Below are 54,495 nucleotides of genomic sequence, written 5' to 3'. Positions count from 1 at the left end.
GCTACGACAGATGCCCGAAGGTCTTCCTTTCTGCCATCGCCCTGGCCGCGACCGTCATGTTCTGGCTTTGAGGGTTAACGAGTCCTGACCCTAGGGGCCGCGGAAACGGCCTTTCGCCTCGCCCTGCCGATCGACTGCACCCTCGGCGAGAACTGCGTGATCCAGAACTACGTCGACGCCGATCCCGGCCCTGCGGCGCGTGACTACAGCTGCGGACCGCTGGCCTATGACGGCCACAAGGGCACCGATCTTCGGCTGCCGACCATCGCTTCTCAGAGCGAAGGGGTCGAGGTGCGCGCCGCCGCGCCCGGCGTCGTGCTCGGCACACGCGACGAGATGCCCGACATCCTGCAGGGCTGGGAGGGCGCGCCCGATCTGGGCGGACGCGACTGCGGCAACGGCGTCTCGATCGGTCATGAGGGCGGCTGGGAAACGCAGTATTGCCACATGGCGCTGGGGTCGATCGTGGTCGAGACGGGCCAGCGGGTCGAGGCGGGCGACCGGCTGGGCGAGGTCGGCCTGTCGGGACAGAGCCAGTTCCCGCATCTGCACTTGTCGGTCCGCCACGACGGGGTCGAGGTCGATCCGTTCGACCCCGAGGACCGCGTCGAATGCGGGGCAGCGGAGCGGACGCTCTGGACCGAGCCGCCCGCCTATCTGCCCGGCGGCCTGCTCGATGCCGGTTTCGCACCGGGGGTGCCGGATTATCTCGACATACAGCGTGGCACGGCCGGCCGGGACATCGGGCAGGACACGCCGCTGGTGCTCTGGGGCTATGCCTTCGGCGGACAGGCCGACGACGTCATGCGGCTCACGGTCGAAGGACCGGACGGCATCGTAATCGATGAAGAAATCGCGCTCGAAAAGACGCAGGCGCAGCTGTTCCGCGCCACGGGGCTGCGCGCGCCCGAGGGCGGTTGGCCGGTCGGCGACTATGCCGGGCGGGTCGTCCTTCTGCGCGACGGCGCGCCGCTGTCGGAGCGGCGCGCTACCATCACGCTCGGCGAGTAAGGTTCAGCGCTCGGTGAGCTTCAACTCGATTCGTCGGTTGCGCGCGCGCGCATCGGGCGTGTCGCGCGGATCGAGCGGGCGATGCTCGCCGAAGCCGTTGGCCGAGAGGCGTTCGGGCGGGATGCCTTCCTCCTCGCTCATGTAACGCACCACCGAGAGGGCACGCGCCTGGCTCAGTTCCCAGTTGTCGGCGAAGCGTCCGCCGCGGACCGGGATGTCGTCGGTGTGGCCGTCGACCCGGATCACCCAGTCGATGCCCTCCGGGATCTCTTCGGCGATGCGCCGCAACAGCGCCGCGACCTTGGCGATCTCGTCCTTGCCGGCCTCCGACAGCGTCGCCTCGCCCTGGCCGAACAGCACCTCCGAGGAGAAGACGAAACGGTCGCCCGCGATCCGGACCCCCTCCTCGTCCTCGAGCATGCCGCGCAGCGCGCCGAAGAACTCCGACCGGTAGCGTTCCAGATCCTCGGCCTCGGCCGCCAGACGCGCCGCCTCTTCCTCGAGCCGGGCGCGCGCCTCGGCCTCGAGTTCCCGGCGACGACGCTCCTCGGCCGCGGCGGCCGCCAGCGCTGCGTTGAGCTGGCGACCCAGATCCTCGATCTCGGCTTCGGCCACCGCGCCGGTGGTTTCGGCCTGACCCAGAAGCGACCGCAGCTCGGCCACGTCCTCACGCAGCGCCGCGACCTGCGCGTTGAGCGCCGCCATGCGGCGTTGCGCCTCGGCGCTCTGGCCCTCCTCTTCCGAAAGCCGGCTGCGGGCGATCGCCAGCAGCGCGGCGCGGCGCTCGGCCTCGTCCGTGGCGGTGTCGGCCCGCGCGCGCGCAGATTCCAGATCACTCAGCGCCGCGGCCAGGCGCGCTTCGAGGTCGGCCCGCTCCTGCTCGGTCTCGCCGCGATCGCGCGACAGCGCCTCCGCTCGGGCCTGCGCCGCGTCACGTGCCGCAAGCGCCGCCGACAGCCGGTCGGCGAGATCGGCCCGCCGCTGCTCGGCCTCGGTCCCGGCGGCCCGCGCGGCCTCGGCCTCCGCGCGAGCCGCGTCGCGGTCGAGCACCATTTCGGCCAGCTTTTCCTGCAGCTCCGCCTCGGTGGCCCCGGCCCTCTCCAACGCAGCCTCCAGCTCGGCGCGCAGCGCCGCGAGGTCGGCTTCGCCCGCGTCGCGCGCTGCCAGCGCCGTGGCCAGCCGTACCGACAGATCCTCGCTCTCGGCCTGCGCCTGCGCCAAGGCCGCGCGCGCCTCCTCCAGCTCGGCCTCGGTACTTTCGGCGAGATCGAGCGCCGCGGCGAGCCGCGCGTCGAGCCCCTCGCCTTCGCGCAGCGCACGGGTGAGCGCGTTCTGACTTTCCTGGCGCGCCAGCAGCGCCTCCGCCAGCGCCCGGTCGAGATCGGCGCGCGCGGCCTCGGCCGCGGCCAGCAGCGTCAGCGTCTCCTCGGCCTCGCGCCGCTTTTCCTCGAGCGCCAGCGTCATTGCAGTAAGCTCCGCATCCGCCCCTTCGAGCCTGTCGCGCAGCCGGGCGGCGGCTGCGGCCTCGGCCAGCCGCTCCGCCTCGAGCGCCGAAAGCCGCTCCGCATCCTCCTCGCGCGCGGTTTCGAGCCGGGCGATGGTTTCCTCGTCTGCCGCGCCCTCCGCCTCGAGGTCGGCGATCAGCGCCTCGAGCGCCTCGCGTCGCGCCGCCGCAAGCCGCGCCGCCTCGGCCTGGGCGTCGATCTCCTCGCGCGCCGTGGCGAGGGCGGTGGCAGCGGCGTCGCGGGCGGTTTCGGCCTCGCCGGCGCGCTGCCGTTCCTCCGCGAGATCCTCTTCCAGACCCGCGATGCGTGCCTCAGCCTCGCCGCGCGCCGCCAGCAGCGCCGCGACCTGCGCCTCGAAATCGGTGATCTGCCCCCGCGCGGCGTCGAGCGCGCTGTCCTGCGCCGCGATCCGCTCGGCCTGTTCTTCGGCCCGCGCCCGCGCCCGGTCCAGCTCGGCCCCCAGCTCATCGCCGCGCGTGCGTTCCAGCCCCAGCGCCGCACCGAGCCGTTCGACCTCGGCCCCCAGCTCGTCGAGCTCGCTGGCCTGACCGGTGATCGTGTCCCGCAGCACGAACTGCACCACGGTGAACACCGTGAGCACGAACATCAGCACCAGAAGCAGACCCGTCATCGCATCGACGAAGCCCGGCCAGATCGAGGCCTGGAAGCGGTTGGAGCTGCTGCGGCGCTTGAGGGCCATTGTTTAGCGGTCCGGGTCGCGGGTCGCGCGCAGCCCGCCGGCATGTTGGCTCTCGCGCAGCACACGGCTCAGTCCGGCGAGGTCGGTGCGCAGTTCGGCCAGCATCTCCTGCCGACCGGCGGCGATCTCCTCAAGGATGCGCAGCATGTGCACATCCATGTTCCGCAGCCGCATCCGGGTCTCGCTGTCATTGCCGCCCTCGGTGGCGCGCTCCAGCGCCGCCTGCACCTGAAGCTGGCCGTCGACCACGCGCTCGAGCGTCTCCCTCTCCCGCTCGGCTTCGGGGTCCATCCGCTGGGCGATCCGCTCCAGCGCCTGCGCCAGCGTCGCGATCCGCGTCTCGCTCTCCTCGCGGGCCGCGCCGGCCGCGCCGATGGCCGCGCTCAGCCCCTCGATCCGGGCGCCGAGCTGGTCGACCATCTGCGCCAGCACCCCGGAATCGCCGCCACCGGCATGGGACGGCTCATCGCCCGAGGCATAGCCCAGACGGGTGATGGTCGAGAGCCATTCCTCCAGCTCGCGGTAGAAGCGGTTCTGCCCGTGGGTGGCGAAGAGTTCGAGAAGCCCCACCACGAGCGAGCCGGCAAGACCCAGCAGCGACGAGGAGAAGGCCGTGCCCATGCCGCCCAGCTGGGTCTCGAGCCCCTGCTGGAGCCGGCCGAACAGGGCGCTGCCGCTCTCGCCTTCGGAGGGGTCGAGCGAGCGGATCGTGTCGACCAGCGCCGGCACGGTGGTGGCAAGGCCGTAGAAGGTGCCGAGCAGGCCGAGAAAGATCAGCGTGTTCGACAGGTAGCGAGTGATCTCGCGCTCCTCGTCGATGCGCTGGCCGACCGATTCGAGGATCGAGCGGGCGCTGTCCGGCGAGATGTGACGGCGCAACCCGCGCGAGCGCAGCAGCGTCGCCAGCGGCAGCAAGAGGCCGGGCGCCTGACCGGTGGTGGTCGGCGCACGGACGAAGGATTCGATCCAGCCAACCGAGCGGATCAGCGCGATCACCTGCCAGAAACAGGCCAGCACGCCGAGCACGAAGAAGGCCGAGATGGCGGAGTTGAGCCAAGGGTTCGACAGGAAGATCCCGCGCAGCACGTCGCGGCCCAGCACCAGCCCGAGCGCGACCAGCCCCAGCGCGATCAGCATCGACAGGATCTGCCGGACCGGTTGGGAGAAATGCGGTTTCGCCTCTGGCTGCCTCATGCGGGGGCCCAAATCCTCTTGGTTGCGTTACCCGAACCATAGGGAGAGGCGAGGCGGGAGGCCAACGGCTTTCGCGGCGGTCGGGCGCGCTGTGGCGGCGCCGCCTCTCAGCCGCCTGTCTGGAGCGCCGCGACCCGTGCTACCAGCCAGTCGAGATCGGGATCGTGCACGCCCATCTCGTTCAGGTGGGACGCGGTGTTGAACAGGTATTCGTGGTTCGGGCCGCGCCCGCCAACGGCCCCGGCGATGCGCCGCGCCTGGGTCTCGAGATCGAGCGCCACGTATTGCGCGTGGTTCGGGTCGATCACGTAGGTCAGCGCCGGCACCACCCTCCCGTCGGACAGCGCGAGGTCCTGCCAGGTTTCGAGATAGGCCGAGGAGACCAGTTCGCGCTCGCGCAGCATGGCGAGGACGGCATCGCGCTCCGCATCCGGCGCGCGCAGCGCCAGCCCGGTGCAGACCGCGCCCTCCGCCTTGTCGAGCGCCAGCACCAGCCCCGGCGTCTCAGGCGTGCCGCGATAGTGGATCGAGGACATGCAGAAACTGCGGTGCCAGTTCTCGAGCCGGGCCACCACCACCTCCTCCGGCGTGAAGCCCGGATTCCAGAGCAGCGATCCGTAGCCGAATACCCAAAGCGCGGACTGGTCGGTCATGCTGGTCCTCCTAGCTGGGCCCATGTAGACACCCGATCCTGACCGGGCGAAAGGGCCACTTCGATGCGTTTCATCCTGATTATCACCGCGCTTCTGGCGCTGGCCTTCGGCGGCTGGTGGGTGTGGGGCAGCCGCGCCGTCGACGCGCGGCTGGCCGAGCTGACGCAGGAGCTGCGCGCCTCGGGCTGGCAGGTCGAATACAACACCGAGGGCACCGGTGGCTTTCCCTACCGTTTCGACCTCGACCTGCGCGACCTCGAGCTGGTTTCGCCCGATGGCAGCTTCGGCTGGCAGAGCCCGCGGATGCGGGTGGTGGCGCAGAGCTACCAGCCGAACCGGCTGATCGTCGCTGCCGACGAGACGCATCGCGTCTCGATCCCCGGCCAGGATCTCGATGTCACGGTCACCGGCCCGCGCGCCTCCGGCGCGGTCGAGATCGGCGAGACGCTGCCGGTGAACGAGTTCACCTTCGAGGCCGCCGATCTGCGGATCGTCTCCTCGCTGGGTTGGGAGAGCGGCGCCGAGACGCTGCTGGCCGCGCTGCGCCCGAATGGCGGGGTCAACGGCTACGACGCCTATGCCCGGCTCCAGGGCGTGGCGCTGCCCGAAGCGTGGCGCGCGCTCGATGCCGCGGGCCGGCTGCCCGACCGGATCGCCGAGGCGGTGATCGACGCCGATCTCACCTATGATGCGCCGCTGGCGCTTTCGGGTGGGACCGCGCGGCTCGATCGCATCGCTCTCGACAGCCTGTCGGTCGATTGGGGGGAGGTCACGGTCGAGGGCGAAGGCACGCTGGCGATCGACGCGCAGGGCGCGCCCGAGGGCGATGTCGTGCTGCGCATCACCGGCTGGGAACGGCTGCTCGAAGTCGCCGCCGCCGCCGGCGTGCCGATCGCCCAGTCCTCGCTGCTGCGCGGGGCGCTCGACGCCATGGCCGAGGGCGGCGTTCTCGAGGCGCCGATCACCTTCGCGGGCGGCGCGATGCGGCTGGGCTTCATCCCGCTGGGGCCCGCGCCGCTGCTGCGTTAACGGCAGTAAGGGCTGCGGCCCGAGGCGGTGTCGAAGTGGAAATGGTCGCGATGCGCCGCGTTCGCATCGGGGCCGAGCACCGTCCCGAACGGACCGCAGGCCGCCTTGTGCAGGTTGCGCAGCGCCGCGCCCGCCCCCTGGCTGTTCCAGCCCGAGCTCAGGCTGAGCTCGCGCCCGTCGCGCAGCCCGAAGGCGGAGATGTCGATGGCCCGGCCAAAGGAATGCTCCGAGAGCTGTTCGCCGCGTTCGTTGTTGCGCGGCCGGCAGACATAGCTTCCGGCGGTGCGCAGCACGGCGAGACCGCCGCCGGTGGCGGAGAGCGCCGGCTTGGCCGCCTGCCCCACCCAGGCGGCAAGCGCGCGGGCGGTGTCGCAATCGACCGTGGCAGCCGGGCTGATCCGCACGCCATGCACGGCCGTCAGCTTGACCGGCTCGGGGATGCCGCAGGCGCCCGCGCCGTTCACCGGGGCGATCCGCGCGCCTTCGAGGCCCGGCACGCCGCACAGCGCCCCCGGCACGGCGGCATTGGGCGCCTTTGAGGCGGCGGGAGCCGAGACGGTGCGGGCGCTGGCCAGCGCCGGGGCGATGGCGGCGCGCTGGGCGGGCCGTTCCTCGGGCCGGGCGGCGGTGGCGGGCGCCTCGGCCGAGGCGCTCTGAACCGGGGCCGCGACAGGCGCCGGTGCCGCAGGCGCCACGGTCGAGGGCGCAACGGTCGAGGCGAGCCGCGCGCGCGGCCGGGACACGGTGAGCGGCTGGCCCGGCACGGCCGCCACCGGGGCGGCGGCAACCGGTGCAGGGGCGACCGGCCCAGGCGCGGCTTGCGCGGCACTGCGGGCGGCGGGCCGGGCGGCGGTTTCGGGGGCGAGTGCCTGTGCGCTCACCGCCATGGGGGCGAGCACGAGCGCCGCCGCGAGAAAGACGTTACGGCTCATCCCTGGCGCTCCGTCTTGGTGCTCCGGGCCGCACCGCGGCCGAAATCGGGGGCCGCGGTGTCCTGACCGGCCTCGATGATGCCGCGGCGGATCGCGCGGGTGCGGGTGAAGTAGTCGTGCAGGTGATCACCGTCGCCGGTGCGGATCGCGCGTTGCAAGGCAAAGAGCTCCTCGGTGAAGCGGCCGAGGATCTCGAGCGTCGCCTCCTTGTTGGTCAGGAACACGTCGCGCCACATGGTCGGGTCCGAGGCGGCGATGCGGGTGAAGTCGCGAAAGCCCGCGGCCGAATACTTGATGACTTCGCTGTCGGTCACCCGGCGCAGGTCGTCTGCCACGCCGACCATGGTGTAGGCGATCAGGTGCGGGGTGTGGCTGGTCACGGCGAGCACGAGGTCGTGGTGCTCGGCATCCATTACGTCGACATGCGCGCCCATCCCCTCCCACAGCCGCGACAGCCGGGCGGTGGCCGCCTCGTCGGTGTCTGGCGTCGCGGGCACGATCAGGCACCAGCGGTTGTCGAACAGCTCTGCAAAGCCCGCGCGCGGGCCGGAATGCTCGGTGCCGGCTAGCGGGTGGGCGGGGACGAAATGCACCCCTTCGGGGATATGCGGCGCGACCGCCTCGATCACCGCCTTCTTGACCGAGCCCACGTCGGAGACGGTGGCGCCGGGCGCGAGCACCGGGGCGATCTCTTCCGCCACGGCGCCCATGGCGCCCACCGGCACGCAGAGCACGACCAGATCGGCGCCGTCCGCGGCCTCGGCCGCCGTCTCGCAGACCTGGTCGACGAGGCCGATCTCGCGCGCGACGGCGCGGGTCTCGGCCGAGCGGGCATGGCCGGTGATCTCGCCCGCGAGGTTCGCGCGGCGCATCGCATGCGCCATCGACGAAGCGATCAGACCCAGACCGATCAGCGCGACGCGGCCATAGATCGGCGCGCTCATGCCGCCGCCCCCTTGAAGCGGGAAATGGCGTCGATCACCCGCGCGCAGCCCGCCTCGTCGCCGACGGTGATCCGAAGCCCTTCGGGGAATCCGTAGCCGCCGACGCGGCGCACAAGGATGCCGCTTTCACGCAGCGCGGCGTCACAGGCGGCGGCCTCGGCCTCGTCCGCGAAACGCGCCAGCACGTAGTTGGCGTGGCTTTCGTCGCAGGCGATGCCCAAGCCCAGCAGCTGCTCGCGCAGCCAGACCCGCAGCCGGGCGTTCTCGGCCCGGCAATGCTCGGTGAACCGTTCGTCGCGGATCGCGGCCTCGGCCACGGCGAGTTGGGTGGTCGACAGGTTGAAGGGCTGGCGGACGCGGTTGAGCACGTCGATGATCGCGCGCGGACCGTATCCCCATCCGATCCTGAGGCCGCCCAGCCCGTGGATCTTGGAGAAGGTGCGGGTCATCACGACGTTGTCGCGGCTCTCCACCAGGCGCGCGCCACCATCATAGCCTTCGGTGAATTCCACATAAGCGCCGTCGAGCACCAGGATGACCTGTTCGGGCAGAGCCTCGGCCAGCCGCGCGACCTCCTCGAGCGGGATCATCGTGCCGGTCGGGTTGCCGGGATTGGTCAGATAGACAATCCGGGTGCGGTCGGTGCAGGCGGCGAGGATCGCGTCGACATCGACCACGCGCGCCCGCTCGCGCACCTCGACCGGCGTGGCGCCGGCGGCGCGGGCCAGGATCGGGTACATGGCGAAGCCGTGCTCGGTGTGGATCACCTCACAGCCGGGGCCGGCATAGCACTGCGCGATGAATTGCAGCACCTCGTCCGATCCCACGCCGCAGATGATGCGGTCGGCGTCGAGGCCGTGGATCTCGGCTATGGCGGCGCGCAGCTCGGCGTGATCGGTCGACGGGTAGCGGTGCAGCGTCGCGGCCGAGCGCTCCAGCGCCGCCAGCGCCTGCGACGAGGTCCCGTAGGGGTTCTCGTTGGAGGAGAGCTTCAGCGGGTTCTCATGCCCCTCGAGGCGGCTCTGGCCGCCCACGTAGAGGTCGATCTCCATGATGCCGGGCTGCGGGGTGATGCTCATGCGCGCGCTCCTTGGGTCGCGGTTTCAATAGCCGGGCGACGGGGCGGTTTCCAGCGCCATGCGCGCGAGCGCCCCGCCCCTCTGCGCGGGGCGTCGCCGATACGAAAAGGGCCGCGCGGTTCCCCGCGCGGCCCCTGCCTCGACGATCCGAAAAGGATCAGTTCTTGGCGTAGAATTCGACGACGAGGTTCGGCTCCATCATCACCGGATAGGGCACGTCGCCCAGCTGCGGCGTGCGCACGAAGGTCGCGGTCATCTTGGAGTGGTCCACCTCGAGGTAGTCCGGCGTGTCACGCTCGGGCAGCTGGACGGCTTCCAGCACCACGGCGAGCTGCTTGGACTTGTCGCGGACGGCGATGACGTCGCCTTCCTTGACGCGGTAGGAGGGGATGTTCACGCGCTTGCCGTTCACGGTCACGTGGCCGTGGTTCACGAACTGGCGGGCGGCGAAGACGGTCGGCACGAACTTGGCGCGGTAGACGACGGCGTCGAGGCGGCGCTCGAGCAGGCCGATCAGGTTCTCGCCGGTGTCGCCCTTGACGCGCTCGGCCTCACCGAAGATGCGACGGAACTGCTTCTCAGTCAGGTCGCCGTAGTAGCCCTTGAGCTTCTGCTTGGCGCGCAGCTGGATGCCGAAATCCGACAGCTTCTGCTTGCGGCGCTGACCGTGCTGGCCGGGGCCGTATTCGCGCTTGTTCACCGGGGACTTCGGACGGCCCCAGATGTTTTCGCCCATGCGGCGGTCGATCTTGTACTTGGCAGAGGTGCGTTTGGTCACTCTCTGATCTCCTTCTGTCGGCCCGAAGGGCCATGTTTCGAAGGGCGTTGTCCTCTGGGACGGCCATGGGCCGCCTCCCGACAGGGATCCCCTCGCGGGGTCCGCCAACACCAATGAAAGACCCGGGCACGAGACCCGGGACGGGCGGCTTATACATCCCGTCAGACCGGAGTCAACCGCGCTTCAATAGCCGAATTCGAGCTTGAGCGAGCCCAGCACCTGGCTTTCATGCTGGCCCTCGAACTCCTCCGACAGCCAGCTCAGCCCGTAGAACAGCCGCACCTCCGGCCCCGGCTGCCAATGCAGCCCGATCCGGGCACGGCGACGGTCCAGCGCCGTCCGGTCGGGGAGGAACACGCTGTCGCCCAGCAAGGCCGCATCGGCGCCCGCGACCAAGGCGAGGCCGGTCGTCTCGGCCTCGATGCCGCGATAGGGCTGGCCGGTGACCGGGTCGCGCAGCCATAGATCGCGATGGCCGATCCCGCCCCAGACCGCGTCGACGCCGGCGCGCGCGATCTCCTCGCTGCCGGCCTCGAAGGCCGCGAAGGGACGGAGGGTCAGGCGCGCATGGGGCCGCAGCGGCAGCGCGACCTCGCTCTGCGCATGAAGATGCAGCGCGTCGCCCAGCTGCCTGTCGGTGCCGCGCGGTGGATCGAAGCCCAGGACCTCGTGCACCCCTTCCTGCAGGGCCGAATGCCCGGTCGAGGGGCCGATGGCGAGGATCTCGCCCCCCGTCGCGGCCTCGAACGGCCCGATCGACTGATGCAGGAACGCGCCAAGGGCCGAGATCCCGACATAGGGGCGATCATCGCGGCCCGCGCGGGTGCGGGCGGGGGCGATGATCTCGGTGCGCAAGCGCAGTTCGACCAGCCCTTCGGGCATGGTGGGCGGGGTGCCGTCCCAGCCCGGGCCGGAGACATGGCTCAGCGTGAAGGCCCCCGCGCGCCAGCGATCATGACCGTCGCCGAAATAGTCATTGGAAAAGATCCTGCCCCAGCCGAGCGTCTCGGCGGAGGCAGGCGCGGCGAAGCCGAGCAGCAGGGCGATGGTCAGGGCGCGCATGGGAGGTCTCCGAGGATCGCCCGAGCCTAGTGCCGCGCGGCCGGCCACCGCCAGCCCCGCCTCACGCCTCGTCGGCCTGCGTGTCCTGCGGGTCATGCTCGCCCAAGACCGGCGCGCGGCGGTCGAGTTTGAGCGGGCTGTGCGAGAACCGCATCGGGCTGCGCAGGCCGGGCACGCCGTCGGGATCGATCCGGAGGCCGCGCGCGATGACCTGCGGGTCGGCAAAGACCTGGTCGACGCGGTTGATCGGCCCGGCGGGCACGGTCGCGGCCTCGAGCGCGGCGAGCACGGCGTCGCGGTTCCAAGCGGCGAAGGCGGTGGCCATCGCATCGGTCAGGGCGGCGCGGTTGGCGACCCGAGCACCGTTGGTGACGAAACGCGGATCATCGGCCAGCGCCTCGAGTCCCAGCACGTTGCAGGCCCTCCGGAACTGGCCGTCATTGCCCACGGCGAGGATCAGGTCGCCATCCGAGGCGGAGAACACCTGGTAGGGCGCGATGTTCGGGTGCGCGTTGCCGAGCCGGCGCGGTGCGTCCCCGGTGGCGAGGAAGTTCATCGCCTGGTTTGCGAGCACCCCGGTGGCGCAATCCATCAGCGCCATGTCGATATGCTGGCCCTGCCCCGTCTTCTCACGCGCGGCCACGGCGGCCTGGATCGCGATTACCGAGTAGAGACCGGTGAAGATGTCGGTGAAGGCCACGCCGATCTTCTGCGGCTGGCCGTCCGGATCGCCGGTAAGGTCCATGATCCCCGACATGCCCTGGATCAGGAAGTCGTAGCCCGCGCGATTGGCATAGGGTCCGTCCTGCCCGAAACCGGTGATCGAGCAGTAGACGAGGCGCGGATTCTCCGCCTTGAGGCTATCGTAGTCGAGCCCGTATCTGGCGAGGCCGCCGACCTTGAAATTCTCGATCACCACGTCGGCCCCGGCGATCAGCGCACGGGTCAGCGCCAGCCCCTCGGGCGTACGGAAGTCAGCGGTGACGCTCTCCTTGCCGCGGTTGCAGGCGTGGAAATAGGCCGCCGAGCGGTCGCCCTCGACCTCGATCCAGGGCGGACCCCAGCGGCGGGTGTCGTCGCCCTCGGGCGCCTCGACCTTGATCACCTCCGCGCCCAGATCGGCGAGCACCTGCCCCGCCCAGGGCCCCGCGAGAATCCGCGCCAGCTCCACCACCTTCAGCCCCGCCAGCGGCGGCTGCGCCTCATCTCGCATTGCGCCCTCCCCGCGCTCTCCTCGGGGCGGACGCTAGCGGCCCGGCCGCCGGGCTTCAACGGCGGCCGGGACGTTTCACGTGGATCGCCTCAGCGCGCCGGCTGGTTCACGATCCGGTAGGGATAGCGGCTCGCCGGGCGCGACACCTCCTCGAGCCGCGCCATCTCCGCCTGGGAGAGCTGCAGTTCGGCCGCGCCGAGATTGTCCTCGAGCTGCTCAGGCGTGCGGGCGCCGAGGATCACCGAGGCGACGGTCGGCCGGCCCAGAAGCCAGGCCAGCGCCACCTGGCTCGGCGTGGCGCCATGCGCCTGCGCCACCGTCTCCAGCTCGGCCAATGTTGCCCAGTTGCGGTCGGTGGCGCGGCGGTGCCAGCTTTCCTCGTAGCCATCCGGCGTGTCGGCGATGCGGCCGCCCTCCGTGGGCCGATCGCCAGCCTTGTACTTGCCGCTGAGAAACCCGCCGCCGAGCGGGCCCCAAGGTACCAGCCCGATGCCCTCGCTATCGAACAGGCCGAGGAACTCGTCCTCGATGTCGCGCTCGACGAGGCTGTACTGGTACTGTGCCGCGATCAGCGGCGTGAACCCCATGCGCTCCGCGATGCCCTGCGCCTTCATCGCCTGCCATGCGGCAAAGTTCGATACGCCCAGATACCGAACCTTGCCCGCACTCACGAGGTCGTCGAAGGCGCGCAGCGTCTCTTCGAGCGGGGTATAGGGGTCGAATCCGTGCATGTAGAGCAGGTCGATGCGGTCGGTGCCGATGCGCCGAAGGCTCGCCTCGACCGAGTTCATCACGTGATGGCGCGACAGCCCGACCTCGTTGGGCCCCTGCCCCATCGGCCAGCGCAGCTTGGTGGCCAGCACCAGCTCCTCGCGCCGCCCCCTGACCGCCTCTCCCACGATCTCCTCGGAGCGGCCGCCGGCATAGACATTGGCGATGTCGACATGGTTGCCGCCCGCGTCGAGATAGCGGTCGATCATCCGCCCGGCGGTGGCGGCGTCGGTGCCGCGCCCGCCTTCCTCGCCGAAGATCATCGTGCCCAGCGCCAGCTCCGACACCAGAAGGCCGGTGCGGCCCAACCTGCGATACTGCATCGCGTCTCTCCCTTGTTGCACGCACCGCGCGACGGCGGCGCGTCTCGGCTCAGCGCAAGGGTTAGGCAGCCTGTCCGCGGAGGTCCAGCCGATTTCCGAAACGGTTCGGAGAGAAGGGTTGCGCTGCCCTCTGCACGCGGCGAGGGTTGAGACCGAGCGATGAGGAGAGGAGCCGCGATGACCGATCATGCGCCCTGGTGGCAGGCCGCCACCGCCTACCAGATCTATCCGCGCAGCTTCTGCGACAGCGACGGCGACGGGATCGGCGACATCCCCGGCATCATCTCGAAGCTCGACCATCTCGCCGATCTCGGGATTGGCTTCGTCTGGCTGTCGCCGGTCTATGCCTCGCCCATGGCCGACAATGGCTACGACATCTCGGACTACCGCGACATCGCGCCGGAGTTCGGCACGCTGGCCGACATGGACCGGCTGATCGCGGAGGCGAAGGCGCGCGGCATCGGCATCGTCATGGACCTCGTGGTCAACCACTCCTCGGACGAGCACGAATGGTTCCGACAGGCCCGCGAGAGCCGTGACAACCCCTACCGCGACTACTACGTCTGGCGCGATCCGGCCCCGGGTGGCGGCGCACCCAACGACCTGCAGTCGAATTTCGGCGGCCCCGCCTGGAGCTATGACGAGCGGACCGGCCAATATTACCTACACCTCTTCGACCGCAAGCAGCCCGACCTGAACTGGCAGAATCCCGAGCTGCGCCGCGCGATCTACGACATGATGAACTGGTGGCTGGATCGCGGCGTGGCGGGCTTCCGGATGGATGTGATCGACCTGATCGGCAAGGATCCGGATGCCGGCATCATCGCCGACGGGCCGGACCTGCATCCCTTTCTGCGCGAGATGCACGACGCCACCCTCAAGGGCCGCGACGTCGTCACCGTGGGCGAGGCCTGGAGCGCCACGACCGAGGGCGCCCTCAAATATTCGGGCCGCGAGGCGGGCGAATTGTCGATGGTGTTCCAGTTTGCCCATATCGTGCAGGGCTGGGACGAGAAGCACGGCAAGTGGAAGCCCAAGCCCTTCGATCTCGTGGGGCTCAAGCGGGTGCTGACCGAGTGGCAGGTCGCGCTTGCGCAGGATGGCTGGAACTCGCTGTTCTGGAGCAATCACGACCTGCCGCGCGCGGTGTCGAAATACGGCGATGACGGGCGCTTTCGCGTGGTCTCGGCCAAGATGCTCGCCACGGTGCTGCACATGATGAAGGGCACGCCCTACATCTATCAGGGCGAAGAGATCGGCATGACCAACATCCGCTTCACCGACATCAGCCAGTTCCGCGACATCGAGACGCTCAACTTCCATCGCATCCAGACCGCCGCCGGGGTCACGCCGGGCGATTTCCTCGCGGGTGCCAATTCGAACGGCCGCGACAATGCGCGCACGCCGATGCAGTGGGATGCGAGCGATCAGGCGGGCTTCACCACCGGCGAGCCATGGATCGAGGTGAACCCCAACCACGCGACGATCAACGTCGCCGCCGACCGGGCCGATCCGGACGGCATCATCGCCCATTACCGTGAACTGGCAGGGCTGCGCCGTGCGCTGCCGGTGATGCGGCACGGGGATTACACCCCCTATCTCGAGGATCATCCCAAGCTCATGGCCTATGCGCGCCGGCTCGATGACGCGCAGATCTCGGTTCTGGCGAACTTCACCGGTGAGACAGTGTCGGCAGATGTCCCCGAGGGGCTCGCCGTCTCGGGGCGCGCGATCAGCGCGAACTACCCCGGGCGCGACGCGCTAAAGGGCACGGTGGAACTGCGTCCCTACGAGGCGGTGGCGATACTGGCGGAGTGAGGCGCGGGCGCGCGGCCCGCGCCCGGTCTCAGACGGGTTCTTCCGTCATCTCCTCGGCTGGTTCGACGGCACGGCGATAGAGGTGCCATGTCGCGTGGCCGAGGACCGGCAGCACGAAGATCAGGCCGATCATCAGCGTCGCCATGCCGAGGCCCAGCCCGATGACGACGATTGCGCCCCAGATCGCGACGGTCTGCGGGTTCTTGCGCGCCAGTCGTGCCGAGGCCTTCACCGACCGACGCAGGCCGACATGCCGGTCGAGCAGCAGCGGGAAGGAGATCGCGCCGATCACCAGCACCAGCGACGCGAGCAGGAAACCCGTGACCGTGCCGACGACGATCATCGCCCAGCCCGGTGCCGTGGTGAACGTGTCGGTGAAGAAGGCCACCGCCGAAACCGGCGGCTCGGGTCCCAGCGTGACCGCGTAGATGATCCAAGCCGCAAGCATCCAGGCCACGAAGATCGCGAGCAGCACCAATCCAAGCGCCAGGATCGCGATTGCCGATGGCGATTCCGCCACCTTGAAAGCCGCGCCCCAACTCGGATGCCCGCCCGCCTCGCGCCGACGGCTCATCTCGTAGAGGCCGACCGCAGCCACCGGCCCGAGCAGCGCGAAGCCGGTGATCAGCGGCACGAGGAGCGGCAGCAGGCTTTCGTTCATGGCAAAGCGGATCAGCACCAACCCGGCGAGTGGGTAGACCACGCACAGGAAGATCACGTCCGATCGGAACGCCTTGAAGTCGTCCCAGCCCGCGCGCAGCGCGGCGCGCAGGTCCTCTATCCCGATGCTGCGGATCTTGATCGGGGCATGGTCGCGCCCCACCGTCTCGCGGGCTCCCTCTCCCAGATGCCGCGTGCCCGCGCCGATCACGCGGCCGGTCCAACTCAGCGGATTGCCGATGGTTCTGTCTACGCCGTCCGTATTGGCCATATCGCCCTCCCGTCATGTGCGAAGGGCGGCCCCGCCATGGGCCGAAAACCGGCGGCGGGGCCGTCCGGATGGGTCATGCTAGCACGGTTTCGCGACGGCCGCCCCCATCTCTGCGCGCCAACCTCTCGTCAACGTGAAAGCAGTTGACCAAGAGGAAAGGCGTAGCGGGGCTAGGCTGTTGGCATGTGCAAAGGGAGGTAACGATGGCGATCAAGTGGATGATGGCGGCGCTCGGGCTGGGGCTCGCGGGCGCGGCGCTGGCGCAGGACGCGCCGATGTTCGGCGGCGACGAGGACCAGGCCTATGCCGAGAAGCTCTGGCAGGCGATGGTCGAGCAGAACCTCGCGGGCGAAGGCGCGATCATGTCCTTCCCGTATCCCGGCACCGATCCGCACGGGATGATGCTCGAGACCTTCTACGCCCGCGCCACGATCGACGGCCATGACGGTGCCCTGGTGGTCAAGCGCAACTACGGCCCCGAAGGAGTGACGGTGGACCAGGTTCTCGGCATGCCCGGCGAGCATCTGGGCGCGCTCACGGTGATGTTCCGCCGCGAGGCGGGATACGATGCCGAGACCGGCGACTGGTTCTATGCCAAGTACCTGCCCGACGGCAGCCTCGACCAGAACCCGAACGGCGTGGCGCTGGCCGGTCTGGTGGGCAAGAACGCCGAGGCGGGCTGCATCGCCTGCCACCAGAACGCGGGCGAGAACTACCTCTTCACCACCGAAGCCGAGATGCGGTGAACTCTCCGCCCGCGCCCCTCGGGGCGCGGGCGGATATCAAACCGAGAAGAAGCCCGGCCCGGCGATCCGGCGCAGCGTTTCGCCGAGCTCGCGGCCCAGGGCCGGGCCGTCGGCGATGGCCGTCTCACCGGCCTCGGCCAGCACTTCGGAGCCATCGGGGCGCAGGATCTCGCCCCTGAAGCGCAGCCGCCCGCCCTCGATCTCCGCCAGACCGGCGATCGGCGTCTGGCACGAGCCGTCGAGCGCGGCGAGAAAGGCGCGCTCGCAGGCGAGCCGCTGCGCGGTCTCCACGTGATGGATGGGCTCCAGCAATTCGGCCACCCGGCTGTCAGCGCCGCGCCGCTCGATGCCGATCGCGCCCTGCGCGATGGCGGGCAGCATATCCTCGGTGCCGATGGCGCGGGCCGGCACGCTGTCGATCATGCCAAGCCGGTTGAGACCCGCCATTGCCAGGAAGGTCGCCTCGGCAACCTTGTCCTCGAGCTTCTGAAGCCGGGTCTGCACGTTGCCGCGAAACTCCACCACCTCGAGGTCGGGCCGCCGGGCGAGGATCTGCGACTTGCGCCGCAGGCTCGAGGTGCCGACCACCGTCCCCTCGGGCAGATCGGCGATCGCGGTGCAGGACAGGCTGACGAAGGCGTCGCGCGGGTCCTCGCGTTCCAGATAGCCATCGAGCACCAGCCCCGGGGGCTGCTCGACCGGCATGTCCTTCATCGAGTGGACCGCGATGTCGATGGCACCGGCGCTCAGCGCCTCCTCGATCTCCTTGGTGAACAACCCCTTGCCGCCGATCTGGCTCAGTGGGCGGTCGATCACCCGGTCGCCCGTGGTGCGGATGATCACCACCTCGAAGGCCTCGAAGGGCAGGTCCCAGGCCTGGGCCAGCAGCGCGCGCGTCTCGTTGGCCTGCGCCAGTGCCAGCGGCGAGCCGCGGGTGCCGATGCGAAGCGGTTGGGCGGGGGTGGGAAGATCGCGGGTCATGCGTCAATCTCTACGCGCCGCCCGAGCGCGCGGCAACCGCGACCGCCTGCCGCGCCTCTGCCCGCGCGGCTTGACTTTGCGCCCCTTCGGCGGGACGAGGATGCATGAGCATTGCCCACACCCCCCCGTCGAAGCTGCTGCTGCGCGCCCTCGCGGGCGAGACCCTGCCCGTCCCGCCGATCTGGATGATGCGACAGGCCGGACGTTATCTGCCTGAATACCGCGCCACCCGTGCCAAGGCGGGCGATTTCCTGTCGCTGTGCTACAACCCCGAGCTCGCCGCCGAGGTGACGCTGCAGCCGATCCGCCGCTACGGCTTCGACGCGGCGATCCTGTTCGCGGACATCCTGCTGGTGCCGCAGGCGCTGGGCCTCGATCTGTGGTTCGTCACCGGCGAGGGGCCGCGTCTGTCGCCGATCATGGAAAAGGGTGGCGTCGCGGCGCTGAAGCCCGCCGATGCGATCCACGATCACCTCGCCCCCGTCTACGAGACGGTGAAGATCCTCTCCCGCGAGCTTCCGCGCGAGACCGCGCTGATCGGTTTCGCCGGCGCGCCCTGGACGGTGGCCACCTACATGATCGCCGGGCGCGGCACGCCCGATCAGGGCCCGGCGCACGCGCTCAAGGACGAGAACCGACCCGAATTCGAGGCGCTGCTCGACCGGATCACCGAGGCGACCATCGAATATCTCTCGGCGCAGGTCGAAGCGGGCGCCGAAGCCATCAAGATCTTCGACAGCTGGGCGGGCTCGCTCACCGGCGACGATCTGGACCGCTATTCCATCGCGCCGATGGCGCGCATTACCGCTGCGCTCAAGGCACGGCACCCGAGCCTGCCGGTCATCGCCTTCCCGCGCGGTGCAGGCGAGCGTTTCGTCGATGCCGCTCGCGCAATCGGCGCCGATTGCATCGCGCTCGACGACGGGGTGAGCCCGGAATGGGCGGCCGAGCACCTGCAGCCCCTTGCCTGCGTGCAGGGCAACCTCGCCAGCCGCCACATGGTCACAGGCGGGCAGGATCTGATCGACGAGACGCGGCGCATCCGCGACGCCTTCGCCCGCGGCCCGCATGTCTTCAATCTCGGCCACGGCATCACCCCCGACGCCGATCCCGAGAACGTGGCGCTGATGATCGAGACGCTGCGCGAGGCCCGCTAACCCATGCCGGAGGGCCGCTGGGTCGAGCCCCAGCGGCGCCGGTCATGGTGCCAGCTCTGCAGCGCCCAGCCGGTCCATGCGATCACGTAGACCAGCCCTGCCGCCAGCACCCACAGCCCGTGCACCGGGCCGATGGCTGCGCGGTCGACGAACATCTCGACCCCCTCGACCGGGGTCGGGTGCACCACCAATTTGCCGATATAGGCGACGGTCTGGATCAGCAGGATCCACAGGTAGTTGCGCCGGATCCGCCGCCCCACCGCGGCCTGGAATGACACGTGGTAGCGCGGCACCCAGTAGTCCTCGGCCAGCTCCTTCTGCCAGCCCTCCCCCAGCCGCAGGTCGCCATCCTGCAGCATCGGCGCGTAGAAATGCGTCTCTATCCAGCGGCAGCGGGCGCGCCAGACGTTGAAATAGCGGTAACGCCGCGCCTCCAGCATCAGGAAGAACAGGATCAATATCCCGACCAGCACCAGGGGCAGCGGCGAGGCCTCGCGCGAGGCAAAGGCGATCGACAGCGCGATGCCGAGCGTCACCACCGCCCAGTTGGTGGTGGTGTCGAGCCGGGTGCGCCAGATGGTCGAGCGGTAGACCTCGCCGCGCCACAGATGCGCCAGCGCGCCGATCTCGGCCGAATTGAACTCGCGACGTGCCTCGGGCCGCTCTTCCACGCGCGTCATCCGCTCCTCCCGATCGCTTCGACATCATAAGACACCGGAGCCGGGCGCGGGTCAAAGCCCTTGGAAGATCAGCGGAAGTTCAGACCCATTTCGCGAGAGGCGGCAGGCTCATCAGCACGGCATCGGGGTCGTGGCCGGTGGCGAGCCCGAACTTGGTGCCGCGGTCATAGACGAGGTTGTATTCCGCATAGAGCCCGCGATGGCGCAGCTGCACGTCCTTGTCGGCCTCGTCCCACGCCATGCCGCGCCGCTTCTCGGCCAGCGGCAGCCAAGCGGGCAGGAAGGCGCGGCCAATATCCCGGGTCAGTGCGAAATCGGCATGCCAGTCGCCGGTGCAGCGGTCATCCATGAACACGCCGCCGACGCCGCGCGCCCGGCCGCGATGGGGAATGAAGAAGTACTCGTCGGCCCAGACCTTGAGCGCCGGGTAGAGATCGGCGCCATGCGGGTCGAGATGACGCTTGAGCGTGTCGTGGAAATGCGCGGTGTCGTCGGCGTATTCGATGCAGGGGTTGAGGTCCGCCCCACCGCCGAACCACCAGGCATTGGGCGTCCAGAACATTCGCGTGTTCATGTGCACGGCGGGCACATGCGGGTTCTGCATATGCGCCACCAAGCTGATGCCCGAGGCCCAGAAACGCGGATCGGCCTCGACCCCGGGCACGCCACGTGCGGCCATCGAGGCCTGCGCCGCAGCGCCCAGCGTGCCGAACACGGTCGAGACGTTCACACCGACCTTCTCGAACACACGGCCGCCGCGCATCACGCTCATCAGACCGCCGCCGGCATCCTCGCCGTCATCGCCCCGGCGCTTGGTCGGGGTCACCTCGAAACGACCGACCGGGCGCTCCGAGAGCGGCCCCTCGGTCTGGGCGTCCTCCAGCGCCTCGAAGGCGGTGACGATCTCGTCGCGCAGGCTGCGAAACCAGCCCGCCGCCTCGTCCTTTTCGCTCGTCATGCCGGTCGAGGTCATCCGCGCCCCCTGCTATTGAATATCGGTCCCGTCTAGCATCCTCTCCGCCAGCCCGCCATGCGACCCGCTGGCCCCTTGCCGATTCGACCGGAGATTACCAATGCGTTCCGCCATTTTGCTCGTCCTGCCCCTCGCCCTCGCCCTCGCCGCCTGCGCCACGCCGCGCGAGAGCTGCCTGTCCTCGGTCGGGCGTCAGGGCCGCGTGATCGACGCGCTGATCGCCGAGACCCGCGGCAACATCGCCCGGGGCTACGGCATCGAGGAGCGCGAGGAGCTGCGCACCCGGCGCGGCGTCTGCGAATATCGCGACGAGAACGGCACGCTGCGCCAGCGCTTCTGCGACCGCACGGTGAGCCAGGAAGTCCGGGTGCCGGTCACGCTCGACATCGAGGCGGAGAAGGTCAAGCTCGACCAGCTCCTGCAGCGGCGCGAGGCGCTGACCCGCGCCGAAGGGCCGGCGCGGGCGCAATGCGCGGCTCTCTACCCGGCCTGAGCCGGGGTCGCGCCTAGTGCGCGGCGACGTGGCTGGGATCGATCAGGCTGCGGCCGCCATCGACGGTGATCACCTGCCCCGTGACAAAGGCCGAGGCGTCCGATGCGAGATACTGCACCGCGTCGGACACCTCGCTGGCCGAGGCAATCCGGCCCAGCGGCGTGCAGTGCAGGATCGCCTCGCGGATCTCGTCATGCTCGCTCAGCGACTGTTTGAGCGAGGCGCTCATCACCGAGCCGAAGGCCACGGCGTTGACGCGGATCCGCTTGGGCGCCAGCGCCACCGCCATGGAGCGGGTCATCTGGTCGAGCGCGGCACAGCTCACCGAGTAGCCCAGCAGTTCGGGATGGGCGAGCCGCGCGGCGATCGAGCTTAGGTTGATGATCGATCCCAGCGGCGCTGTGCTGTCGGGCTCGGCCTGCTTGATCATCCGCTTGGCCGCCGCCTGGCTCAGCCGCAGCGCCGACATCAGGTTCTGGTCGAGCAGCCGCTCGACCGAATCGTCCTCGTGGTCGAGCGGGTCAGAGACCCGCACCTGCCGCGCCGCGTTGACCAGGATGTCGATCCGGTCAAACGCGTCGACGGTGAAGGAGAGCAGGTTGGTGATGGTCAGCCGCTCGCGCAGATCCCCCGCGAAGTGCCGCACCGGCCCATCGGCCTCGCGCAGCACGGAGGTCTCGCGCTCGAGCGCGGCTTCGTCACGATCGACGAAGACCACGTTGGCCCCCGCCTCGACCATGGCGCGGGCGATGGCGAGACCGACGCCATGCGCGGCCCCGGTCACGATCGCGGTCTTGCCGGCGATGGAAAAGCTCATGACGGTCTCCGGTGAAGGGAAGGTGTCAGCGGGATTTCTTGTCGGTGGGCTTGAGCGGCCGGATCGCGTGGAACAGCTTGAAGGCGCCGTCGCCACCGATCTCCTCGACCGTGCGGAAGCTGTCGCGCAGGCTTGCCTCATAGGGCAGATGCCGGTTGGCCACCATCCACAGCTGGCCCGAGGGCGCGAGCATCCGCGCCGCCGCCGCGATGAAGGCGCGGCCGAGCGCCGGATCGGCGGCCCGGCCGGTGTGGAAGGGCGGGTTCATGACCACGCCGTCATAGAGGTGATCCGGCTTGAACCGCATCGCGTCAGCCCAATGAAATGTGGCACGCTCGTCGGTGACGTTGACCCGGGCACAGTCGAGGGCGAGCTGCTCCGCCTCGACCAGATCGAGGCTCTTGACCCCGTCCCGCGCCAGCACGGCGCGCGCCAGATAGCCCCAGCCCGCGCCCAGATCGGCCATCCGCGACGGCAGCTTGGCCGGCAGCGCCGCCGCCAGCATCTGCGAACCGCGATCGGGCCCGTCGGCCGAAAAGGCGCCCCACTGGGTGACGAAGCCGCCATCCACCGGCGCCGGGGCCGGCGCCTCCCAATCGGAAAGGTCGGCGGCCGAGGCGTCGAACCAGAACAGCCGGCCATGGGCGCGGGTGACGCAGGGGATCTCGGGGATGCGATTGCGCAGCTCGCGCCAGAGGCTGTCGACGCCGTCGGTCTTCTGCCCGTCGACGATCACCAGCGGCGCCAGCCGTGCCGCCTGCGCCACCAAGGCCCGAGCCAGCGGCTTGGCCCGCGGCACGAACACCACCGCCGCGGCGGCCGGGGCCGGCTCGCCGACGGTCCAGCCCTGCGCCTCGAGCGCGTCGATGTCAGGCCGGAAGCCGTGCAGGATCCGGGTGCGGTTGCGCGGCAGCGCGCCGAGATCGGCGTCGGCGTTCGGGCGCAGGGCCAGAATCTCGCCCTCGGGCAGCACGAGCGCGCCGCTTTGTGTCGCGGTGGTCAGACGGGCATCGGCCATGGGCGCTCCGGAAGCAGTTGGCGAAACAGGGGCAAACCCCTATTCCCGTTCCATCGTGCATTGCAACGGGTGCTGATGACGTTGCGCGAAATCCATCACCTGCGCCACCTTGGTCTCGGCGATCTCGTAGGAAAACACGCCGACCACGGCGACGCCCTTCTTGTGCACGGTGAGCATGATCTCGAATGCTTGGGCATGGCTCAGCCCGAAGAACCGTTCGAGCACGTGCACCACGAACTCCATCGGGGTGTAGTCGTCGTTGAGGATCAACACCTTGTAGAGCGGCGGTCGCTTGGTCTTGGGGCGCGTCTCGACCTTGACGCCGGTGAGGTCGTCGCCCTCGCCGTCGCCCTGTCCCGCCATTTGGATCGCCGCGTTCCGCATCGTCATCCGCTCTCAGGTCCTTTCGGTCAGGGTGCACGCCTCGTTGCCAATCCTGCTTGCGCCCCGTTATATAAGCGCCCCGGCGGCGGTGAAAAGACCGCCCCCCGAGGAGGAGTGTTCCCGATGCCGCAACGCTGGACCGTCGCCTTCGATGCCGACGACACGCTGTGGCACAACGAGCGCTTCTTCCGCTCCACGCAAGCCCGATTCGTCGACCTACTGCGCGATCATGCCGGCGAGGATCATCTGCGCGAACGCCTGCTTGCCGCCGAGCGGCGCAATCTGGGCCGCTACGGGTTCGGGGTGAAGGGATTCGTGCTGTCGATGATCGAGACTGCGATCGAGGTCAGCGAGGCGCGGGTGCCCTCAGCCGCCATCGGCGAGATCATGGCGATGGGCCGCGAGATGCTGGCCCACCCGATCGAGTTGCTGCCCGGCGTCGAGACCGCGGTGACCGCGCTGTCGGGCCGAGCCCGGCTGATGCTGGTGACCAAGGGCGACCTGCTCGACCAAGAGCGGAAGCTGGCGCAGTCGGGTCTGGGCGACGCCTTCGAGGCGGTCGAGATCGTCTCGGACAAGACCGCTCCGGTCTATGCCGGGATCTTCGCCCGGCACGGCGTCGCGCCGGATCGGGCGGTGATGGTCGGCAATTCGCTCAAGTCCGACGTGATCCCGGTGCTGGAGGCCGGCGGCTGGGGCGTGCACGTGCCGTTCGAGACCACCTGGGAGCTCGAGCACGCCGAACCGCCGCTTTCGCACCCCCGGTTCCGGCGGCTCGACGACCTTGCCCGCCTACCCGCTCTGGTTGAAAAGCTCGAGACCTGAACTGCGCGACCCGGGCTTGCCTGCGGCTTTCCCGCCACGCCCCCGGAGCACCCCATGCTCTCTACGGGCCTGTCAATTATGCACGTCTTTCGCATAGGGCGAGTCGGCCCCTGGTTAGCGCGGAACCTCAACTGTTCAAGAAAACCGATTGAGAATTAGTCTATTTTCGTAACGCTGCGTCCATGCTAGATTTAAGGACAATGATGAGGTCCCGGCGCAACGAACCGGAACCCGCGAGGCAAAACGAGAGGCAATCCACGTGAGCAGTCGTCTGTCGAGGACGGCCCGGACCGGGCTGTTGATCGTAACCACCCTCATGGCGAGTATCACCATCGCTACCGGCGCGGTCGCCGCGCCTTACGCGGCGATGGTCGTGGACGCCAAGACGGGCCAAGTCATCCACGAGGAAAACGCCGATACGAGGCTGCACCCGGCCTCGCTGACCAAGATGATGACCCTATACATCGCGTTCCAGGCGATCCAGCGCGGCGAGATCGGTCTCGACAGCGAAGTGACGATTCCGTCCTATGCCGCCGCCCAGCCGCCCTCCAAGCTGGGGCTGCGCAGCGGTCAGAAGATCAAGTTCCGCTACCTGCTGCGCGCCGCCGCGGTGAAGTCGGCCAATGATGCCGCCGCCGCCATCGGTTTCGCGATCTCGGGCAGCGAGGAGGCTTTTGCCCGCCGGATGAACGCGACCGCCCAGGCGATGGGGATGCGCAACACCACCTTCGTCAACCAGCACGGGCTGACCCATCCGAACCATTTGTCGACCGCGCGTGACATGACCGTGCTCGGCCGGCACATGATCTATGACTTCCCGCAGTATTATAACCTGTTCTCGCGCCGCACCGCCGATGCCGGCATGAAGCAGGTGAACAACACCAACCGCCGCTTCCTCGACGCCTACAAGGGCGCGGACGGGATCAAGACCGGCTTTACCAACGCCGCCGGCTACAACCTCGTGGCCTCGGCCCAGCGCGGCGACCGCCGGATCATCGCCACCGTCTTCGGCGGCACCTCGACCGCGAACCGCAACGCCCAGGTGATGAAGCTGCTCGACAAGGGCTTTGCCAGCCAGCCCGGCGCAGCACCCGCCCAAGCCCCGGCGTTGGTCGCAGCCACCCCGGCGCTCGGCCCGACCACCGGCGCCCACACGATTCGCGTGACCGGCGTGGTCAAGCGCAGCCTGCGGCCGCAGATCCGTCCGGGCGCCGCCACAGCAGCACCGGTGCAGGTCGCCACCGCCAGCGGCATCGAGGACGCGCTCGCCGCCGCGCTGCTGGTCTCCTCGGCTTCGGCCTCCACCGCCCAGCCGACGCCCGCACCGGTCGCCGAGGCCGTGACCGAAGCGGTGGCCGTCGCCGCCGCCCCGGTCACCGATCTGAGCGACATGGCCCCGGAAACCGCAGAGCTCTTCGCCGAAGCCGGGATCGCGCCCGAGACCACCCCGGAGGCGCGGCCGACCGAGATGATCATGACCGCGGCCGCCATCGCGCCGGTCGACGCCTCGCGGATGCAGGCGGTGCCCGAGGTGGTGACCCGCGTCTCGACCTCAGGCGGACGGCTCTGGGGCATCAACGTGGGCCGCTTCAACAGCCGCGGCGCCGCCGAGCGGGTGCTGATCCAGACCGCGCTGAACGAGCCGGGCGCGCTCGACGGGGCGCTGCGCCGCGTCACCCAGCGTTCGGGTGGCTTCGACGCCAACTTCATGGGTCTCACCAACGAGGCCGCCGACCTCGCCTGCCGCCGGCTGCAGGCCCGCGGCGCCATGTGTTTCATGATCGGACCGTCCTGAGCGCCTCCTCCCCGCTCTGAACGGCCCGACGGCGCCGCGTTCTCCTCCCGGAACGCGGCGCCGTCTTGCATTCGGGGGCCCGAGCGATTTGGGTGAGAGCGCTCAGCACAGGAGTTCGCATGCCCCGTCTCGCCGTCGTGCCCCCCGCCCCGCCGCGCTTCGCCACGACCGACCCCGAGGTCGAGGTCGGGCTGCACCGGGTGTTCTGCGTCGGCCGCAACTATGCCGCCCATGCCCGCGAGATGGGCGCCGACGAACGCGAGCCGCCCTTCTTCTTCACCAAGCCCGCCAGCGCCGTCGTCGCCACGGGAGCGGAACTGCCCTACCCGTCCGCCACGGCCAACCTGCATCATGAGGCCGAACTCGCGGTGCTGATCGGCACGGGTGGCAGCGGGATCGCGGTGGCCGACGCGCTCGACCATGTCTGGGGCTACGCCGCCGCCAACGACCTCACCCGCCGCGACCTGCAGGCCGAGGCCAAGGAAATGCGCCGGCCCTGGGACATGGCCAAGGGCTTCGATTCCTCGGCGATCCTGGGACCCGTCCATCCGGCGGCCGAGATCGGCCATCCCGCGCGGGGGCGGATCACCTGCCATGTCGATGACAACGAAAGGCAGGCGGGGGACCTGTCGCAGATGATCTGGAGCGTGGCCGAGGTCATCGCCCATCTGTCCCGGCTGGTGACGCTGTGCCCCGGCGACCTGATCCTCACCGGCACGCCCGAGGGGGTCGGATCGGTGGCGCCGGGCCAGTCCTGCGTCGTGGCGATCGAGGGGCTGGGCCAGGCGCGGTTCCGCTACAGCGCCTGACCGCGCGTCTTGTGCCTCAAAGGCTGGGTGAGGCGCAGGCCCCACCCGGACGAGCGCCCAGCCGCCCCTTCACCATTCCGGCAAATACGCATGGCACGCCGTCGCGGACCTCGCGACGCGGTACGGATTCAGAACGCCGCCGCCATCAGCGCACGGGTATAATCGGTGCGCGGCGCGTCGAAGATCGCCTCGGCCGAGCCAGCCTCGACCACGTCGCCGTTCTTCATCACCATCACCTTGTGGCTCAGCGCGCGCACCACCTTCAGGTCGTGGCTGATGAAGACATAGGCGAGGCTGTACTTGCGCTGCAGCGCCCGCAGAAGCTCCACGATCTGCACCTGCACCGTCATGTCGAGCGCGCTTGTCGGCTCGTCGAGCACGATGAGGCGCGGCCGCAGGATCAGCGCGCGGGCGATGGCGATGCGCTGGCGCTGGCCGCCCGAGAACTCGTGCGGGTAGCGATCCATGGAAGCGGGATCGAGGCCGACCTCGCGCATGATCTCGGCCACCATGTCGCGCCGGTCGCGGCCCTTCTCGACGCCATGGACGCCAAGCCCCTCGGCGATGATCTGCGCCACCGTCATGCGCGGCGAGAGCGAGCCGAAGGGATCCTGGAACACGATCTGGATTTCCGAGCGCAGCGGCCGCATCCGTCGCTGGCTCAGATCCTGGATCTCGCGCCCGTCGAAGCGGATCTTGCCCTCCGAGCCGATCAGCCGCACCATGGCGAGCGCCAGCGTCGTCTTGCCCGAGCCGCTCTCGCCGACAACGCCCACGGTCTCGCCGGCGCGCACCGACAGCGTGGCGTCGTTTACCGCCTTCACGTGCCCGACCGTCCGCTTCAGCAGCCCGCGATGGATCGGGAACCAGATCTTCAGGTTTTCGGTCTCGGCGACCACCGGCGCGGCCTCGGAGACCGGGTCCGGCAGGCCGGTCGACTCGGCCTCGAGCAGCATGCGGGTATAGGGGTGCCTGGGACTGGCAAAGATCTCGGCCGTCGGCCCCTGCTCGACGATCTCGCCATCCTTCATGACGCAGACCCGGTCGGCGATGCGGCGGACGATGCCGAGATCATGGGTGATGAACAGCATCGCCATGCCGGTGTCGCGCTTGAGCTCGGCCAGCAATTCGAGGATCTGCGCCTGAATCGTCACGTCGAGCGCGGTGGTCGGCTCGTCGGCGATCAGCAGGTTGGGGTTGTTGGCCAGCGCCATGGCGATCATCACCCGCTGCCGCTGCCCGCCTGAAAGCTGGTGCGGATAGGCGCCGAGGCGGGTTTCCGGGTCACGAATGCCGACCCGGGTCAGAAGCTCGATGATGCGGGTCCGCACCGCCGAACCGCGCAGCCCCTGGTGCAGCTCGATCGACTCCGACAGCTGCCGCTCCAGCGTGTGCAGCGGGTTGAGCGAGGTCATCGGCTCCTGGAAGATGAAGGAGATGTCGTTGCCGCGCACCCGCCGCAGCTCGGCCTCGGGCGCGCCGACCATCTCGCGCCCCTCATAGGTCACCGAGCCGGACACCTCGGCCGTCTCGCCCAGCAGCTGCACGGTCGAGAGCGCGGTGACCGATTTGCCGGACCCGCTCTCGCCGACCAGCGCCACGGTCTCGCCGCGCTCCACGTGAAAGGAGACGCCGCGCACCGCAGGCACCCGGCGGCCGTCCTGCCGGAAGTCCACGTTCAGGTCGCGGACGTCGAGGATCGTGTCGGTCATGCGAAGGTCTTCCTCGGATCGAAGGCGTCACGCACCCCCTCGAAGATGAACACCAGAAGCGACAGCATGATCGCGAAGGTGAAGAAGGCGGTGAAGCCCAGCCACGGCGCCTGCAGGTTCTGCTTGGCCTGCAATGTCAGCTCGCCCAGAGAGGGCGCCGAGGACGGCAGGCCGAAGCCCAAGAAATCGAGCGCGGCCAGCGTGCCGATGGCGCCGGTGACGAGGAAGGGCAGCATGGTGACGGTCGCGACCATGGCGTTGGGCAGCATGTGGCGGAACATGATCTTGCTGTCGGAGACGCCCAGCGCCCGGGCAGCGCGGATGTATTCGAAGTTGCGGGCGCGCAAGAACTCGGCCCGCACCACGCCGACCAGCGAGGGCCAGCCGAACAGCACGGTGAGAAACACTAGTAGCCAGAAACTTCGTCCCAATATCGCGAAGACGATGATGATCACGTAGAGCGAAGGCGTGCCGGTCCAGATCTCGATGATCCGCTGGAAGATCAGGTCGGTCCAGCCGCCGAAATAGCCCTGCACCGCGCCCGCCACGATGCCGATCAGCGACGAGGCCAGCGTGACGATGATCGCGAAGACCACCGACAGCCGGAAGCCGTAGATCACCCGCGCGACCACGTCGCGCTTGGTGTCGTCAGTGCCGAGCCAGTTGGTCTCCGACGGCGGCGCCGGGGCGACGCCGGGCACATCGACGATGGTGTCGTAGGAATAAGGGATCGGCGGCCAGATCATCCAGCCCTTGGCGTAATCGGCCGGGTCGCTCTCCTCGAGCGGCAGCGGCTCGCCCGCCTCGGCCGCCGCCATGATCGCCGCCGGCTCGTAGAAGCAGTCGGTCAGCCCGCCGGTGACGATCAAGCACTGCACCTCGGGGTCCGAATAGGCCGCCTCGGTCGGGAAATCGCCGCCGAAATCCCGCTCGGAATAGAAGCCCACGATCGGGCTTCTGAGTTCACCGCGATAGCTCACCAGCAATGGCTTGTCGTTGGCCAGAAGCTCCGCGAAGAGGCTCAGCCCGAACAGCACCGAGAAGATGACGAGCGACCACAGCGCCCGGCGGTTACGCTTGAAATTGCGCCAGCGGCGCGCGTTGAGCGGCGACAGCGCCATTCAGCCTCTCCGTTCGAAGTCGATGCGCGGGTCGATCAGCACATATGTGAGGTCGGTGAGGATGCCGACGACCAGCGCCAGCAGCGAGAAGGCGAAAAGGGTGCCGAACACGACCGGGTAGTCGCGCGCCACGGTCGCCTCGAAGCCGAGCCGCCCCAGACCGTCGAGCGAGAACAGCGTCTCGATGATCAGGCTGCCGCCGAAGAACACGCCGATGAACAGCGCCGGGAAGCCTGAGATCACGATCAGCATGGCGTTGCGGAAGACGTGGCCGTAGAGGACCCGGCGCTCGGTGAGCCCCTTGGCCCGGGCCGTCATCACGTATTGCTTCTTGATCTCGTCGAGGAAGGAATTCTTGGTCAGCAACGTCAGCGTCGCGAAGGCCGAGATGGTCGAGGCCAGCACCGGCAGCGTGATGTGCCAGAAATAGTCGAGCACCTTGCCGATCAGCGACAGGCTCTCCCAATTGTCGGAGGTCAGCCCTCTGAGCGGGAAGATCCGCCAGTAGGAGCCCCCGGCGAAGAGCACGATCAGCAGGATCGCGAAGAGGAAGCCGGGGATCGCGTAGCCGACGATGATGGCGCCGCTGGTCCAGGTGTCGAAGGAGGAGCCGTCACGCACCGCCTTGCGGATGCCCAGCGGGATCGAGATCAGATAGGCCAGCAGCGTCGACCACAGTCCCAGCGTGATCGAGACCGGCATCTTCTCCAGCACCAAGTCGACCACCGAGATCGAGCGGAAGTAGCTCTCGCCGAAATCGAAGCGGATGTAGTTCCACATCATGTTCAGGAACCGTTCCAGCGGCGGCTTGTCGAAGCCGAACTCGCGCTCGAGCTCGGCGATGAACTCGGGCGGCAGGCCGCGCGCGCCGATATAGTCGCTGTCGCCTCCGCCCTGGCTCACCTCGGCCCCGCCGCCGGCGATGCTCTCGAACACGTCGCCACCGCCCTCCATCTGGGCGATGATCTGCTCGATCGGCCCGCCCGGCACGAACTGCACGAGGGCGAAGTTGATGATCATGATCCCGAGCAGCGTCGGGATCACGAGCAGCAAACGTCTGAGGATATAGGCGCCCATGCGGTCGGAAATTCTCCTTTAGCGCAGCGCGCCCGCGGCGCGCAGCTCTTCTGCGGCCTCGGCGTCGTACCACCAGAAGTCCATCTCGCCCAGTGTCAGCGGCGGCATGTTCTCGGGATGACGGTACTGGTCATAATAGGCGACGGTGTAGACGTCCTTGTACCACTGCGGCACCCAGATCACCTCGGCCCTGAGCACCCGGTCGAGCGCATGGGTGGCGGTAGTCAGATCCTCGAGCGACTGCGCGTTGATCACCTCGGTCACCAGACGATCCACCGCCGGGTTGCGCAGCCGCATCAGGTTGCGCGAGCTGTCGTCAGCGGTCTTGGAGGCATACCACTGCTCCAGCTCGACCCCCGGCTCGAAGCCCATCGAGAAAGTGTGGTTAACGAGGTCGAAATCGCCCGAGCGGGTGCGCTCGACATATTGCGCGGTATCGACCCGGTCGAGCACGCCCTTCACGCCCAGCCGGGCGAGGTTCTCGATGAAGGGGTTCACGATGCGGTCGAATTGTGGGCTGACCTGAAGGAAGACCAGCTCCAGCACCTCGCCATCCTTGCGGCGCAGGCCGTCATCGCCGACGGTCCAGCCTGCCTCCTCCAGAAGCCGCCCGGCCTCGCGGTAGGTGCGGCGGTCCGGGGTATTGGCCGAAACGTCGAGCACCGGGGCACGGCGTGCCTCCTCGGTCAGGATGGTCTCGGGCAGGAGCCCTTCCTCGACCAGCGGCTCGAGGAGCGCGCGCTCGCCGTCGGACGGGGTGCCGGTCGCCTCGAGATCGGAATTTTCGAAGAAGCTCTCGACCCGTTCATAGAGGCCGTAGAAAAGCGACTCGTTCGACCATTCGAAGTTGAACATCATCCCGATCGCCTCGCGGACGCGCGGATCCTGCCACTTAGGGTCGTCGAGGTTGAAGATGAAGGCCTGCGCGCCGGCGATGGTGCCGTCGGGGATCTCCTCGCGCACCACCCAGCCCTTCTGGATCGCCGGGAAGTCGTAACCGGTGGCCCAGTCCTTGGAGGAGTTCTCGGCCCGGAAGGTGTATTCGCCCGACTTGAAGCCCTCGAAGGCGGCGCTGCTGTCGGCGAAATACTCGACCCGGATCGTGTCGAAGTTGTTGCGCCCGATGTTGAACGGGTGGTCAGCGCCCCAGAAATTCTCGTTGCGGCCGTAGACGATGCGCCGGTTGATGTCGAAGCTCTTCAACTCGTAGGCGCCAGTGCCGAGGAAGGGCTCCTGCGTGCTCTCGTCGATCCGCGCACCGGTCTCCTCGAACCAGGCCTTGGAGAAGGCGATGGTCGAGCCAGCGAAGCCGATCACGTCGCGGCGCGGGGCGTCCTTGTTGAAGGTGAATTTGATCCGGTGCGGCCCCAGCACCTCGACGCTGTCGAGGAAGTTCTGCACCACGGCGCGGAACTCGGCGATGCCCTGTTCGAGGAACAGTTCGTTGGTGAACTTCAGGTCCTCGGCGGTCATCGGGGTGCCGTCGGCGAAGGTCACGTCGTCGCGCAGGTTGAAGATCACCCAGTCGCGGCTCTCGGGATATTCGAGAGTGGTGCAGAGGTAGCAGTAGATCCCATAGGGATCGTCGGCGACCGAGGTCATGATCCGCTCATGCGGCAGCGAATTCAGCGCGGCGGCGACGCCCTGACGCGAATAGGAGTTGAAGCTGTCGAAGGTGCCTTGCGACCACTCGCTGATCTCGCCGCCCTTGGGCGCGTCCGGGTTGACGTAGTCGAGATGCTCAATGTCGGGGCCGTATCTCAGCTCCCCGAAATTGGTGTAGCCGTGGCTGGTGATGACCCGCTCCTCGCCGGCCCCGCCTTCGGCACTGGCCGGCTGGGTCGTCTCGGGCGGCGCCGCGGCAGGCGCCTCCTGCGCGCGGCCGGGCGCCGCGACGAACAGCGCCGCGAGAGCCAGTGCCGAGCCGGTGATCCACAGAGCTGGCCGTCCCGCGGGACGGGTGACGGCTCGGGCATAAGGACGGGTCGCTTGCATCTTGCACTCCTCCGGCGGGACGGCCTGAGGGCGAGGCTAGCGGCGCAAGGCGCTGACGTTCAAGGCGAGATTGCGTGAGCGGCGGCGCATGGCCGCCCGCAGCATGCGAAAGGGGCCGCCCCTTGCGGAGCGGCCCCGAAGCCATTCAACCCTGAGGGGTTATCCGCCGCCGATTGTCGCGAGATAGGCGATCAGATTGGCGCGGTCCTCGGCATCCTTGAGACCGTTATAGGTCATCTTGGTGCCCGGCGCGTAGTCGCGCGGGTTGGCGAGGAAGCCGTTCAGATGCTCGGGCGACCAGACATCGGCCACCGCCTTGAGCGCGCCCGAGTAGCTGTAGCCCGGATAGGCGCCGACCTCGCGGCCGACGACTCCGTGGAGCGACGGGCCGGTGCCGTTCACGCCCTCTTCCAGAGCGTGGCAGGAGCGGCAGTTGCGCCAGACGCCTTCACCCGCCGCGGCATCGGCGCTGGCATAGATCTCCTCGAAGGGGACCGCCTCTTCCTCGGCGCCGCCTTCGCCACCGGCGTCCTCGACCGGGATCGAGTAGGCCTGCTCGACCTCGCCATGACCGCCTCCATGGCCGGCACCATAGATGATGTCGGCGGCCCAGCCACCAAGGAGGAAGACCAGCAGCGTGCCGCAGAGGCCGCCAACGACCTTGGTCAGGGTCATCGTGTCGAACATGTCGCGTTCCATTCCGTTCGGCGTTTCGCGGGTATGTATCCGCTTCCCGCGCGCGGTTGCAAGGTGTAGTCCCGCGACGAATTGCCCTTATGGGGAGCCCGCCGAGGGGAGGATCCGCCATGGCCGGACGCATCGCATTCCAGGGTGAACTTGGCGCCTATGGCCATCAGGCCTGCGCCGAGGCGCGGCCCGACATGGAACCGCTGCCCTGCACCACCTTCGAGGACGCGATCGAGGCGGTGCGCAAGGGCACGGCCGAGCTTGGCATGATCGCGGTCGAGAACTCGACCTATGGCCGGGTCGCGGACGTGCATCACCTGCTTCCCGAGAGCGGGCTGCACATCGTCGACGAGGCCTTCGTGCGGGTGCATATCAACCTGCTGGGCGTAAAGGGTGCACGGCTGGCGCAGGTCGAGACCGCGACCAGCCATACCGTGCTACTGGGTCAGTGCCGGGGCTTCCTGCGCGAGCACGGCATCTCGACCATCACCGGCGCCGACACCGCCGGATCGGCCCGCGCCATCGCCGAGGCCGGTGATCCGCGCCACGCCGCGCTCGCCTCCGAGATCGCGGCCGAGATCTACGGGCTCGACGTGCTGGCGCGCCATATCGAGGATCACGCCCGCAACACCACGCGGTTCCTGGTCATGGCGCGCGAACCGGACCTCAAGCGTCGTGGCAAGGCCGGCATGATGACCAGCTTCGTGTTCCGGGTGCGCAACATTCCGGCCGCGCTCTACAAGGCGATGGGCGGCTTCGCGACCAACGGCGTCAACATGACCAAGCTCGAGAGCTACATGGTCGGCGGCCAGTTCACCGCGACCCAGTTCTACGCCGAGATCGAGGGGCATCCCGACGACCGCAACGTCCAGCTCGCCTTCGACGAACTCGACTACTTCACCGACAGCATCAAGCTGATGGGCGTTTTCCCGGCGGCCTCGCGCCGGCACGAGCCGGCGCAGCGCGGCTGATCTCTCAGCCCGCCCGCCGCGCCCAGCGCGCCTCGATTTCGCGGGCATACCCTTCGAGCCGCCCGGCGAGGCGGGTCTCGAGCGTGCCGCGCGCCAACTTCAGCGATTGCAGCACCAGCCGTCCGGGCATGGAGCGTGGCGCCAGCGTCACCGACAAGCCGAGCCTGCTCTCGCCCGTCGTCTCGGGCTGCGCCTCGACCCGCACCACGATCTCGAGCCCCGAGCTCTCGCCGCGCACCGTGTAGTCCTGCGGCGCGTCGAAGCCGATGATCTCGGCCGCGATCTCGCGCTCGCGGCCCATCACCGGCACGCTGGCACTCCAGGCCCGGCCCACCGGGGCGGGGCCGCCGCGCCGCTCGATCTCGATCCCCCGGCGCAGCGCCTGCCGCTCGAAGGCGGTGAAATCGCTGGCCTGCTCGAAGACGAAGTCGCGCGGGGCCGCGACCCGCTGCTGCGACGAGAATTCCATGATGCTGCCTCGATCTGCCTCTTTGGGGCGATTTGTCGCGTCAATCGAGCCTGCCCGCAAGCCAGTTCCACATCAGGTGCCGCGCGATCGAGCCCCTGAGCGGCGGGCGGATCTCGGCGTCCTCGCCGGCGAAGATCCGTGCCAGACGCTGCCGCGACACCCAATGCGCGGCCGCGATCTCGGCCGGATCGGGCCGCGGCTCCGGCCGCTCCCGCCCCGCCACGCGGGCATGAAAGCCCAGCATCAACGAGGCGGGAAAGGGCCAGGGCTGGCTCGCCACGTAGCCAACCTCCCCTACAGTCACCCCGACCTCCTCGGCCACCTCGCGGCGCACCGCCGCCTCGGCGGTCTCGCCCGGCTCGACATAGCCGGCGAGTACCGAGAACATCGTCTCGGGCCAGGCCGGAGCGCGACCGAGCAGCAGATGATCGCCCTGCGTCACCAGCATGATCACCACCGGATCGGTGCGCGGGAAATGCTGCCCGCCGCAGGAGGGGCAGTCGCGCCGCCAGCCCGCCTGCGCCATCTCGCTCGGCGCGCCGCAGCGCGCGCAGAAACGGTGCGCCGCGTGCCAGTTCAGCAATGCGCGCGCCATCGCCGCCAGCTCGGCGTCGCGCGGCGACAGCCCGCCCAGCCGGCCCCTCAGTTCGGCAAAGCGGCCGACCGCGATGTCCGGATGTGCCAGATCCTCGATCGGCGACATTTCCTCCGGTGCGCCGGGCCAGTCGGGCAAGGCGCAGGCCCAGATGCCCTCCCCCGCCGGGTCGCGGCCCAGAAGCACCGCCTCGGCCATCGCGGCGGCCGGGCCGAACACCGCATCCGTCCGGGCAAGCGACACCAGCCGGTCGCCATCGAGCAACATCCGGCCGCGCCAGAGCGGCAGCGCCTGCGCGCCGGGCCGCGCCGCCAGAGCCGCCAGCGCCTCCGAATCATCGCGCAGGGAGGCGGCGCGGTCGAACCCGTCGCCGCCGAAGGTGATCGGCTCGGAAATCGTCATGTAGTCTCCCTTTGCGCTCGTGACGCTGCGGCACGGCGCACAGTGCGCAACGTCGCGGCGATGTAAAGCTGGGCGACCACCCGCCACAACCATAGGCTTTATTCATGTTTTCCACAGCAAGGGGAGCGGGTGCGTGGTGAACAGACCAGGCGACGACATCCAGAGCACGGAAGAGAATGGGCGGATCGCGCTCCGGCTTCTTTGCACCACCGACCTGCATGGTCACGTCCTGCCTTGGGACTACACCGCCCGGCGCCGCGACTGCCGGGTCGGGCTGGCACGGCTGGCGCCGCTGATCCGGGCCCATCGCCGCCGCTGCGCCAACACGCTGCTGTTCGACAATGGTGACTTCCTGCACGGCAACCCGATGGCCGACGCCGAAAGCGTGCGGCTGGCGGCGGGGGGCGCAGCACCGCACGCTGTGGCGGTGGCCATGAACGCGCTGGGCTACGACGCGGGCACGCTCGGCAATCACGAGTTCAACCGCGGCCTCGAACTGCTGCGCCGGGTGCTCGACCAACTCGCGCATCCGGTTACCTCCGCCAACCTCCGCGGTCTCGACGCTTTTCCACTGGCGCCATCCGGGCTGCTGCTGCGGCGACGGCTGCGCGATGCCGCCGGGCGCGAGCGGCTGCTGCGGATCGGCGTTCTGGGCCTCGCGCCGCCGCAATGCCTCGAATGGGATCGCCGCTGGCTCGCCTGGCGGGTGGGCGCGCGCGACATGGTCGCGGCGGCCCGGGCCCGCGCCGGGGCCCTGCGTCAGCGCGGTGCCGATCTGGTGGTGGCGCTGGCCCATAGCGGGCTCGGACCCGAAGCGCCGGCCCCGCCCTGTGCCGAGAACGCCGGACGGGCCCTGGCGGCCCTGCCCGGGATCGACGCGTTTTTCCTCGGACACAGCCACGAGGTCCACCCTGCCCCCGGCGAAGATGGCCGGTTGCACGGCACACCGGTGGCGCAGGCGGGTCGGTTCGGCAGCCATCTCGGGGTGATCGATCTGGGCCTCGCGCGCGACGTGACGGGACGCTGGCGGGTCGTCCATGCCCGGTCACGCAGCGAAGCGCCCGGCCCAGCGTCTGCGCAGGTGCACCGCGAATTGGTGGCCGCCTCGGCCCGGCAGCCGCATCTGCGCATGCTGGAGCAATTGCGCCGCCCGGTCGGGCGCAGCCGGGTGCCGATCGACAGCCATTTCGCGCTGGTCGCGCCGGATGCTTCGCTGCAGCTTCTGTGCGACGCATGGCGGCGGGCGGCGACGCCGCTGCTCGCCGGTCGCGCGGAAGCCATGCTGCCGCTTCTCACTGTCGCCGCGCCGTTCCGCAGCGGCGGCCACGGCGGCGCACGGCATTTCCTGTCGCTGCCAGCGGGGCCCGTGACCGAGCGCCATCTGCGCGCCCTCCAGCCGCATCCCGACCTGCTGTCCCTGAGCGTGGTCGACGGGGCCACGCTGGCGGGCTGGCTGGAGCAGGGAGCGCGGCTGTTTCGCCGGCTGCTGCCCGGATCGCGCGACCAGGCGCTGATCGACCCCTCGATGCCGCCCTATGGCTTCGACGTGATCGACGGGCTGACTTGGCGGATTGACCCGACCCGGCCGATCGGCGCGCGCATCGACGACCTGCGTCAGGCCGGACGCGTCGTGGCTCCGGATGATCGCTTCGTGGTCGCCGTATCGAGTCATCGGCTTTCGGGCGGCGACCCTCTGGCGCAGGCGCTGCGACAAGGCCAGATCCCGGTCCCGGCCCAGCCCTTGCGCGCGGCGCTGCGGGCACATCTGGCGGCGGGCCCGGTGGCGCCGCGGCCCCGCAGGTCCTGGCGCTTTGCCGCCCTGCCCGGCACCGCCGCTTGGTTCGAGGCGCCCGACGCCGCTCGCCGAACCGTGTCGCGGGTCGCCGCGCGCGGGATCGCACCGCTCGCCCCCGCCCGCGACGGGCTGCTGCGTTTCGAGCTGCGCCTCGGCCCGCAGGACGCGGCCCGGCCCATCGACTTCGCCCCCCGGCTCGGCTATGGCGGCTGCGCCATGACAAGGACACCGCGATGCCCCGCCGCTATGACGCCGTGATCTTCGACCTCGACGGCACGCTGGTCGACACCGAGACCCTGTGCAACGCCGAGGCGCTGCCGGCGCTGGCCGAACAGGGCATCGAAATCGCGCCGGACCTCTTCGACAGCCTGGCCGGGGTGCATGACGACCGTCGGCTCGAGCTGGTCGCCGAACATGCCGGCCAGCCGGTTGACGCGGCGCGCTTCTACGACGCATGGGACGACCGGGTCGAAGCGCGGCTTTCGGCGGGGCTTGCGCTCAAGGACGGGGCGGCGGAGCTGATCGCCGCGATCGCCGGGCTCGGGCTGCCGATGGCGATCGCCACCTCGTCGCGCCGCCGGCCCGGCCTCGCCAAGATCCGCGCCGCCGGGCTCGACCGGCATGTCGAGACGATCGTCACCGTCGAGGATGTCGAGACGGCCAAGCCCGCCCCCGACGCCTATCTCGAGGCGGCGCGGCGGCTGGGCGCCGACCCGGCGCGTTGCCTCGTCTTCGAGGACAGCGACACCGGCGCGCGGGCGGGCCATGCCGCCGGCATGACCGTGGTGCAGGTGCCCGACATCTCGGCCACCGAGGGCCGCCACGCCGCGCATCTGGCCGAGAGCCTGGTCGACGGCGCGCGCGCCGCCGGGCTGTTGCCGCTGCCGGCCTGAGCCCGGCGCCACGGTCTTGCGTCCCCGGACGCCCTTCCCTATATGCCGTCTCGAGAGGTTGGCGCGGGCAAGCGCCTCGCCAACCCGGTCAGGTCCGGAAGGAAGCAGCCGCAACGAGCCCCGCTTGGGTCGTGTTCCAGCCTCTCACCCACCCGAACGACGGAGGACATCATGGAGATTGTGATCGCCCTCCGGGCCGGGGCTGCCTGAGCCGCCCCTTGCCCGACGCGAAGCTGCCCGCTCCGGCGGGCCCGTGTTCTTTCGTGACGGGACCAATGCATTGACAGACCTCACGCTTACCGACCTCGGCTGGTCGGACCATTTCGCGCGCCAGCTCGAAGAGGGCGACGCCCCAGCGCGCATCGCCGAAATCCATCGCACGATCCTCGTGGCGCTCACCCCCGAGGGCCCCGTGAAACTCCTTGCGCCCTCCGGCGCGGGCAGCTTCGCCGTGGGCGACTGGGTCGGAATGCGGGACGGCGCGGCGCGCATGCGCCTCGCACCCCGCAGCCAGATCGCCCGCAGGGCCGCCGGCCACACCGTCTCGCGCCAGCTCGTCGCCGCCAATGTCGACACGCTCGGCATCGTCACCAGCTGCAATGACGACTTCAACCCGGCGCGGCTGGAGCGCTACGTGGCGCTGGCGATGGCGGGCGACTGCCTGCCGCTGGTGATCCTCACCAAGTCCGACATGGTGGACGACCCCGAACCTTACCTCGCGCAGGCCCGTGCGATCTCACCCCTCGTCGTGGCGATGGCGCTCAACGCCCGCGATCTCGACGACGCGGCGCGGCTCGAGCCGTGGTGCGGACCGGGCCAGACCCTGGCCCTCGTCGGCTCTTCGGGTGTCGGCAAGACGACGCTCCAGAACGCGCTGACCGGCGGCGCCGAGGCCACGGCAGGCATCCGCGAGGATGACGCCAAGGGGCGCCATACCACCACCTACCGGGCGCTCAGGCGCTGCCGCGCCGGCGGCTGGCTGATCGACACGCCCGGCATGCGCGAACTGCAACTCACCGATACCGCCGAGGGGATCGAGGAGCTGTTCGACGATATCACCGAACTGGTGACGCAGTGCCGGTTCTCGGATTGCGCGCACGAGACCGAACCGGGCTGCGCGGTGCGTGCCGCCATCGAGGCGGGCGCTCTCGACCCCGAGCGCTTCGCCCGCTGGCGCAAGCTGGAGGCCGAGGATCGCCACAACAGCGAAAGCCTCGCGGAAGGGCGCGCGCGGGGACGGGCCTTCACCCGGCACATCAAGGCCACCCAGCGCGGGGCGAGGCGCCGCAAGGGCGGTTGACGCCCCCGGCCCTGCCGGGCCTGATGGCCCGGCAGGAGGGCGCATGGACGAAACCGATGGCGACCGCGAAATCGACCGCAAGACGAAATGGGCCGAGGACCGCACCGACTGGGCCGAGGACCGGACGCTGCTGGCCAACGAGCGGACCTTCGCGGGCTGGATGCGCACCGGCATGGCGGCGCTGGGCGTGGCGATCGGTCTCAAGGCGGTGTTCGGCGATTTTTCCCCGACTTGGCTGGCCAAGGCGGCGGCCTCGATCTTCATCGTCATCGCGGTGGTGATCTTCGGCGCCGCCACGCATGAGACGCGCAAGGCGCAGCGCCGGATCTCGAGCCATGTGGCCGAAGCGCAGGGCGCCCGGCGGATGCTGATCCTCGCCGTGCTGCTGTCGCTGGGCGCGATTGCCACGGGCGCGATCCTGTGGCTGTTGTGAGCGGCGGCACGGTGGACCTCCGGCCCCCGGATGCCTAGTTTGGCCCGGTCCCTGTATCCGGAGCCCGACGCATGACCGACGCCCCCGCCTACCAGGTTCTCGCCCGGAAATACCGGCCCGAGACCTTTGCCGACTTGGTCGGGCAGGATGCGATGGTGCGCACGCTCAAGAACGCCTTCGCCGCCAACCGCATCGCGCAGGCCTTCATCATGACGGGCATCCGCGGCACCGGCAAAACCACGACCGCGCGGATCATCGCCAAGGGCATGAATTGCATCGGCGCCGACGGCACCGGCGGCCCCACCACCGAGCCCTGCGGCAAGTGCGAGCATTGCGTGGCGATCATGGAGGGGCGCCATGTCGACGTGATGGAGATGGACGCGGCCTCCAACACCGGCGTCGCCAACATCCGCGAGATCATCGACAGCGTGCACTACCGGGCCGCCTCGGCGCGCTACAAGGTCTACATCATCGACGAGGTCCACATGCTGTCGACGGGGGCGTTCAACGCGCTCCTCAAGACGCTGGAGGAGCCGCCGGCGCATGTGAAGTTCATCTTCGCCACCACCGAGATCCGCAAGGTGCCGGTGACGGTGCTGTCGCGCTGCCAGCGCTTCGACCTGCGCAGGATCGAGCCCGAGGTGATGATCGGCATGCTGCGCCGCATCGCCACCGCCGAAGGGGCGCAGATCGCCGACGACGCGCTGGCGCTGATCACCCGTGCCGCCGAGGGCTCGGCGCGCGACGCGACCTCGCTACTCGACCAGGCGATCAGCCATGGCGCCGGCGAGACCACGGCCGACCAGGTGCGGGCGATGCTCGGCCTCGCGGATCGCGGCCGGGTGCTCGACCTGTTCGACATGATCCTGCGCGGCGACGCGGCCGGGGCGCTGACCGAGCTGTCGGCGCAATACGCCGAAGGCGCCGATCCTATGGCGGTGCTGCGCGACCTGGCGGAGATCGCGCATTGGGTCTCGGTCATCAAGATCACCCCCGAGGCCGCCGACGACCCGACCGTCGGCCCCGACGAGCGGGCGCGCGGCGCGCAGATGGCGGAACACCTGCCGATGCGGGTGCTGACCCGGCTGTGGCAGATGCTGCTGAAGGCGCTGGAAGAGGTGGCGCATGCCCCCAACGCGATGATGGCGGCCGAGATGGCGGTGATCCGGCTCACCCATGTGGCCGATCTGCCCTCGCCAGAAGAGCTGGTGCGCAAGCTGCAGGACGCGCCGGTCCCGCCGCCCCCCGGCGGTGGCAATGGCGGCGGCGCGCGTCCCGCGCAGGGCGGCCAGTCCATGGCGCGCGGCACCCCTGCTCCGACCCATCCCGGCCCCTCCGGCCCTTCGGCGCGCGGCTCGGCGCAGCCCGCCGTCGCGCAGGCCGAGAACCCGCTGGCCCGCTACGCCACGTTCGAACAGGTGGTCGAACTCATCCGCACGCATCGCGACGTGCAGATGCTGATCGAGGTGGAGACGACGCTCAGGCTGGTGCGCTATTCCCCCGGCCGGATCGAGTTCGAACCGACCGCCGACGCGCGCGGCGACATGGCGCAGCGGCTGGGCCAGAAGCTGCAGGCTTGGACCGGCGCGCGCTGGGCGATCAGCATCGCCAACGAAGGCGGCGCCCCCACCATCGCCGAGACCCGCGACGCCGCGGCGCTGGCGCTGCGGCAGGAGGCCGAGGCGCATCCGCTGGTCCGCGCGGTCTTCGCGGCCTTTCCCAAGGCGAAGATCACCGAGATCCGCAGCGAGGCCGACCGCGTCCAGCATGCCGCCGAGGAGGCGCTCGCCGAGGTCGAGGACGAATGGGATCCCTTCGAAGAGGAATGAGCGCGATTGCCGCACCACCCTTGTCGGTGGGGCCTCGCGACCGTATCTGCTAGGCAACGCAGACGAGGAGACAGCGATGTTCAAGGGGCTCGGCGGCCTGGGCGACATGTCCAAGATGATGAAGGCCGCGCAGGAAATGCAGGGCAAGATGGCGCAGATCCAGCAGGATCTGGAGACCATGACCGTCATCGGCGAAAGCGGCGCGGGCCTGGTCAAGGCCACCGCGACGGCCAAGGGCGAGCTGACCGCGCTCGACATCGATCCGTCGATCTTCGTGGCCTCCGAGAAGGAAGTGGTCGAGGATCTGATCCTCGCCGCGATCAAGGACGCGCAGGCCCGCGCCACCGAGCGGGCGCAGGCGGAGATGAAGAAGATCGCCGACGAGCTCGGCCTGCCCCCGGGCATGAACCTGCCGTTCTGAGTACGGTCCTGCTTCCCCCTTCCCGACATATGCAGGCGGGCTGCCCATGAGCGAGGATCGCGAGGCCATCGACCGGCTGATCGAGCTGATGTCGCGGCTGCCGGGGCTCGGGCCGCGCTCGGCCCGGCGCGCGGTGCTGCACCTCGTCAAGAAGCGCGGCACACTGCTGTCGCCGCTGGCCGAGGCGATGACCGAGGTCGGCGCGACGGCGCGCGAATGCCTCAACTGCGGCAATGTCGGCACCGGAGACATCTGCGGTATCTGCGCGGATGAGCGCCGGGCGACCGGCCAGATCTGCGTGGTCGAGGACGTGGCCGATCTCTGGGCGATGGAACGGTCGGGGGTGTTCAAGGGCCGCTACCACGTGCTGGGCGGCACCCTCTCGGCACTCGACGCGGTCGGGCCGGACGAGCTGCGGATACCACGGCTGATGGACCGGGTGAAATCCGAGGCGGTCTCAGAGGTGATCCTGGCGCTGGGCGCCACGATCGACGGCCAAACCACCGCGCATTACATCGCCGATCAGCTGCCGGACGTCTCCGTCACCTCGCTGGCGCAGGGTGTGCCGGTGGGCGGCGAGCTGGACTATCTCGACGACGGCACGATCAGCGCGGCGCTCCGAGCCCGGCGCAGCCTCTGAGACTGGAATCGACTTTCGTATAGGTGGCGCCTTGCCTCCGAGGCCCCCGGCCGCCATACCCGGCGGGGCCGCGGCGATGGGAGGGGCAGTTGCGCAGCAGATCGGACCGGATTCGTCAGGCGGTGAGCTTCGAGCTCATCGGGCTTGCCGCGGTGACGCCATTCGGCGCCTGGCTCTACGGCTTTCCGCTGTTCGACATGGGCGCGATCAGCGTGATCTCGTCGCTGGTCGCGACCTGCTGGAACTACCTGTTCAACCGCATCTTCGACGGGACGCTGCAGCGGATGAACGGCCATACCGGCAAGACCACGCCCCTGCGCATCCTCCACGCGGTGCTGTTCGAGGCGGGGCTGCTGTCGATCCTGCTGCCCGTGTTCTCGTGGTGGCTCGGACTGGGGTTGCTCGAATCATTCGTGGTGCAGATGAGCTTCGCGTTCTTCTACACCGTCTACACCTTCGTCTTCACTTGGGGTTACGACCGGCTGTTCCCGGACCCCGGGGCCCGTACCGCCTGATCGAAGGCGGCCCATGGGTCTGACCCCGGGCCGCCTCAAAGCGATCACTTGTCTTCGTCGTCCGCGTCGTCGCCCTTGGGCAGGTTAAAGAAGCTGTCGGCATCGCTGACGTCGCGATCGTCCTCCGCCTCTTCTTCCTCTTCCTCGGGACGGGCGTTGCTCTCGGACAGCGAGAAGCTCTCCAGCCCGGAGATCGAGGAGGGCATTTTGGGCTCGGGCGACATGCCGAGGCTCTGCTCGGTCGAGACCAGCTTGCGCCGCTCGTCATCGGTCATGGCCGAACCGTCACGCAGGCGCTTTGCATTGGCCTGCTGCACCGCGGCGTCGAGCTCGGACTGACGGCACAGGCCGAGCGCGACCGGGTCGATCGGGTCGATGTTGCCGATGTTCCAGTGGGTCCGCTCGCGGATCGCCTGGATCGTCGGCTTGGTGGTGCCGACCAGCTTGGAGATCTGGCCGTCCGACAGCTCGGGGTGGAACTTGACCAGCCACAGGATCGAGGCGGGGCGGTCCTGGCGCTTGGAGAGCGGAGTGTAGCGGGGGCCACGGCGCTTCTCTTCGCCCACCGCCGACGCGTTGAACTTGAGCTTCAGCCTGTGCAGCGGGTTCTTCTCCGCCTTCTCGATCTCTTCCTGCGTCAGCTGGTTGTTGGCGACGGGGTCGAACCCCTTCACCCCGGCGGCGACGTCGCCATCGGCGATGCCCTGCACCTCGAGCTCGTGCAGCCCGCAGAAATCGCCGATCTGCTTGAAGCTGATCGTCGTGTTGTCCACCAGCCAGACGGCGGTGGCCTTCGCCATGAGCGGTTTGTCAGCCATGTGAACACCCTTTCGAAAGACACGTCTTCCCCCGGCCCCGGCCTGGGGCGGACCGCGGCAGCGGTCCCGGTTCTCGTTTTCGGGGAACTCAACGGGCTATATAGGGATCATGGGCCATCGAGGAAAGACATAAATGACCTGCACGACAAGAGCCGCGATCGCGCTCATGCTGATCGCCGGACCGCTGCGGGCCGACCAGGCGGGGGATTTCGATTATTACGTGCTGAGCCTGAGCTGGTCGCCCGGCTGGTGCACCCGCGAGGGCGCGGCGCGCGGCTCCGAGCAATGCGACGACAGCCGCGATCTGGGCTGGGTGCTGCATGGGCTGTGGCCGCAATACGAAACCGGCTGGCCGGATTACTGCCCGACCGATGTACGGCCGCCCTCGCGCAGCGAAACGGCGGCGATGGCCGACATCATGGGCACTGGCGCCTCGGCCTGGCATCAATGGAAGAAGCACGGCACCTGCGCCGGCCTGTCGTCCGAGGCCTATTTCGAGACCGCCCGCGACGCCTATACGATGATCGAGCGCCCCGAGGAATTCCGCCGGCTCGACCGCGAGATCGCCCTGCCCGCCGCCGTGGTGGAGGAGGCCTTCCTGCGCGACAATCCCGACCTTTCCGCCGACGGGCTCACCGTGACTTGCCGCGACGGGATGGTGCAGGAGGTGCGGATCTGCCTGACCCGTGACCTGGAGCCGCGCGACTGCGGCGCCGACGTGATCCGCGACTGCACGCTGTCCGACGCGCTGATGCCGCCGATCCGCTAGGGCGCGCCCAACATGTCGAAGAAGGCAACGCTGGCCGCTACCATCTCGTCGAGCCGCTCGGGCCCCTCGTGGATGTCGAAACCATGGTCCATCTCGCGCAGCCAGAGCTCGTCGGGACCACCATGCGCCGTCAGCCACATCTCGGCCTGGGCCGGGTCGACGGTCGCGTCCTCGCTGCCTTGGGCGACGAAGAGCGGGCCGGAATAGCGGGCGATGTCGGCCAGCGGATCCGCGTCGAGGATGCCTTCGAAGAAGGGCTGCGCGAGCGTCACCTGCGCGCCCCAGGGCAGGATTACCTCGGTCGGTGCCTCGGACAGCACGCCGCGCTCCAGCGTTTCGGGGCCGAACAGCGTGGCGAAGGTGATCTGCGGATCGGCGATCCCCGCCCAGAGTGCCATCGCCTCGACCGGAGCGCCGTCGCCGGCCAGACCGGCCGCGACCAACCCGCCCTGCCCCCAGCCGATCACGTAGAGCGGCCCGCGCAGGCGGTCGTCCTCGGCCAGCCAGTCCAGCGCGGCGCGGGCATCGGCGATCTGGCTGTCGAAGGTGGTCTGCGAGAAGTCGAACCCCTCGACGCTCTCGCCCGAGCCCCGGAAATCGATCCGCAGGCTGGCATAGCCCGCCTCGGCCAGCAGCCGCGCGGTGCGGCGGAACACGCCTTCGCCTACGCCCTCGATCCCGAGCTCGTCGCGGTCACCGGTGAAGCCGTGCAGCAGCAGCACGACCGGCGGCGGCGGGCCGGGCGGCAGCGCCAGCGTGCCATAGACGGGCGCGCCCTCGACCTCGTAGGAAATCCGGTCCGACAGCCCGGCCTGCCCGTCCGAGAGCGGCAGCGGGCGGGGCCAGGGCGCGACCACCATCAGTTGGGACAGGTCGATTTCCGCCTCGGGCGTTTCACCCTCCTGCGCGTTCTCTTGCGCGGCAAGCGGCACGGCGGCGATCAGGGCGGCGCCAAGCACGGCGCGGAACGGCAGGGGCATGGCGGTTCTCCGGGGCTCTTTGCCGAATGGGTGGCCCTAGCCGGCCCGGAGTCAAGCGTCCCGCGGGGGTCTCCCCTCCCCCGCGGGACGGTGTGCTGCGCTCAGCCGATGGCGGCGGCGCGCACGTCCTCATCGATATGCGGCACGTACTGGGCGAAGTTGTCGGCGAACATCTGCGCCAGCTTCCGCGCCTGCGCATCATAGGCCGAGGCATCGGCCCAGGTGCCACGCGGATCGAGCAGCGCGTCGTCGACGCCTTCCACCGAGACCGGCACATCGAAACCGAAATTCGGATCCTTGCGGAAACTGCCCTCGGCCAGCGTGCCGTCCAGCGCCGCGGCCAGCAGCGCGCGGGTCGCCGCGATCGGCATCCGCTTGCCGGTGCCGTAGGCGCCGCCGGTCCAGCCGGTGTTGACCAGCCAGCAGGTCGCGCCGTGATTGCCGATCTTCTCCTGCAGCAGCTTGCCGTACTCCTCGGGGCGGCGCGGCATGAAGGGCGCGCCGAAGCAGGTCGAGAAGGTGGGCTCGGGCTCGGTCACGCCGCGCTCGGTCCCTGCGACCTTCGAGGTGAAGCCCGACAGGAAGTGATACATCGCCTGCGCCGGGGTCAGCCGCGCGATCGGGGGCAGCACGCCGAAGGCGTCGCAGGTCAGCATCACGATGTTCTTGGGATGCCCGCCCAGCGCGCTCTCCGAGGCATTGGAGATGTAGTGCAGCGGGTAGGCGCAGCGCATGTTCGCGGTGAGCGAGCTGTCCTCGAAATCGAGCTCCAGCGTGTCCTCGTCGAACACCATGTTCTCGATCACGGTGCCGAACTTCCGGGTCGTGGCATAGATCTCGGGCTCGGCCTCGGCCGAGAGCGAGATGGTCTTGGCGTAGCAGCCGCCCTCGAAGTTGAAGGTGCCGCGATCCGACCAGCCATGCTCGTCATCGCCGATCAGCACGCGCGAGGGGTCGGCCGAGAGCGTGGTCTTGCCGGTGCCCGACAGGCCGAAGAACACCGCCGTGTCGACCGGGTTGCCCGGCGCGTGGTTGGCCGAGCAGTGCATCGGCATGATGCCCTTCTCGGGCAGCAGGTAGTTCAGCAGCGTGAACACCGCTTTCTTATTCTCGCCGGCATATTCGGTGCCGCCGATCAGGATCAGCTTCTCATCGAGATTGATCGCGATCACCGTGGCCGAACGGCAGCCATGCCGCTCGGGGTCGGCGCGGAAGCTCGGGGCGTTGATCACCGTGTATTCCGGGGCGAAGCTGTCGAGCGCGGCGCGCTCGGGACGGCGCAGCAGGTGGCGGATGAACAGCCCGTGCCAGGCCAGCTCGGTCACCATGCGCACGTTGATCCGGTGCGCCGGATCCGCGCCGGCATGGAGATCCTGCACATGCATCGAGCGGCCCGCGAGATGCGCCAGCATGTCGGCCTTGAGCGTCGCGAAGGCCTGCGGCTCCATCGCGGCGTTGTTTTCCCACCAGATCGTGTCTTCGGTGGTGGCGCTGCGGACCACGAACTTGTCCTTGGGGCTGCGACCCGTGTGCTGGCCGGTGGTGACCAGCAGCGTACCGCCCTGGCCCAGCCGGCCTTCGCCGCCGGTGATTGCGGCCTGCATTAGCTGCGGCTCGGTCAGGTTGTAATAGACCTCGCCCAGCCCCGTCACACCCTGCGCCTCGAGCGTCATCTCGGGGTTCACGCGTCCATGCTGCATCTGACCGGCTCCTTCCATTGGAGCCGACACCCGGCCCCGCTGCAAAGCGGCTTAACATGATGATTTCCAAGGCGGCCATCCAGTTAGCGCAACCATACGAACTGTTAACGCAACCAGCCCGAGCCGGAGCCTGCCCTAGCGGCAACCCGTACGACCGCGTGCGGCGAAGGTGCGGCATTTTAGCCATTGGTTATCGCATTTCGGCGCAAATGGGGCGTCTTTGGGGCCGCGATTCGCTGTGCGCACTTGATCCGTGCAGATGAACACGGGATGACGGAACGAGGCCCATCAATAAGAATCCGAGCTGGAAAGGGATCCGATGTCGAAGATCGCGCTTGTGGATGACGACAGGAACATCCTGACGTCGGTGTCGATGACCCTGGAAGCCGAGGGTTTCGAGGTCGAGACCTACAATGATGGGCAGATGGCGCTCGATGCCTTCAACAAGAAGCTGCCCGACATGGCCGTGCTCGACATCAAGATGCCGCGCATGGACGGCATGGATCTGCTGCAGCGGCTGCGCCAGAAGACCCAGATGCCGGTGATCTTCCTGACCTCCAAGGATGACGAGATCGACGAGGTGCTCGGGCTGCGGATGGGCGCCGACGACTACGTCAAGAAGCCGTTCTCCCAGCGCTTGCTCGTGGAACGCATCCGCGCGCTGCTGCGCCGCCAGGAGGCGATCTCGGGCGAGACGGTCGAGGTGACCGAGGACAACAAGGTCATGGAACGTGGCCAGCTGACCATGGACCCGCTGCGCCACGCGGTGACCTGGAAGGGCAAGGACGTCTCGCTCACAGTGACCGAGTTCCTGCTGCTGCAGGCGCTGGCCCAGCGCCCCGGCTTCGTGAAGAGCCGCGACCAGCTGATGGACGTGGCCTATGACGATCAGGTCTATGTCGACGACCGCACCATCGACAGCCACATCAAGCGCCTGCGCAAGAAGATGCGCAACGCGGATCCGGATTTCTCGGCGATCGAGACCCTTTACGGGATCGGCTATCGCTACAACGAGGAATGATCGTCCAACCCCTGGAGAGATGAGCGCAGCATGACCGCCGCCCCCCAGATCGACGTGCGGGATCTAAACTCGGTCCGCCGCGCCGCCAAGCGGGGCGAGGAGCCGCGCGATCGGGTGGTGCTGGGCGAGGATTGGGTCACGCCGAATGCCGAGCGACGGCCGCGCCGCCGGCTGGTGCAGCTCAACCGCTCGCCGCTGGCGCGCAAGATCATCACCTTCAACCTGATCGCGCTGCTGCTGCTGGTCGCGGGAATGCTCTACCTCGCGCCCTCGCGCGACAACCTCGCCTTCCAGCGCGCCTCCTCTCTGGTCAGCCAGGCCGAGCTGATCGCCGACCTGTTCGAGGTGCAGCTGCCGGCCGGCGCGCCGGTCAACCTGATCACCGGCGACGGGCTCGACGTCGACGCCACGCTCGATTCGCTCGACCTGCGCGACGGCATCGAGCTGCGGATCTTCGATCCCTCGGGCCAGCTGGTCGGCGAGGCCGTGGCGCGCGACACCGACGTGGTCGCCGGGCTGGAACTGGGCACCGGCGGCACCGTGCTGACCGATCTGCTCAACTCCGCCTGGGAGGCCCTCGCCGGGCTGCTGTCGCCGGCGAGCCTGCCACCGCCGGCCTTCGGCACGGCCGACGCGGCGCAGGCGCTGGTTTCGCCGGCGCTGGCCGGCGGCACGGCGGTGCAGACCCGCACCGACGCCCAAGGCCGCACGATCTTCGCCATCGCCACCCCGATCGAGCAGGGCCGTCGCGCCGTCGGCGTCGTCGCCGTGACTTCGGCCGCGGGCGAGATCGACGCGCTGGTCCGGCGTGAACGCGAGCAGGTGCTGCAGATGTTCGTGGTCGGCATGCTGGTCTCGATCGGCCTCAGCCTCGTTCTCGCCTCGACCATCGCCAACCCGCTCTCGGAGCTGGCCGCGGCCGCCGAGACCGGACGCGACCGCAACGCCCGCAAATTCGCCCCCACCAAGGTGCGGATCCCCGACCTCACCGCCCGCCCCGACGAGATCGGCCGGCTTTCGGCGGCGTTGAGGGGCATGGTGGCCGCGCTCTACGACCGGATCGAAGGCAACGAGCAATTCGCGGCCGACGTCGCCCACGAGATCAAGAACCCGCTCGCCTCGCTGCGCTCCGCGGTCGGCAGCCTGCGGGTCGTGAAGCGCGAGGACCACCGCGAGAAGCTGCTTGACGTGATCGAGCACGATGTGCGTCGGCTCGACCGGCTGGTCTCCGACATCTCCAACGCCTCGCGGCTCGACGCCGAGCTGGTCAAGGAGGAGGAGGAGAGCTTCGACCTGCTGCGGATGCTGTCGAACCTCAACGATTTCCTCGGCCGGGAGGCCGCGCTCAAGGGCATCGACTTCATCGCCGACCTGCCTTCGCGGCCGATCCAGATCCAGGGCCTCGAGGGGCGGTTGGCGCAGGTCTTCGTCAACCTGATCACCAACGCCATCTCGTTTTGCGAGGATGGCGACGCGATCCGGGTCTGGGCACGGCAGCGCGAGAACAGGGTGCTGGTCGTGGTCGAGGATACCGGCCCCGGCATCCCCGAGGAGGCGCTGACCAAGATCTTCCAGCGCTTCTACTCGGAGCGCCCCGAGCAGCAGTTCGGCAACAATTCCGGCCTCGGCCTCGCCATCTCCAAGCAGATCGTCGAAGCGCATGGCGGCGTCATCTGGGCCGAGAACATCCGCCCGACAGATGCCGATCCGACCTCCGAGCCCCTCGGCGCGCGATTCGTCGTGGGCCTCCCGATCTGAACGGCGGCGGCGACATCGACGCGCCGCTCGCCCTGCATGCGAGCTGTGTCGCCTGGCAGGGACGCGGCCTGCTGATCATCGGACCCTCGGGCAGCGGCAAGTCGGCGCTGGCGCTGGCGCTGATGGCGCTGGGCTGCGATCTGGTCGCGGATGACCAGGTATTGCTGTCGCGCCAGCCCGATGGCGGGTTGCGCGCCGCCTGCCCCGCCACCATCGCCGGGCTGATCGAGGCGCGCGGCGTCGGGCTTCTCAACGCCGTGCCTGCGGGACCGGTCCGGCTGGTTCTGGCCGTCGCGCGCGGCACCCCGGAGACGGAACGTCTTCCACCGGAACGTAGCGTCACGTATCTGGGCTGTTCCCTCCCGCTGCTTCACGATGTCGGGACGGGCCATTTCGCGCCCGCGATCCTGCAGTATCTCAAGGCAGGACGGAGAGAGACATGATACCCGACCCTGCACTTGCCCCCACCCAATCCGACATCCCGCCCGAGGACGGGCGCCAGTCGCTTGTGCTGGTGACCGGCCCATCCGGGGCGGGCCGCAGCACGGCGATCAACGTGCTCGAGGATCTCGGCCACGAGGTGATCGACAACCTGCCGCTGTCGCTACTGCCGCGCCTGCTCGACGGGCCACCGCTGTCGCAGCCGCTGGCGCTCGGCCTCGACGTGCGCAACCGGGATTTCACCACCGACGCTCTGATCGACGCGATCGACCGCCTCGCCTCGGCGCCGGGAGTGGCACTGCAGGTGCTCTACCTCGACTGCGACGAGGACGAGCTGGTCCGCCGCTATTCCGAGACCCGGCGCCGCCATCCGCTGGCCCCGGCCGACAGCCCGGCCGCCGGGATCGCCCGCGAGCGGGACCTGCTCGGCCCGGTCCGGGCCCGGGCGGACGTCCTAGTCGACACCACTGGCCTGTCGCCGCATGAAGGTCGGGCCGAAATCGAGCGCTGGTTCGCGCCGCCCGAGGGCCGGACCCTCGCGGTGACGCTGCACAGTTTCTCCTATAAGCGCGGCCTTCCGCGCGGGCTCGACCTCGTGATCGACTGCCGCTTCCTGCGCAACCCGCACTGGGAGCCGGCGCTGCGGCCGCTCGATGGACGGGACGACGCGGTGGACGCCCATGTCGCCGGCGATCCCCGCTTTGACGGCTTCTTCACCTCGATGTGCGATTTTCTGGTGCCGCTCCTGCCCGCCTACCACGCCGAGGGCAAGACGCACCTCGCCATCGGCTTCGGCTGCACCGGCGGGCAACACCGTTCGGTCGCCGTGACCGAGCGTTTCGCCAAGACCCTTGCAGAGGAGGGGTGGCAGGTGTCTAAACGTCACAGGGAGCTGGAACGCCGCGCCGGGACGGGGAGCCCGCCGGCCGTACGGGGACAAGTCGCGTGATCGGAATCGTCATCGTGGCCCATGGGGGGCTCGCACGCGAATACCTCGCCGCCGTGGAACACGTGGTGGGGCGCCAGACCGGGGTCATCGCCATCACCATCCTCCCCGACGACGACCGCGGGGCCAAGCAGGATGAGATCTGCGCCGCCGCGGATTCCGTCGATACCGGCGACGGGGTGGTGATCGTCACCGACATGTTCGGCGGCTCGCCCTCGAACCTCTCGCTCAGGGCCTGCTCGGTCTCGGACCGGCGAATCCTCTACGGCGCCAATCTCCCGATGCTCATCAAGCTCGCCAAGTCGCGTGGCAAAACCGTCCCCGAGGCGGTGCGCGCGGCGCTTACGGCGGGCCGCAAATACATCGACAGCCTGATCGTCGATTCGGGGCTGCAGACGGAGACACGCACCGGGACATGACGACCACCAGACGCCTGCAGATCATCAATACCAAGGGCTTGCACGCCCGCGCCTCCGCCAAGCTCGCAGAAACCGTCGAATCCTTCGACGCCGAAGCCACCGTGAGCCGGGACGGCCTTTCCACCACCGGCGACAGCATCATGGGTCTCCTGATGCTCGCCGCCTCGCGCGGAACATGGATCGACGTCGAAACCTCGGGCGCCGAGGCTGAACGTCTCGCCGACGCGATCGAGGCGCTGGTCGCCGACTGTTTCGGCGAGGGGGGCTGAGCCCCCTCGCCGTCCGGCCTCAGCGGGTCGGAACCGGCGTTTCGCCGCGATAATCGTAGAAGCCGCGCCCGGTCTTGCGACCGTACCAACCCGCCTCGACATATTTGGTCAGCAGGGGACAGGGACGGTACTTGGTGTCCGCCAGCCCGTCATGCAGCACGTTCATGATCGCCAGACAGGTATCGAGCCCGATGAAATCGGCGAGCTCGAGCGGCCCCATCGGGTGATTCGCCCCGAGCTTGAGAGAAGTGTCGATCGCCTCGACCGTCCCGACCCCCTCGAACAGCGCGTAGACCGCCTCGTTGATCATCGGCATCAGGATGCGGTTGACGATGAAGGCGGGAAAATCCTCCGACGTCGCGGAGGTCTTGCCCAGCCGCTCGACCACCTCGAGACAGGCGCGGAAGGTCTCCTCGTCGGTGGCGATGCCGCGGATCAGCTCGACGAGCTGCATCACCGGCACCGGGTTCATGAAATGGAAACCCATGAACTTCTCGGGACGATCGGTCCGGCTCGCCAGCCGGGTGATCGAGATCGAGGAGGTGTTCGAGGTGAGAATCGTGTGCTTCGCCAGATGCGGCACCAGCTCCTCGAAGATCGCGGTCTTGACCGTCTCGCGCTCGGTCGCGGCCTCGATGATCAGGTCGCAGGGTCCCAGATCGGTCAGCGTCTGCGTGGTCGAGATCCGGCCCATCGCCTCGGCCTTCGCCTCTTCGGTCAGCGTGCCCTTGGCGATCTGACGGTCGAGATTGCGCCCGATCAGCGCCAGCGCCTTTTCCAGCGCCTCGGCGCTGATGTCGGTCATCAGCACCTCGAACCCCGCCTGCGCGAAGACATGGGCGATGCCATTGCCCATCTGCCCCGCGCCCACCACGCCTACCGTCTCGATCGCCATCGTCATCTTCCTCCTGCCGTATCGCGCGCAGCATAGGTCTGCCCCGCCCCCGGTCACAAGGGCAGGTCGGGCTTAGCGATATGGCAAACCTCTCATGCTTTCCTCTCCGGCGGGAAAATGGGTGAGGGGTGTGCCATGCGGCATGACGTGATCGGCCGAGGCGCCGAACCAAAACTGCTGCGCGACCGCTATGAAGGGTCGCGCCTCTATGTCAGGGCGCCGTTGCGGAAACCGGCGGGCAACTACATCGCCTGCGTCGGCGGGACGGAGACATTCGGGCTGGGGCTCGCGCGCCCCTACCCCGCCCTGCTCGAACGCCGGACGCGCCGGGTCTGCATCAATCTGGGCGTACCACATGCCGGGCCTGGGGCGCTGCTGGACGACGCGGCCCTGTTGGAGATCTGCGCCGAGGCCGAGCAGGTGGTGCTGCAGGCCACCGGGGCGGCGGGGTTGTCGAACCGCTTCTTCACTGTGCATCCGCGCCGCAACGATCGCTTCCTTCGGGCCTCCGCGACCCTGCGCGCCCTCTATCCGGAGATCGATTTCACGGATTTCTGCTTCGTGCGCCACATGCTCGGCGCGCTGCAGGGCTGCGGCGCCGCGCGGTTCGAACTGGTGCGGGCGGAGCTGCGCACGGCGTGGAGCGAGCGAATGCGGCTGCTGATCGACCGGATCGGCGTGCCGGTCACGCTGGTGGTGATGCCGACGCGGGTCGAGAGCGGAGATCTCGGCGACGAGCCGCTCTTCGTCAGCCGCGAGATGCTCGATGCGTTGCGGCCCAAGCTTCTGGGCATCGTCCGCACGCCGCCCGGCGCCGGTCCGGCCCAGCATCTGGCAGTGGCGCGGCAGCTCTCCGACCTCTTGGCCGAGGCCGGCTGAGCGGTTCGTTGAAAACGGCCCGGCGTCTCGCGCCGGGCCGTCCTGTCGTTCAGAGCTTTTCGGTGAGCTCGGGCAGCGCGGTGAACAGGTCGGCGACGAGGCCGTAATCGGCGACCTGGAAGAT

At 69.1% G+C, this 54,495-nt stretch carries 54 protein-coding genes, 1 other RNA gene and 1 pseudogene; 27 read left to right on the top strand and 29 right to left on the bottom strand.

Going from position 1 to position 54,495, the window contains the following annotated elements:
• Positions 1–156: 156 nt before the first annotated feature.
• On the top strand, positions 157–1,011 hold the full coding sequence (locus tag FHS00_RS16100; RefSeq protein WP_343064613.1) for a M23 family metallopeptidase: 855 nt from the start codon (positions 157–159) through the stop codon (positions 1,009–1,011).
• A gap of 3 nt (positions 1,012–1,014) precedes the next feature.
• Here the strand turns inward: FHS00_RS16100 and FHS00_RS16095 are convergent, their stop codons facing one another.
• The 3 genes from FHS00_RS16095 to FHS00_RS16085 form a co-directional block, all read right to left on the bottom strand.
• Complete coding sequence (locus tag FHS00_RS16095; protein ID WP_183475114.1) at positions 1,015–3,216, bottom strand: peptidoglycan -binding protein; 2,202 nt, start codon at positions 3,214–3,216, stop codon at positions 1,015–1,017.
• Between the two features lie 3 nt (positions 3,217–3,219).
• Positions 3,220–4,410: a biopolymer transporter ExbB gene (locus tag FHS00_RS16090; RefSeq protein WP_183475113.1), complete on the bottom strand. Its 1,191-nt coding sequence runs from the start codon at positions 4,408–4,410 to the stop codon at positions 3,220–3,222.
• A gap of 107 nt (positions 4,411–4,517) precedes the next feature.
• The gene (locus FHS00_RS16085) at positions 4,518–5,063 is read right to left on the bottom strand and encodes a gamma-glutamylcyclotransferase (protein WP_183475112.1); all 546 of its coding nucleotides are present in this window, start codon (positions 5,061–5,063) and stop codon (positions 4,518–4,520) included.
• Between the two features lie 63 nt (positions 5,064–5,126).
• On the opposite strand from FHS00_RS16085, the gene FHS00_RS16080 reads away from it, so the two are divergent.
• Positions 5,127–6,092, top strand: a complete 966-nt coding sequence (locus tag FHS00_RS16080) for a DUF2125 domain-containing protein (protein WP_183475111.1) — start codon at positions 5,127–5,129, stop codon at positions 6,090–6,092.
• Here the strand turns inward: FHS00_RS16080 and FHS00_RS17600 are convergent.
• From FHS00_RS17600 to FHS00_RS16045, 7 genes are all read right to left on the bottom strand, one after another.
• Positions 6,089–7,024, bottom strand: coding sequence for an extensin-like domain-containing protein (locus tag FHS00_RS17600; RefSeq protein ID WP_246391409.1), 936 nt, complete (start codon positions 7,022–7,024; stop codon positions 6,089–6,091). The genes FHS00_RS16080 and FHS00_RS17600 overlap by 4 nt on opposite strands.
• Positions 7,021–7,968, bottom strand: a complete 948-nt coding sequence (locus tag FHS00_RS16070; protein WP_183475110.1) for a prephenate/arogenate dehydrogenase family protein — start codon at positions 7,966–7,968, stop codon at positions 7,021–7,023. The genes FHS00_RS17600 and FHS00_RS16070 overlap by 4 nt, the downstream gene beginning before the upstream one ends.
• Positions 7,965–9,047: a histidinol-phosphate transaminase gene (gene hisC, locus FHS00_RS16065; protein ID WP_183475109.1), complete on the bottom strand. Its 1,083-nt coding sequence runs from the start codon at positions 9,045–9,047 to the stop codon at positions 7,965–7,967. The genes FHS00_RS16070 and hisC overlap by 4 nt, the downstream gene beginning before the upstream one ends.
• 157 nt (positions 9,048–9,204) lie before the next feature.
• Positions 9,205–9,825: a 30S ribosomal protein S4 gene (rpsD, locus tag FHS00_RS16060; protein ID WP_183475108.1), complete on the bottom strand. Its 621-nt coding sequence runs from the start codon at positions 9,823–9,825 to the stop codon at positions 9,205–9,207.
• 183 nt (positions 9,826–10,008) lie between these two features.
• Positions 10,009–10,887, bottom strand: a complete 879-nt coding sequence (locus FHS00_RS16055) for a lipid A-modifier LpxR family protein (RefSeq protein WP_183475107.1) — start codon at positions 10,885–10,887, stop codon at positions 10,009–10,011.
• A 61-nt stretch (positions 10,888–10,948) separates the two neighbouring features.
• The gene (locus FHS00_RS16050) at positions 10,949–12,100 is read right to left on the bottom strand and encodes a CaiB/BaiF CoA transferase family protein (protein WP_183475106.1); all 1,152 of its coding nucleotides are present in this window, start codon (positions 12,098–12,100) and stop codon (positions 10,949–10,951) included.
• Positions 12,101–12,189: 89 nt separating this feature from the next.
• Positions 12,190–13,194 carry an aldo/keto reductase gene (locus tag FHS00_RS16045; protein ID WP_183475105.1) on the bottom strand — a complete coding sequence of 335 codons (1,005 nt, stop codon included), beginning with the start codon at positions 13,192–13,194 and terminating at the stop codon, positions 12,190–12,192.
• A gap of 177 nt (positions 13,195–13,371) precedes the next feature.
• On the opposite strand from FHS00_RS16045, the gene FHS00_RS16040 reads away from it, so the two are divergent.
• A complete protein-coding gene (locus FHS00_RS16040; protein WP_183475104.1) occupies positions 13,372–15,012 on the top strand; it encodes an alpha-glucosidase in 1,641 nt (546 codons plus the stop codon).
• Positions 15,013–15,040: 28 nt separating this feature from the next.
• Here FHS00_RS16040 and FHS00_RS16035 read toward each other — a convergent pair whose 3' ends face one another.
• Positions 15,041–15,943, bottom strand: a complete 903-nt coding sequence (locus tag FHS00_RS16035) for a DUF2189 domain-containing protein (RefSeq protein ID WP_183475103.1) — start codon at positions 15,941–15,943, stop codon at positions 15,041–15,043.
• Between the two features lie 203 nt (positions 15,944–16,146).
• On the opposite strand from FHS00_RS16035, the gene FHS00_RS16030 reads away from it, so the two are divergent.
• The gene (locus FHS00_RS16030) at positions 16,147–16,689 is read left to right on the top strand and encodes a cytochrome P460 family protein (RefSeq protein WP_183475102.1); all 543 of its coding nucleotides are present in this window, start codon (positions 16,147–16,149) and stop codon (positions 16,687–16,689) included.
• 36 nt (positions 16,690–16,725) lie between these two features.
• On the opposite strand, the gene hemC is transcribed toward FHS00_RS16030, so the two are convergent.
• Positions 16,726–17,670 carry a hydroxymethylbilane synthase gene (hemC, locus tag FHS00_RS16025; RefSeq protein ID WP_183475101.1) on the bottom strand — a complete coding sequence of 315 codons (945 nt, stop codon included), beginning with the start codon at positions 17,668–17,670 and terminating at the stop codon, positions 16,726–16,728.
• Between the two features lie 104 nt (positions 17,671–17,774).
• Here hemC and hemE point away from each other — a divergent pair, with 104 nt between their 5' ends.
• Entirely contained in the window at positions 17,775–18,827 is a 1,053-nt protein-coding gene (gene hemE, locus FHS00_RS16020; protein WP_183475100.1) for a uroporphyrinogen decarboxylase, read from the top strand.
• On the opposite strand, the gene FHS00_RS16015 is transcribed toward hemE, so the two are convergent.
• On the bottom strand, positions 18,824–19,507 hold the full coding sequence (locus tag FHS00_RS16015) for a DUF2270 domain-containing protein (RefSeq protein ID WP_183475099.1): 684 nt from the start codon (positions 19,505–19,507) through the stop codon (positions 18,824–18,826). The two genes, hemE and FHS00_RS16015, sit on opposite strands and share 4 nt — an antisense overlap.
• Positions 19,508–19,586: 79 nt before the next feature.
• On the bottom strand, positions 19,587–20,480 hold the full coding sequence (hemF, locus tag FHS00_RS16010; RefSeq protein WP_183475098.1) for an oxygen-dependent coproporphyrinogen oxidase: 894 nt from the start codon (positions 20,478–20,480) through the stop codon (positions 19,587–19,589).
• Between the two features lie 100 nt (positions 20,481–20,580).
• Here hemF and FHS00_RS16005 point away from each other — a divergent pair, with 100 nt between their 5' ends.
• Positions 20,581–20,973, top strand: coding sequence for a hypothetical protein (locus FHS00_RS16005; RefSeq protein WP_183475097.1), 393 nt, complete (start codon positions 20,581–20,583; stop codon positions 20,971–20,973).
• A 13-nt stretch (positions 20,974–20,986) separates the two neighbouring features.
• On the opposite strand, the gene FHS00_RS16000 is transcribed toward FHS00_RS16005, so the two are convergent.
• Genes FHS00_RS16000 through clpS form a run of 3 tightly spaced genes read right to left on the bottom strand, consistent with a single transcriptional unit; the run spans position 20,987 to position 23,171 of the window.
• The gene (locus FHS00_RS16000) at positions 20,987–21,790 is read right to left on the bottom strand and encodes an SDR family NAD(P)-dependent oxidoreductase (protein ID WP_183475096.1); all 804 of its coding nucleotides are present in this window, start codon (positions 21,788–21,790) and stop codon (positions 20,987–20,989) included.
• Between the two features lie 25 nt (positions 21,791–21,815).
• Positions 21,816–22,808: a class I SAM-dependent methyltransferase gene (locus FHS00_RS15995; RefSeq protein WP_183475095.1), complete on the bottom strand. Its 993-nt coding sequence runs from the start codon at positions 22,806–22,808 to the stop codon at positions 21,816–21,818.
• A 39-nt stretch (positions 22,809–22,847) separates the two neighbouring features.
• The gene (clpS, locus tag FHS00_RS15990; RefSeq protein WP_407660136.1) at positions 22,848–23,171 is read right to left on the bottom strand and encodes an ATP-dependent Clp protease adapter ClpS; all 324 of its coding nucleotides are present in this window, start codon (positions 23,169–23,171) and stop codon (positions 22,848–22,850) included.
• 144 nt (positions 23,172–23,315) lie between these two features.
• On the opposite strand from clpS, the gene FHS00_RS15985 reads away from it, so the two are divergent.
• From FHS00_RS15985 to FHS00_RS15975, 3 genes are all read left to right on the top strand, one after another.
• The gene (locus tag FHS00_RS15985) at positions 23,316–24,017 is read left to right on the top strand and encodes an HAD family hydrolase (protein WP_183475094.1); all 702 of its coding nucleotides are present in this window, start codon (positions 23,316–23,318) and stop codon (positions 24,015–24,017) included.
• Between the two features lie 316 nt (positions 24,018–24,333).
• A complete protein-coding gene (locus FHS00_RS15980; RefSeq protein WP_183475118.1) occupies positions 24,334–25,812 on the top strand; it encodes a D-alanyl-D-alanine carboxypeptidase family protein in 1,479 nt (492 codons plus the stop codon).
• Positions 25,813–25,931: 119 nt separating this feature from the next.
• On the top strand, positions 25,932–26,621 hold the full coding sequence (locus tag FHS00_RS15975) for a fumarylacetoacetate hydrolase family protein (RefSeq protein WP_183475093.1): 690 nt from the start codon (positions 25,932–25,934) through the stop codon (positions 26,619–26,621).
• 128 nt (positions 26,622–26,749) lie between these two features.
• Here FHS00_RS15975 and FHS00_RS15970 read toward each other — a convergent pair whose 3' ends face one another.
• From FHS00_RS15970 to FHS00_RS15950, 5 genes are all read right to left on the bottom strand, one after another.
• Positions 26,750–28,333 carry an ABC transporter ATP-binding protein gene (locus FHS00_RS15970; protein ID WP_183475092.1) on the bottom strand — a complete coding sequence of 528 codons (1,584 nt, stop codon included), beginning with the start codon at positions 28,331–28,333 and terminating at the stop codon, positions 26,750–26,752.
• The gene (locus FHS00_RS15965; RefSeq protein WP_183475091.1) at positions 28,330–29,454 is read right to left on the bottom strand and encodes an ABC transporter permease; all 1,125 of its coding nucleotides are present in this window, start codon (positions 29,452–29,454) and stop codon (positions 28,330–28,332) included. Before FHS00_RS15965 ends, FHS00_RS15970 begins: the two co-directional genes overlap by 4 nt.
• The gene (locus tag FHS00_RS15960) at positions 29,455–30,531 is read right to left on the bottom strand and encodes a microcin C ABC transporter permease YejB (protein ID WP_183475090.1); all 1,077 of its coding nucleotides are present in this window, start codon (positions 30,529–30,531) and stop codon (positions 29,455–29,457) included.
• An 18-nt stretch (positions 30,532–30,549) separates the two neighbouring features.
• Positions 30,550–32,526 carry an extracellular solute-binding protein gene (locus tag FHS00_RS15955; RefSeq protein ID WP_183475089.1) on the bottom strand — a complete coding sequence of 659 codons (1,977 nt, stop codon included), beginning with the start codon at positions 32,524–32,526 and terminating at the stop codon, positions 30,550–30,552.
• A 159-nt stretch (positions 32,527–32,685) separates the two neighbouring features.
• A complete protein-coding gene (locus FHS00_RS15950; RefSeq protein ID WP_246391406.1) occupies positions 32,686–33,213 on the bottom strand; it encodes a c-type cytochrome in 528 nt (175 codons plus the stop codon).
• A 119-nt stretch (positions 33,214–33,332) separates the two neighbouring features.
• Here FHS00_RS15950 and FHS00_RS15945 point away from each other — a divergent pair, with 119 nt between their 5' ends.
• The gene (locus FHS00_RS15945; protein ID WP_183475087.1) at positions 33,333–34,184 is read left to right on the top strand and encodes a prephenate dehydratase; all 852 of its coding nucleotides are present in this window, start codon (positions 33,333–33,335) and stop codon (positions 34,182–34,184) included.
• Between the two features lie 4 nt (positions 34,185–34,188).
• On the opposite strand, the gene FHS00_RS15940 is transcribed toward FHS00_RS15945, so the two are convergent.
• Both FHS00_RS15940 and nudC read right to left on the bottom strand, forming a co-directional pair.
• Complete coding sequence (locus tag FHS00_RS15940; RefSeq protein ID WP_183475086.1) at positions 34,189–34,653, bottom strand: SRPBCC family protein; 465 nt, start codon at positions 34,651–34,653, stop codon at positions 34,189–34,191.
• Between the two features lie 40 nt (positions 34,654–34,693).
• Positions 34,694–35,650: an NAD(+) diphosphatase gene (nudC, locus tag FHS00_RS15935; protein WP_183475085.1), complete on the bottom strand. Its 957-nt coding sequence runs from the start codon at positions 35,648–35,650 to the stop codon at positions 34,694–34,696.
• Positions 35,651–35,783: 133 nt separating this feature from the next.
• Between nudC and FHS00_RS15930 the strand changes: the two genes are divergently transcribed.
• The 9 genes from FHS00_RS15930 (at position 35,784) to FHS00_RS15890 (ending at position 43,476) form a co-directional block, all read left to right on the top strand.
• Positions 35,784–37,703: a 5'-nucleotidase C-terminal domain-containing protein gene (locus FHS00_RS15930; protein ID WP_183475084.1), complete on the top strand. Its 1,920-nt coding sequence runs from the start codon at positions 35,784–35,786 to the stop codon at positions 37,701–37,703.
• Positions 37,679–38,338 carry an HAD family hydrolase gene (locus FHS00_RS15925; protein WP_183475083.1) on the top strand — a complete coding sequence of 220 codons (660 nt, stop codon included), beginning with the start codon at positions 37,679–37,681 and terminating at the stop codon, positions 38,336–38,338. Before FHS00_RS15930 ends, FHS00_RS15925 begins: the two co-directional genes overlap by 25 nt.
• A 52-nt stretch (positions 38,339–38,390) precedes the next feature.
• An RNA gene (ffs, locus tag FHS00_RS15920) (signal recognition particle sRNA small type) lies at positions 38,391–38,487 on the top strand.
• A 131-nt stretch (positions 38,488–38,618) separates the two neighbouring features.
• Positions 38,619–39,638, top strand: coding sequence for a ribosome small subunit-dependent GTPase A (gene rsgA / locus FHS00_RS15915; RefSeq protein ID WP_183475082.1), 1,020 nt, complete (start codon positions 38,619–38,621; stop codon positions 39,636–39,638).
• Between the two features lie 43 nt (positions 39,639–39,681).
• On the top strand, positions 39,682–40,071 hold the full coding sequence (locus FHS00_RS15910; protein ID WP_183475081.1) for a YidH family protein: 390 nt from the start codon (positions 39,682–39,684) through the stop codon (positions 40,069–40,071).
• Between the two features lie 71 nt (positions 40,072–40,142).
• Positions 40,143–41,900 carry a DNA polymerase III subunit gamma/tau gene (locus tag FHS00_RS15905; RefSeq protein ID WP_183475080.1) on the top strand — a complete coding sequence of 586 codons (1,758 nt, stop codon included), beginning with the start codon at positions 40,143–40,145 and terminating at the stop codon, positions 41,898–41,900.
• Positions 41,901–41,976: 76 nt separating this feature from the next.
• A complete protein-coding gene (locus FHS00_RS15900; RefSeq protein ID WP_183475079.1) occupies positions 41,977–42,321 on the top strand; it encodes a YbaB/EbfC family nucleoid-associated protein in 345 nt (114 codons plus the stop codon).
• A 46-nt stretch (positions 42,322–42,367) separates the two neighbouring features.
• The gene (gene recR, locus FHS00_RS15895) at positions 42,368–42,961 is read left to right on the top strand and encodes a recombination mediator RecR (protein WP_183475078.1); all 594 of its coding nucleotides are present in this window, start codon (positions 42,368–42,370) and stop codon (positions 42,959–42,961) included.
• A gap of 89 nt (positions 42,962–43,050) precedes the next feature.
• A complete protein-coding gene (locus FHS00_RS15890) occupies positions 43,051–43,476 on the top strand; it encodes a PACE efflux transporter (RefSeq protein ID WP_183475077.1) in 426 nt (141 codons plus the stop codon).
• A 44-nt stretch (positions 43,477–43,520) separates the two neighbouring features.
• Here FHS00_RS15890 and FHS00_RS15885 read toward each other — a convergent pair whose 3' ends face one another.
• Positions 43,521–44,294 (bottom strand): DUF1013 domain-containing protein, encoded by a 774-nt coding sequence (locus FHS00_RS15885; RefSeq protein WP_183475076.1) that lies wholly within the window; start codon positions 44,292–44,294, stop codon positions 43,521–43,523.
• A 133-nt stretch (positions 44,295–44,427) separates the two neighbouring features.
• Here FHS00_RS15885 and FHS00_RS15880 point away from each other — a divergent pair, with 133 nt between their 5' ends.
• A complete protein-coding gene (locus FHS00_RS15880; protein ID WP_183475075.1) occupies positions 44,428–45,063 on the top strand; it encodes a ribonuclease T2 family protein in 636 nt (211 codons plus the stop codon).
• On the opposite strand, the gene FHS00_RS15875 is transcribed toward FHS00_RS15880, so the two are convergent.
• Complete coding sequence (locus FHS00_RS15875) at positions 45,060–46,043, bottom strand: alpha/beta hydrolase family protein (RefSeq protein WP_183475074.1); 984 nt, start codon at positions 46,041–46,043, stop codon at positions 45,060–45,062. The two genes, FHS00_RS15880 and FHS00_RS15875, sit on opposite strands and share 4 nt — an antisense overlap.
• A gap of 101 nt (positions 46,044–46,144) precedes the next feature.
• Positions 46,145–47,743: a phosphoenolpyruvate carboxykinase gene (locus FHS00_RS15870; RefSeq protein ID WP_183475073.1), complete on the bottom strand. Its 1,599-nt coding sequence runs from the start codon at positions 47,741–47,743 to the stop codon at positions 46,145–46,147.
• Between the two features lie 319 nt (positions 47,744–48,062).
• Here FHS00_RS15870 and FHS00_RS15865 point away from each other — a divergent pair, with 319 nt between their 5' ends.
• The 6 genes from FHS00_RS15865 to FHS00_RS15840 are packed head-to-tail and all read left to right on the top strand — an operon-like array spanning position 48,063 to position 52,597.
• Positions 48,063–48,764, top strand: a complete 702-nt coding sequence (locus tag FHS00_RS15865; RefSeq protein WP_183475072.1) for a response regulator transcription factor — start codon at positions 48,063–48,065, stop codon at positions 48,762–48,764.
• Between the two features lie 30 nt (positions 48,765–48,794).
• Positions 48,795–50,522 (top strand): sensor histidine kinase, encoded by a 1,728-nt coding sequence (locus FHS00_RS15860; protein ID WP_183475071.1) that lies wholly within the window; start codon positions 48,795–48,797, stop codon positions 50,520–50,522.
• Positions 50,438–50,965: an HPr kinase/phosphorylase gene (locus FHS00_RS15855; RefSeq protein ID WP_343064614.1), complete on the top strand. Its 528-nt coding sequence runs from the start codon at positions 50,438–50,440 to the stop codon at positions 50,963–50,965. The genes FHS00_RS15860 and FHS00_RS15855 overlap by 85 nt, the downstream gene beginning before the upstream one ends.
• Entirely contained in the window at positions 50,962–51,912 is a 951-nt protein-coding gene (gene rapZ / locus FHS00_RS15850; protein ID WP_246391404.1) for an RNase adapter RapZ, read from the top strand. Before FHS00_RS15855 ends, rapZ begins: the two co-directional genes overlap by 4 nt.
• Positions 51,909–52,328: a PTS sugar transporter subunit IIA gene (locus FHS00_RS15845; protein WP_183475070.1), complete on the top strand. Its 420-nt coding sequence runs from the start codon at positions 51,909–51,911 to the stop codon at positions 52,326–52,328. Before rapZ ends, FHS00_RS15845 begins: the two co-directional genes overlap by 4 nt.
• Positions 52,325–52,597 carry an HPr family phosphocarrier protein gene (locus FHS00_RS15840; RefSeq protein ID WP_183475069.1) on the top strand — a complete coding sequence of 91 codons (273 nt, stop codon included), beginning with the start codon at positions 52,325–52,327 and terminating at the stop codon, positions 52,595–52,597. Before FHS00_RS15845 ends, FHS00_RS15840 begins: the two co-directional genes overlap by 4 nt.
• A gap of 19 nt (positions 52,598–52,616) precedes the next feature.
• Here FHS00_RS15840 and FHS00_RS15835 read toward each other — a convergent pair whose 3' ends face one another.
• Positions 52,617–53,492 carry a 3-hydroxybutyryl-CoA dehydrogenase gene (locus FHS00_RS15835; protein ID WP_183475115.1) on the bottom strand — a complete coding sequence of 292 codons (876 nt, stop codon included), beginning with the start codon at positions 53,490–53,492 and terminating at the stop codon, positions 52,617–52,619.
• A 135-nt stretch (positions 53,493–53,627) separates the two neighbouring features.
• Here FHS00_RS15835 and FHS00_RS15830 point away from each other — a divergent pair, with 135 nt between their 5' ends.
• The gene (locus FHS00_RS15830) at positions 53,628–54,371 is read left to right on the top strand and encodes a DUF6473 family protein (RefSeq protein ID WP_183475068.1); all 744 of its coding nucleotides are present in this window, start codon (positions 53,628–53,630) and stop codon (positions 54,369–54,371) included.
• Positions 54,372–54,420: 49 nt separating this feature from the next.
• Here the strand turns inward: FHS00_RS15830 and FHS00_RS17780 are convergent.
• Positions 54,421–54,495: pseudogene (locus FHS00_RS17780) on the bottom strand (electron transfer flavoprotein subunit alpha); the annotation flags it as partial.

Source organism: Limimaricola variabilis, from assembly GCF_014195545.1.
Lineage (GTDB): Bacteria > Pseudomonadota > Alphaproteobacteria > Rhodobacterales > Rhodobacteraceae > Limimaricola > Limimaricola variabilis.
Note: the sequence above shows the minus strand (reverse complement) of the source record. Positions and strands in the feature narration are given on the sequence as shown.

What these genes read in the sequence shown, in the direction of transcription:
- FHS00_RS16095 (WP_183475114.1), bottom strand. Translation starts at nt 3,216, where the DNA reads ATGGCCCTCAAGCGCCGCAGCAGCTCCAACCGCTTCCAGGCCTCGATC.
- FHS00_RS16090 (WP_183475113.1), bottom strand. Translation starts at nt 4,410, where the DNA reads ATGAGGCAGCCAGAGGCGAAACCGCATTTCTCCCAACCGGTCCGGCAG.
- FHS00_RS16085 (WP_183475112.1), bottom strand. Translation starts at nt 5,063, where the DNA reads ATGACCGACCAGTCCGCGCTTTGGGTATTCGGCTACGGATCGCTGCTC.
- FHS00_RS16080 (WP_183475111.1), top strand. Translation starts at nt 5,127, where the DNA reads ATGCGTTTCATCCTGATTATCACCGCGCTTCTGGCGCTGGCCTTCGGC.
- FHS00_RS17600 (WP_246391409.1), bottom strand. Translation starts at nt 7,024, where the DNA reads ATGAGCCGTAACGTCTTTCTCGCGGCGGCGCTCGTGCTCGCCCCCATG.
- FHS00_RS16070 (WP_183475110.1), bottom strand. Translation starts at nt 7,968, where the DNA reads ATGAGCGCGCCGATCTATGGCCGCGTCGCGCTGATCGGTCTGGGTCTG.
- hisC (WP_183475109.1), bottom strand. Translation starts at nt 9,047, where the DNA reads ATGAGCATCACCCCGCAGCCCGGCATCATGGAGATCGACCTCTACGTG.
- FHS00_RS16055 (WP_183475107.1), bottom strand. Translation starts at nt 10,887, where the DNA reads ATGCGCGCCCTGACCATCGCCCTGCTGCTCGGCTTCGCCGCGCCTGCC.
- FHS00_RS16050 (WP_183475106.1), bottom strand. Translation starts at nt 12,100, where the DNA reads ATGCGAGATGAGGCGCAGCCGCCGCTGGCGGGGCTGAAGGTGGTGGAG.
- FHS00_RS16045 (WP_183475105.1), bottom strand. Translation starts at nt 13,194, where the DNA reads ATGCAGTATCGCAGGTTGGGCCGCACCGGCCTTCTGGTGTCGGAGCTG.
- FHS00_RS16040 (WP_183475104.1), top strand. Translation starts at nt 13,372, where the DNA reads ATGACCGATCATGCGCCCTGGTGGCAGGCCGCCACCGCCTACCAGATC.
- FHS00_RS16035 (WP_183475103.1), bottom strand. Translation starts at nt 15,943, where the DNA reads ATGGCCAATACGGACGGCGTAGACAGAACCATCGGCAATCCGCTGAGT.
- FHS00_RS16030 (WP_183475102.1), top strand. Translation starts at nt 16,147, where the DNA reads ATGGCGATCAAGTGGATGATGGCGGCGCTCGGGCTGGGGCTCGCGGGC.
- hemC (WP_183475101.1), bottom strand. Translation starts at nt 17,670, where the DNA reads ATGACCCGCGATCTTCCCACCCCCGCCCAACCGCTTCGCATCGGCACC.
- hemE (WP_183475100.1), top strand. Translation starts at nt 17,775, where the DNA reads ATGAGCATTGCCCACACCCCCCCGTCGAAGCTGCTGCTGCGCGCCCTC.
- FHS00_RS16015 (WP_183475099.1), bottom strand. Translation starts at nt 19,507, where the DNA reads ATGACGCGCGTGGAAGAGCGGCCCGAGGCACGTCGCGAGTTCAATTCG.
- hemF (WP_183475098.1), bottom strand. Translation starts at nt 20,480, where the DNA reads ATGACCTCGACCGGCATGACGAGCGAAAAGGACGAGGCGGCGGGCTGG.
- FHS00_RS16005 (WP_183475097.1), top strand. Translation starts at nt 20,581, where the DNA reads ATGCGTTCCGCCATTTTGCTCGTCCTGCCCCTCGCCCTCGCCCTCGCC.
- FHS00_RS16000 (WP_183475096.1), bottom strand. Translation starts at nt 21,790, where the DNA reads ATGAGCTTTTCCATCGCCGGCAAGACCGCGATCGTGACCGGGGCCGCG.
- FHS00_RS15995 (WP_183475095.1), bottom strand. Translation starts at nt 22,808, where the DNA reads ATGGCCGATGCCCGTCTGACCACCGCGACACAAAGCGGCGCGCTCGTG.
- clpS (WP_407660136.1), bottom strand. Translation starts at nt 23,171, where the DNA reads ATGGCGGGACAGGGCGACGGCGAGGGCGACGACCTCACCGGCGTCAAG.
- FHS00_RS15985 (WP_183475094.1), top strand. Translation starts at nt 23,316, where the DNA reads ATGCCGCAACGCTGGACCGTCGCCTTCGATGCCGACGACACGCTGTGG.
- FHS00_RS15980 (WP_183475118.1), top strand. Translation starts at nt 24,334, where the DNA reads ATGGCGAGTATCACCATCGCTACCGGCGCGGTCGCCGCGCCTTACGCG.
- FHS00_RS15975 (WP_183475093.1), top strand. Translation starts at nt 25,932, where the DNA reads ATGCCCCGTCTCGCCGTCGTGCCCCCCGCCCCGCCGCGCTTCGCCACG.
- FHS00_RS15970 (WP_183475092.1), bottom strand. Translation starts at nt 28,333, where the DNA reads ATGACCGACACGATCCTCGACGTCCGCGACCTGAACGTGGACTTCCGG.
- FHS00_RS15965 (WP_183475091.1), bottom strand. Translation starts at nt 29,454, where the DNA reads ATGGCGCTGTCGCCGCTCAACGCGCGCCGCTGGCGCAATTTCAAGCGT.
- FHS00_RS15960 (WP_183475090.1), bottom strand. Translation starts at nt 30,531, where the DNA reads ATGGGCGCCTATATCCTCAGACGTTTGCTGCTCGTGATCCCGACGCTG.
- FHS00_RS15955 (WP_183475089.1), bottom strand. Translation starts at nt 32,526, where the DNA reads ATGCAAGCGACCCGTCCTTATGCCCGAGCCGTCACCCGTCCCGCGGGA.
- FHS00_RS15950 (WP_246391406.1), bottom strand. Translation starts at nt 33,213, where the DNA reads ATGTTCGACACGATGACCCTGACCAAGGTCGTTGGCGGCCTCTGCGGC.
- FHS00_RS15945 (WP_183475087.1), top strand. Translation starts at nt 33,333, where the DNA reads ATGGCCGGACGCATCGCATTCCAGGGTGAACTTGGCGCCTATGGCCAT.
- FHS00_RS15940 (WP_183475086.1), bottom strand. Translation starts at nt 34,653, where the DNA reads ATGGAATTCTCGTCGCAGCAGCGGGTCGCGGCCCCGCGCGACTTCGTC.
- nudC (WP_183475085.1), bottom strand. Translation starts at nt 35,650, where the DNA reads ATGACGATTTCCGAGCCGATCACCTTCGGCGGCGACGGGTTCGACCGC.
- FHS00_RS15925 (WP_183475083.1), top strand. Translation starts at nt 37,679, where the DNA reads ATGCCCCGCCGCTATGACGCCGTGATCTTCGACCTCGACGGCACGCTG.
- FHS00_RS15910 (WP_183475081.1), top strand. Translation starts at nt 39,682, where the DNA reads ATGGACGAAACCGATGGCGACCGCGAAATCGACCGCAAGACGAAATGG.
- FHS00_RS15905 (WP_183475080.1), top strand. Translation starts at nt 40,143, where the DNA reads ATGACCGACGCCCCCGCCTACCAGGTTCTCGCCCGGAAATACCGGCCC.
- FHS00_RS15900 (WP_183475079.1), top strand. Translation starts at nt 41,977, where the DNA reads ATGTTCAAGGGGCTCGGCGGCCTGGGCGACATGTCCAAGATGATGAAG.
- recR (WP_183475078.1), top strand. Translation starts at nt 42,368, where the DNA reads ATGAGCGAGGATCGCGAGGCCATCGACCGGCTGATCGAGCTGATGTCG.
- FHS00_RS15885 (WP_183475076.1), bottom strand. Translation starts at nt 44,294, where the DNA reads ATGGCTGACAAACCGCTCATGGCGAAGGCCACCGCCGTCTGGCTGGTG.
- FHS00_RS15880 (WP_183475075.1), top strand. Translation starts at nt 44,428, where the DNA reads ATGACCTGCACGACAAGAGCCGCGATCGCGCTCATGCTGATCGCCGGA.
- FHS00_RS15875 (WP_183475074.1), bottom strand. Translation starts at nt 46,043, where the DNA reads ATGCCCCTGCCGTTCCGCGCCGTGCTTGGCGCCGCCCTGATCGCCGCC.
- FHS00_RS15870 (WP_183475073.1), bottom strand. Translation starts at nt 47,743, where the DNA reads ATGCAGCATGGACGCGTGAACCCCGAGATGACGCTCGAGGCGCAGGGT.
- FHS00_RS15865 (WP_183475072.1), top strand. Translation starts at nt 48,063, where the DNA reads ATGTCGAAGATCGCGCTTGTGGATGACGACAGGAACATCCTGACGTCG.
- FHS00_RS15860 (WP_183475071.1), top strand. Translation starts at nt 48,795, where the DNA reads ATGACCGCCGCCCCCCAGATCGACGTGCGGGATCTAAACTCGGTCCGC.
- rapZ (WP_246391404.1), top strand. Translation starts at nt 50,962, where the DNA reads ATGATACCCGACCCTGCACTTGCCCCCACCCAATCCGACATCCCGCCC.
- FHS00_RS15840 (WP_183475069.1), top strand. Translation starts at nt 52,325, where the DNA reads ATGACGACCACCAGACGCCTGCAGATCATCAATACCAAGGGCTTGCAC.
- FHS00_RS15835 (WP_183475115.1), bottom strand. Translation starts at nt 53,492, where the DNA reads ATGGCGATCGAGACGGTAGGCGTGGTGGGCGCGGGGCAGATGGGCAAT.
- FHS00_RS15830 (WP_183475068.1), top strand. Translation starts at nt 53,628, where the DNA reads ATGCGGCATGACGTGATCGGCCGAGGCGCCGAACCAAAACTGCTGCGC.